Annotated in this window: 46 protein-coding genes; 40 read left to right on the top strand and 6 right to left on the bottom strand. The window is 42.1% G+C overall.

Annotation, left to right across the window (positions count from 1 at the left end):
* Nucleotides 1-83 precede the first annotated feature (83 nt).
* Complete coding sequence (locus R8925_RS11905; RefSeq protein WP_430536061.1) at nucleotides 84-449, bottom strand: MerR family transcriptional regulator; 366 nt, start codon at nucleotides 447-449, stop codon at nucleotides 84-86.
* Between the two features lie 96 nt (nucleotides 450-545).
* On the opposite strand from R8925_RS11905, the gene R8925_RS11900 reads away from it, so the two are divergent.
* The gene (locus tag R8925_RS11900; protein ID WP_430536060.1) at nucleotides 546-1313 is read left to right on the top strand and encodes an SDR family NAD(P)-dependent oxidoreductase; all 768 of its coding nucleotides are present in this window, start codon (nucleotides 546-548) and stop codon (nucleotides 1311-1313) included.
* Between the two features lie 201 nt (nucleotides 1314-1514).
* Nucleotides 1515-1667, top strand: a complete 153-nt coding sequence (locus R8925_RS11895) for a hypothetical protein (RefSeq protein ID WP_430536059.1) — start codon at nucleotides 1515-1517, stop codon at nucleotides 1665-1667.
* Between the two features lie 116 nt (nucleotides 1668-1783).
* On the opposite strand, the gene R8925_RS11890 is transcribed toward R8925_RS11895, so the two are convergent.
* Nucleotides 1784-2662 carry a hypothetical protein gene (locus R8925_RS11890; protein ID WP_430536058.1) on the bottom strand — a complete coding sequence of 293 codons (879 nt, stop codon included), beginning with the start codon at nucleotides 2660-2662 and terminating at the stop codon, nucleotides 1784-1786.
* Between the two features lie 564 nt (nucleotides 2663-3226).
* Here R8925_RS11890 and R8925_RS11885 point away from each other — a divergent pair.
* The 7 genes from R8925_RS11885 to R8925_RS11855 all read left to right on the top strand — a co-directional run bounded on the left by R8925_RS11885 (nucleotide 3227) and on the right by R8925_RS11855 (nucleotide 7859).
* Nucleotides 3227-4210, top strand: coding sequence for a mannose/fructose/sorbose PTS transporter subunit IIA (locus R8925_RS11885; protein WP_430536057.1), 984 nt, complete (start codon nucleotides 3227-3229; stop codon nucleotides 4208-4210).
* 25 nt (nucleotides 4211-4235) lie between these two features.
* The gene (locus tag R8925_RS11880; RefSeq protein ID WP_430536056.1) at nucleotides 4236-5042 is read left to right on the top strand and encodes a PTS mannose/fructose/sorbose transporter subunit IIC; all 807 of its coding nucleotides are present in this window, start codon (nucleotides 4236-4238) and stop codon (nucleotides 5040-5042) included.
* 22 nt (nucleotides 5043-5064) lie between these two features.
* On the top strand, nucleotides 5065-5982 hold the full coding sequence (locus R8925_RS11875) for a PTS system mannose/fructose/sorbose family transporter subunit IID (protein ID WP_430536055.1): 918 nt from the start codon (nucleotides 5065-5067) through the stop codon (nucleotides 5980-5982).
* Between the two features lie 114 nt (nucleotides 5983-6096).
* Nucleotides 6097-6480 carry a DUF956 family protein gene (locus R8925_RS11870; protein WP_430536054.1) on the top strand — a complete coding sequence of 128 codons (384 nt, stop codon included), beginning with the start codon at nucleotides 6097-6099 and terminating at the stop codon, nucleotides 6478-6480.
* Nucleotides 6481-6635: 155 nt separating this feature from the next.
* Nucleotides 6636-6992 carry a DUF2200 domain-containing protein gene (locus R8925_RS11865; protein WP_430536063.1) on the top strand — a complete coding sequence of 119 codons (357 nt, stop codon included), beginning with the start codon at nucleotides 6636-6638 and terminating at the stop codon, nucleotides 6990-6992.
* A 21-nt stretch (nucleotides 6993-7013) separates the two neighbouring features.
* Nucleotides 7014-7280, top strand: a complete 267-nt coding sequence (locus R8925_RS11860) for a P-loop NTPase family protein (protein WP_430536053.1) — start codon at nucleotides 7014-7016, stop codon at nucleotides 7278-7280.
* A gap of 30 nt (nucleotides 7281-7310) precedes the next feature.
* Nucleotides 7311-7859 carry a P-loop NTPase family protein gene (locus R8925_RS11855; RefSeq protein ID WP_430536052.1) on the top strand — a complete coding sequence of 183 codons (549 nt, stop codon included), beginning with the start codon at nucleotides 7311-7313 and terminating at the stop codon, nucleotides 7857-7859.
* 48 nt (nucleotides 7860-7907) lie between these two features.
* Here R8925_RS11855 and R8925_RS11850 read toward each other — a convergent pair whose 3' ends face one another.
* Nucleotides 7908-9125: an RtcB family protein gene (locus R8925_RS11850; RefSeq protein WP_430536051.1), complete on the bottom strand. Its 1218-nt coding sequence runs from the start codon at nucleotides 9123-9125 to the stop codon at nucleotides 7908-7910.
* An 88-nt stretch (nucleotides 9126-9213) separates the two neighbouring features.
* Between R8925_RS11850 and R8925_RS11845 the strand changes: the two genes are divergently transcribed.
* The 24 genes from R8925_RS11845 to cysK all read left to right on the top strand — a co-directional run bounded on the left by R8925_RS11845 (nucleotide 9214) and on the right by cysK (nucleotide 37403).
* On the top strand, nucleotides 9214-10458 hold the full coding sequence (locus tag R8925_RS11845) for a WYL domain-containing protein (RefSeq protein ID WP_430536050.1): 1245 nt from the start codon (nucleotides 9214-9216) through the stop codon (nucleotides 10456-10458).
* On the top strand, nucleotides 10445-11374 hold the full coding sequence (locus R8925_RS11840) for a WYL domain-containing protein (protein ID WP_430536049.1): 930 nt from the start codon (nucleotides 10445-10447) through the stop codon (nucleotides 11372-11374). Before R8925_RS11845 ends, R8925_RS11840 begins: the two co-directional genes overlap by 14 nt.
* A 91-nt stretch (nucleotides 11375-11465) precedes the next feature.
* Complete coding sequence (locus R8925_RS11835) at nucleotides 11466-12977, top strand: phosphohexomutase domain-containing protein (protein WP_430536048.1); 1512 nt, start codon at nucleotides 11466-11468, stop codon at nucleotides 12975-12977.
* A gap of 14 nt (nucleotides 12978-12991) precedes the next feature.
* Entirely contained in the window at nucleotides 12992-13753 is a 762-nt protein-coding gene (locus tag R8925_RS11830; RefSeq protein WP_430536047.1) for a tyrosine-protein phosphatase, read from the top strand.
* 511 nt (nucleotides 13754-14264) lie between these two features.
* A complete protein-coding gene (gene pth, locus R8925_RS11825; protein WP_430536046.1) occupies nucleotides 14265-14819 on the top strand; it encodes an aminoacyl-tRNA hydrolase in 555 nt (184 codons plus the stop codon).
* A gap of 68 nt (nucleotides 14820-14887) precedes the next feature.
* Entirely contained in the window at nucleotides 14888-18433 is a 3546-nt protein-coding gene (mfd, locus tag R8925_RS11820) for a transcription-repair coupling factor (protein ID WP_430536045.1), read from the top strand.
* Between the two features lie 38 nt (nucleotides 18434-18471).
* A complete protein-coding gene (locus R8925_RS11815; RefSeq protein ID WP_430536044.1) occupies nucleotides 18472-20043 on the top strand; it encodes a putative polysaccharide biosynthesis protein in 1572 nt (523 codons plus the stop codon).
* 119 nt (nucleotides 20044-20162) lie between these two features.
* The gene (locus R8925_RS11810) at nucleotides 20163-20426 is read left to right on the top strand and encodes an RNA-binding S4 domain-containing protein (RefSeq protein ID WP_277619741.1); all 264 of its coding nucleotides are present in this window, start codon (nucleotides 20163-20165) and stop codon (nucleotides 20424-20426) included.
* Between the two features lie 67 nt (nucleotides 20427-20493).
* Nucleotides 20494-21204, top strand: a complete 711-nt coding sequence (locus R8925_RS11805) for a sirohydrochlorin chelatase (RefSeq protein ID WP_430536043.1) — start codon at nucleotides 20494-20496, stop codon at nucleotides 21202-21204.
* A complete protein-coding gene (locus tag R8925_RS11800) occupies nucleotides 21201-21638 on the top strand; it encodes a precorrin-2 dehydrogenase/sirohydrochlorin ferrochelatase family protein (protein WP_430536042.1) in 438 nt (145 codons plus the stop codon). The genes R8925_RS11805 and R8925_RS11800 overlap by 4 nt, the downstream gene beginning before the upstream one ends.
* Before the next feature lie 116 nt (nucleotides 21639-21754).
* Complete coding sequence (gene nirB / locus R8925_RS11795) at nucleotides 21755-24154, top strand: nitrite reductase large subunit NirB (protein WP_430536041.1); 2400 nt, start codon at nucleotides 21755-21757, stop codon at nucleotides 24152-24154.
* 5 nt (nucleotides 24155-24159) lie between these two features.
* On the top strand, nucleotides 24160-24471 hold the full coding sequence (nirD, locus tag R8925_RS11790) for a nitrite reductase small subunit NirD (protein ID WP_430536040.1): 312 nt from the start codon (nucleotides 24160-24162) through the stop codon (nucleotides 24469-24471).
* Complete coding sequence (gene cobA / locus R8925_RS11785) at nucleotides 24468-25490, top strand: uroporphyrinogen-III C-methyltransferase (RefSeq protein ID WP_430536039.1); 1023 nt, start codon at nucleotides 24468-24470, stop codon at nucleotides 25488-25490. Before nirD ends, cobA begins: the two co-directional genes overlap by 4 nt.
* A 21-nt stretch (nucleotides 25491-25511) precedes the next feature.
* Complete coding sequence (locus tag R8925_RS11780; RefSeq protein WP_430536038.1) at nucleotides 25512-25955, top strand: GAF domain-containing protein; 444 nt, start codon at nucleotides 25512-25514, stop codon at nucleotides 25953-25955.
* Nucleotides 25956-25961: 6 nt separating this feature from the next.
* Nucleotides 25962-26999 (top strand): sensor histidine kinase, encoded by a 1038-nt coding sequence (locus tag R8925_RS11775; RefSeq protein ID WP_430536037.1) that lies wholly within the window; start codon nucleotides 25962-25964, stop codon nucleotides 26997-26999.
* On the top strand, nucleotides 26992-27642 hold the full coding sequence (locus R8925_RS11770; RefSeq protein WP_430536036.1) for a response regulator: 651 nt from the start codon (nucleotides 26992-26994) through the stop codon (nucleotides 27640-27642). The genes R8925_RS11775 and R8925_RS11770 overlap by 8 nt, the downstream gene beginning before the upstream one ends.
* Before the next feature lie 74 nt (nucleotides 27643-27716).
* Complete coding sequence (locus tag R8925_RS11765; protein WP_430536035.1) at nucleotides 27717-28430, top strand: DUF2238 domain-containing protein; 714 nt, start codon at nucleotides 27717-27719, stop codon at nucleotides 28428-28430.
* Between the two features lie 402 nt (nucleotides 28431-28832).
* On the top strand, nucleotides 28833-29228 hold the full coding sequence (locus tag R8925_RS11760; RefSeq protein ID WP_430536034.1) for an FtsB family cell division protein: 396 nt from the start codon (nucleotides 28833-28835) through the stop codon (nucleotides 29226-29228).
* Nucleotides 29229-29318: 90 nt separating this feature from the next.
* A complete protein-coding gene (locus tag R8925_RS11755) occupies nucleotides 29319-29759 on the top strand; it encodes a S1 domain-containing RNA-binding protein (RefSeq protein ID WP_036071779.1) in 441 nt (146 codons plus the stop codon).
* Between the two features lie 114 nt (nucleotides 29760-29873).
* Nucleotides 29874-31814: a hypoxanthine phosphoribosyltransferase gene (gene hpt / locus R8925_RS11750; protein ID WP_430536033.1), complete on the top strand. Its 1941-nt coding sequence runs from the start codon at nucleotides 29874-29876 to the stop codon at nucleotides 31812-31814.
* A 318-nt stretch (nucleotides 31815-32132) separates the two neighbouring features.
* On the top strand, nucleotides 32133-34241 hold the full coding sequence (ftsH, locus tag R8925_RS11745; RefSeq protein WP_430536032.1) for an ATP-dependent zinc metalloprotease FtsH: 2109 nt from the start codon (nucleotides 32133-32135) through the stop codon (nucleotides 34239-34241).
* A 465-nt stretch (nucleotides 34242-34706) separates the two neighbouring features.
* On the top strand, nucleotides 34707-35501 hold the full coding sequence (locus R8925_RS11740; RefSeq protein WP_430536031.1) for a type III pantothenate kinase: 795 nt from the start codon (nucleotides 34707-34709) through the stop codon (nucleotides 35499-35501).
* A complete protein-coding gene (hslO, locus tag R8925_RS11735; protein ID WP_036071766.1) occupies nucleotides 35494-36378 on the top strand; it encodes an Hsp33 family molecular chaperone HslO in 885 nt (294 codons plus the stop codon). Before R8925_RS11740 ends, hslO begins: the two co-directional genes overlap by 8 nt.
* A 101-nt stretch (nucleotides 36379-36479) precedes the next feature.
* The gene (gene cysK / locus R8925_RS11730; RefSeq protein WP_430536030.1) at nucleotides 36480-37403 is read left to right on the top strand and encodes a cysteine synthase A; all 924 of its coding nucleotides are present in this window, start codon (nucleotides 36480-36482) and stop codon (nucleotides 37401-37403) included.
* A 334-nt stretch (nucleotides 37404-37737) separates the two neighbouring features.
* On the opposite strand, the gene R8925_RS11725 is transcribed toward cysK, so the two are convergent.
* The 3 genes from R8925_RS11725 to R8925_RS11715 are packed head-to-tail and all read right to left on the bottom strand — an operon-like array spanning nucleotide 37738 to nucleotide 39022.
* On the bottom strand, nucleotides 37738-38172 hold the full coding sequence (locus R8925_RS11725) for an anti-sigma factor (protein ID WP_430536029.1): 435 nt from the start codon (nucleotides 38170-38172) through the stop codon (nucleotides 37738-37740).
* Nucleotides 38173-38463: a hypothetical protein gene (locus R8925_RS11720; protein ID WP_430536028.1), complete on the bottom strand. Its 291-nt coding sequence runs from the start codon at nucleotides 38461-38463 to the stop codon at nucleotides 38173-38175. It abuts the gene before it with no gap.
* A complete protein-coding gene (locus tag R8925_RS11715) occupies nucleotides 38450-39022 on the bottom strand; it encodes an RNA polymerase sigma factor (RefSeq protein ID WP_430536027.1) in 573 nt (190 codons plus the stop codon). Before R8925_RS11715 ends, R8925_RS11720 begins: the two co-directional genes overlap by 14 nt.
* Before the next feature lie 183 nt (nucleotides 39023-39205).
* Between R8925_RS11715 and R8925_RS11710 the strand changes: the two genes are divergently transcribed.
* The 7 genes from R8925_RS11710 to lysS all read left to right on the top strand — a co-directional run bounded on the left by R8925_RS11710 (nucleotide 39206) and on the right by lysS (nucleotide 46313).
* Nucleotides 39206-40552 (top strand): copper amine oxidase, encoded by a 1347-nt coding sequence (locus R8925_RS11710; RefSeq protein WP_430536026.1) that lies wholly within the window; start codon nucleotides 39206-39208, stop codon nucleotides 40550-40552.
* Between the two features lie 15 nt (nucleotides 40553-40567).
* A complete protein-coding gene (locus R8925_RS11705) occupies nucleotides 40568-41497 on the top strand; it encodes a class F sortase (RefSeq protein WP_430536025.1) in 930 nt (309 codons plus the stop codon).
* Between the two features lie 409 nt (nucleotides 41498-41906).
* Nucleotides 41907-42692: a dihydropteroate synthase gene (gene folP / locus R8925_RS11700; RefSeq protein ID WP_430536062.1), complete on the top strand. Its 786-nt coding sequence runs from the start codon at nucleotides 41907-41909 to the stop codon at nucleotides 42690-42692.
* A gap of 16 nt (nucleotides 42693-42708) precedes the next feature.
* Nucleotides 42709-43083, top strand: a complete 375-nt coding sequence (gene folB / locus R8925_RS11695) for a dihydroneopterin aldolase (RefSeq protein WP_430536024.1) — start codon at nucleotides 42709-42711, stop codon at nucleotides 43081-43083.
* Nucleotides 43076-43555, top strand: a complete 480-nt coding sequence (gene folK / locus R8925_RS11690; protein ID WP_430536023.1) for a 2-amino-4-hydroxy-6-hydroxymethyldihydropteridine diphosphokinase — start codon at nucleotides 43076-43078, stop codon at nucleotides 43553-43555. The genes folB and folK overlap by 8 nt, the downstream gene beginning before the upstream one ends.
* A 130-nt stretch (nucleotides 43556-43685) precedes the next feature.
* Complete coding sequence (dusB, locus tag R8925_RS11685; RefSeq protein WP_430536022.1) at nucleotides 43686-44678, top strand: tRNA dihydrouridine synthase DusB; 993 nt, start codon at nucleotides 43686-43688, stop codon at nucleotides 44676-44678.
* A 138-nt stretch (nucleotides 44679-44816) separates the two neighbouring features.
* Complete coding sequence (gene lysS, locus R8925_RS11680; protein WP_430536021.1) at nucleotides 44817-46313, top strand: lysine--tRNA ligase; 1497 nt, start codon at nucleotides 44817-44819, stop codon at nucleotides 46311-46313.
* The last annotated feature ends 343 nt before the right edge of the window (nucleotides 46314-46656 follow it).

Here is a 46656-nt window from a genome sequence, read left to right as displayed (position 1 = left end):
AAAATACGTATCCAAAATCTAAATGCAGATTTTGGATACGTATTTTTCTAGGTCAGAGAACCTTTTGTCTCAGACTCAACTTTTTATTTCGCCGAATGAGCGATTAACTTTTCATAGTTCTCAATTTTATGTTGCAATTCATTCTCGACATTTGTCAGATTTAGCAATTGCTCTTGAATAAACATCTGGTGATTCTGTAAAAGTTTGAGCCGTTGCGTTGCTGTATGTTCTCCTTCTAAAAATAATTCTGTATATTTTCTAATTTGCGCAATTGGCATTTGCGTTGCTTTTGGCCGCATGACAAATTTTAGCCAATCGATATGCCTGGAATCGAACATCCGCTCCCCGTTATCGTTTCTATGGGGCCAGATTATTTTTTCTTTTTCATAATATCGCAATGTATATGTACTTAAACCGACTAATTTCGCTGTTTCTCCGATAGAATACATAAATTTCCTCCTAATCACTTGACTTAGAGTTTACTGTAAGGTCTATACTTGCGACTATACCATAAAAATCCGGCGAAAGCCATTGGAGGAATGACGATGAAATACACAGTTATTACAGGAGCTAGCTCAGGAATTGGTTACGAAAGCGCGCTATTATTTGCCAAAAGAGGCAAAAACCTTGTAGTAGCGGCAAGGCGTGAAACCGAGTTGGCGCAGTTAAAGACTGAAATTGCGAAAATAAACCCAAATGTGGAAGTCCTGATTAAAATAGTAGATTTGACAGTAGCGGAAAACGTTTATAACTTTTACGCTGATTTAAAAGATTTAGAACTAGAGACATGGATAAATAACGCCGGATTTGGGAATTTTGATTCTATAAGTGAACAGAAACTGTCCAAGATTGAGTCGATGCTACACTTGAACATTGAAGCACTGACAATTCTTTCTTCACTGTTTGTTCGGGATTATGCGAATGTTGATGGAACGCAACTAATTAATGTTTCCTCTGGCGGCGGCTATGCAATCGTGCCTAATGCTATCACTTATTGCGCTACCAAATTTTACGTCAGCGCTTTTACAGAAGGACTATCTCATGAATTAAAGGCTACCAATGCCAAAATGCAAGCCAAGGTACTAGCGCCGGCCGCAACAGAAACCGAATTTGCGAAGCGAGCGCGGGATGAAGAAACATTCGATTACAAAGATTCCGTGGCAAAATATCATACTGGTAAAGAAATGGCAGGCTTTTTATTGGATCTCTATGATAGTAATAAAGTGCTTGGAATTGTTGACCCAGCAAATTATGAATTCTTGCTGATGGACCCGCAATTTAATTATGCGACCAGAGCTCAAACATCTAAATAGTGCGAAGAAACAGGTCGTTTTGAAGCGATCTGTTTTTTTTAAACGTCTTTAAACACGTATTAACTATGGTATAGGTGCATAAAAAGGAGGTATGAGTATGCCGATAACTCCTAAGAAAATGGCAAGGATATTGCTACAGCAACGGAAATGGCGGAGGACGCATTAGGTATTTATTTGTATGATCTGGAAGAGAACGGGGAGATGCTTCCAACTGCATCAAACCTAGGATATGTTTCTGTAAATGAGGAAGGCGCGTTTATCGCATTGATTGATTTCGATTATCTGGCTTACAAAATAAAAAATGGCAATCAAGCTGTCAAAAAAAACACTAACGATCCCCTCTTGGTTGAATAGTTTAGCAGAAAGAGAGAATATTAATTTCTCGCAAACATTGCAGGAAAGTTTGAAAGAAAAGTTGAATGTATAGAAAAAATGCTAGTTCAGCCTATTCGCCGAACTAGCATTTTATGTTATTCAAATTTACATTTTGTGAGCCCGCGTGATTGGGCGTCAGATAAGGTGACCTGTGTTTCACCATTGGAATTATTTAGACCACGACAGTTTTGATCAAAGTGATAACGTTTACCAGTCGCGGTAATATAAACCATCTCACCTTGGTCATCAGCAGGTTGTTGCTCCTCGGCTTGCCTGCGTTGTTCAGCTTCGCGTTGTTCCTTGGCTGCACGCTCTTTCTCGGCAGCGGCCAAACGGTCCCTTTCAGCAGATGCACGTTCATCAGCCGCACGTTTTTCTTCAGCTTTTCTGGCTTCTTCGGCAACTCGAGCGGCTTCTGCACGTTCGGCCTCAGCTATGCGCTCTTGCTCCTTTTTCTCAGCTTCTACGCGTTTTGCTTCGGCTACTTGTTTTTCTTGCTCGATTTTTGCAAGTTTTGTCTTATAGGTAGGATTGGCTTGATATGTAATGTCTTTTGATTCAGTTTGGCCTTTCCATGATGTGGTGAGTACCGCAGTTCCGTCATTTTGAACTTCTGTCAATGTGAATGCAAAATTCCCATCAGTATCCGAAGTCGCTGCTTGATCCGGATGGCCACTTGCTATCAGTGTCAAATCTGCATCAGGTTTTGTTTTCACAGAAATGGTGACGGTTCCATTTTCATCAGATTTAAAGCCGTTCTCCGCTTGAAGAACCAGTTTGGGTGATTTCTTCTCTTGTGTAGTTGTTGGCGTATCGTCCTTCGTTAATTCATCATCTGTAGGACCGCACCCTGCTACGATAAACGCAACCACACTTAAAGTTAAAAATAGTGACATCCCTTTTTTGAAACTTTTCTTCTTAGCAAAAAACGTTAGTAGGACAAGAAAAACACAAATTAAAGCTAATTTTATCATTTTTATCTTCCTCCCTATATGTAAGTATACAACATCGTAAAATAAAAGCAATATTTGGAAGTTAAATAAAAATAATAGCCTTACTGTAAAACGGTATGATATAATATCCTGCGGCAAATAGGATAGTTCTGTACAGTATCAATCTTTAAATGATATACTATATTAGAAGTGATAATAGCGTATCGACAATTAATACACTAACTTATATATCACCTATAATTGCGTATTTATTGCTGCTACATAAGCCTTTTCTTCTTGATACACTAAAGTTGGCACGGAAATTGCTTTATATTAGTTTGATGACGCATAGTGAAAACAAATAGGATTGAAAGAAGCTAATATTGGGTAATTATTGATATCCAGTCCGGAAACGGATGCTTTTTAAGATAGCCAGGGGATTGGGCTTATGAACGAGAGTGCAGAGTTTGATGGAAGCTCTGACGAATTGAAGGGGGGAGAGGGATTTCGAGCTTTGTGAAGAGACGCAACGAATGAACTAGCTAGTATTTTATGTTAGAGGTCTCTAAATGTTTGAAAAGTAAAGTTTACTTAGGAGGGAAAAAGATGGTAGGAATTATCCTCGCAACTCACGGCGAATTTGCTGAAGGTATCTTGCAATCCGGAACGATGATTTTCGGAGAACAAGAAAACGTTAAAGCAATCACATTGATGCCAAGCGAAGGCCCAGATGATATCAGAGCCAAGATGGAAGCTGCAATCGCATCATTTGATAGCCAAGATGAAGTACTATTCTTAGTTGATCTTTGGGGAGGCACCCCGTTCAACCAAGCAAATGGTTTGTATGAAGACCATAAAGATAAGTGGGCAATTGTAGCAGGCCTTAACTTGCCAATGTTGATTGAAGCTTTTGCATCACGCTTCTCCATGAACTCTGCGCAAGAAATCGCTAAAAACATCCTGACACCAGGACAAGAAGGCGTTCGTATTAAGCCAGAAGAGTTACAACCACAACCACAAGAAGCTGTTGCCTCAGAACAACCTAGTGGAGAACTTGCTCCAGGAACAGTTGTTGGGGACGGCAAAATTAAATTTGTCTTAGCACGCGTTGACTCTCGTTTACTACATGGTCAAGTTGCGACTGCATGGACAAAATCAACAAACCCGACTCGCATAATCGTTGTATCAGACGCAGTTTCTAAAGATGATCTTCGTAAAAAATTAATTGAACAGGCAGCACCACCGGGCGTTAAAGCCAATGTCATTCCTGTTGACAAAATGATTGAGATTTCTAAGGATCCACGATTTGGTAATACAAAAGCGCTTCTTTTATTCGAAAACCCGCAAGATGTTCTTCGTGCCGTTGAAGGTGGCGTAGAAATCGAGCAAGTAAACGTTGGTTCTATGGCCCATTCTGTAGGGAAAGTAGTGGTAAGTAAAGTACTTGCAATGGGACAAGAAGACGTAGAAGCTTTTGATAAACTGAAAGAAAAAGGGATCAAGTTTGATGTTCGTAAAGTTCCTAACGATTCGAGCGCAAACATGGAGGACATCATCAAGAAAGCAAAAGCTGAATTAAAAGCACAATAATAAATTCAAAATAGGAGGTATATTTATGTCTGTAATAGCAATAATTTTAGTAATATTAGTTGCCTTTCTAGCTGGTATGGAAGGAATCTTAGATGAATTCCAATTCCATCAGCCATTAGTAGCATGTACATTAATCGGACTTGTAACAGGTAACTTAACGGCATGTATTATCCTTGGTGGGACACTTCAAATGATAGCACTTGGTTGGGCAAATATTGGAGCAGCCGTAGCACCCGATGCAGCACTTGCATCTGTAGCATCAGCAATTATTTTAGTATTAGGTGGACAAGGCGTTGCAGGTATTCCTTCTGCGATTGCCATTGCAATTCCGCTTGCAGTAGCAGGTCTTTTCTTAACAATGATCGTTCGTACTTTGGCAGTTCCTATCGTACATTTAATGGATAGAGCTGCAGCAAAAGGTAGTTTCAAGGAAGTGGAGTGGTTGCATATCGGTGCAATCTGTATGCAAGGTATCCGTATCGCGATTCCTGCAGCAGCACTTCTATTCATTCCAGCACAAAGCGTTCAATCGTTCCTAGAATCAATGCCAGCTTGGTTAACAGAAGGTATGGCAATTGGTGGGGGAATGGTAGTAGCAGTAGGTTATGCACTAGTTATTAACATGATGGCAACAAAAGAAGTATGGCCATTTTTCATCATCGGTTTCGTCGTAGCAGCAATTACTCAATTAACACTTATCGCGATTGGTGCTCTAGGTGTTGCGTTAGCTCTTATTTACCTTAACCTTTCTAAAATGGGTGGCGGTAATTCAAACGGAGGCGGAGGCGGTAATTCCAAAGATCCGCTTGGCGACATTCTAAACGACTATTAAACCTAAAAAGGAGGAGAAAAGAATGGCAGAAACAGAAAAAATTGTCTTATCGAAAAAAGACCGCCTAAGTGTTGCATGGCGTTCTACGTTTATTCAAGGTTCTTGGAACTATGAGCGTATGCAAAATGGTGGTTGGGCATTCTCAATGATTCCAGCAATTAAAAAATTATATAAATCAAAAGAAGACCGTTCAGCGGCGATGAAACGTCACTTGGAATTCTTTAATACGCATCCATATGTTGCATCACCAATTCTTGGAGTAACGCTTGCACTGGAAGAAGAACGTGCGAATGGTGCACCAGTTGATGACGTAGCAATTCAAGGGGTAAAAGTTGGTATGATGGGACCACTAGCTGGTATTGGAGATCCAGTATTCTGGTTCACAATTCGTCCGATGCTTGGTGCGCTTGGTGCCTCTCTTGCAATTAGTGGGAATATCCTTGGTCCAATCATTTTCTTCTTAGCTTGGAACGTTATTCGTATGGGCTTCATGTGGTATACGCAAGAATTTGGTTACAAAGCAGGTTCTAAAGTTACGGATGACCTTTCTGGTGGTCTTTTACAAGATATTACAAAAGGTGCTTCGATTCTTGGTATGTTCGTGCTCGCTGCCTTGGTTCAAAGGTGGGTATCCATTGTCTTTAAACCGGTTATTTCTGAGGTTAAATTAGATAACGGTGCTTATATTGATTGGAATTCACTTCCAAGTGGTATTGATGGCGTTAAAATGGCATTTGAACAATATACTCAAGGACTATCACTATCTCAAATGAAAGTAACAACTCTGCAAAATAACTTGGATGACTTAATTCCAGGTCTTGCAGCGCTACTACTTACATTCCTATGTATGTGGTTGCTTAGAAAGAAAGTTAGTCCAATTATCATCATTCTAGGTCTTTTCGTAGTTGGTGTGGTTGGTCACGTAATCGGACTTCTTTAAAATTAGGCCGATAAAAAAGAGGCTGGCATTTATCGCTAGCCTCTTTTTATTGGTATATGGCAGGAAAAAAAGTATAATAAAGAAAACAGGCGAGAAGAAATGGAGCGAAAATAGTTGGTTCAATCAATTAATACAAAAGTAGACATGAAAATAGATGCTACTGCTTTTACAGGACTCACAGATTATGGGCATATCATGATTGGTGACAAAGGCTTTGAATTTTTCAATTCGCGTGATGTGCGCAAATTTATCCAGATTCCATGGGAAGAAGTGGATCAAGTCATCGTTTCAGTGATGCTAAAAGGAAAATGGATTCCGCGCTATGCAATTAAAACAAAGCGTAACGGAACATTCACTTTCGCTTCCAAAAAGCCAAAAGATGTACTTCGGGCTATTCGAGTATATGTCGACCCAGCTAACATGGTAAGTTCTTTAAGTTTCTTTGATGTAATAAAAAATGCTTTTCGATCGATGTTCAAGAAGAAAAAGAAGAAGTGAGCAGCTTTAGGCATAACGATATCTAAAAATGCTTCCCTTGCGAAGATGTATGCAGGGTGAGGCTTTTTTGTTGTGCTATGTAAGCGTTAATCATTGTTAATCGGCAGTAGCGTAGGTAGAATAGTATGTATATAAAGTTTGAGGAGGAGAAGATGATGAAGAATAATGAGAGGGTTTTTGCAATGTCATTTGCTAGTGTGTATCCGCTGTACATACAAAAAGCAGAGAAAAAAGAACGAACGAAAGCGGAAGTTGATGAGATTATATTTTGGCTGACGGGCTATGATGAGTTAGCTTTACAACGCATTTTGGATCAGAAAACTGATTTTAGAACTTTTTTTGGAGAGGCACCACAGTTAAATCCGAATGTTTCGCTAATTAAGGGCGTTATTTGTGGCTACCGTGTGGAGGAAATTGAAGATCCGTTGATGCAACAAATTCGTTATTTGGATAAATTAATTGATGAATTAGCTAAAGGCAAAGCGATGGAAAAAATATTACGAAAAAATTAGCGACATTGAGGTGTTGTGTGTATGAATACGAAATTAATCATGATTGAAGGGCTTCCTGGTTCGGGTAAAAGTACGTTAGCTGTAAAAATAGCGAACTATTACCGGAGCCGAGGTCTGAATGTTTCGGTGTATACGGAGGGAGCTTATCATCCCGCAGATTTGGCGTGGATTGCGTGCATTCCTGAGGCGGCGTTTCCAGCTATTTTAGAGCAGTTTGACAGTATAAAAGAAGAGATTCATAAACATACCAAGATGGAAAATGGTTATGCGATGGTTGCTTATGCATAGGTGAAGCCTCATAATGAGCTGTTTTATCAAATGATGGAGTCGTATGAGGTTTATGATAATCGGGTGCCTTTTTCGACTTTTGCGGAGTTGCACTGGAAGCGCTGGAAATCGTTTGGAGATAGGGCGATAGCAGAGGATGGAATCACTATTTTTGAGTGTTCATTTTTGCAGAATCATGTGGGCGAATTGATGAATTATCAGATGAAAGATTTGGATGCGATGAAGGCATATTTTAGCGAGTTGTTAAATACTGTGGCGGATTTGTCGCCGGTACTTATTTATCTTTCACATGCGGATATTAGGGAGTCTATTGAGCGTGTCGCGCAAGAGCGGATATTTGATGATGGGGGTTGGATTGATGGGATAATTCCTTACTATGAGAGTACGCCCTATGGAAAAAAGCATAATCGTGTAGGAATGGATGGCTTTGTTCAAACGCTTATGGATCGGAAGGAAGCAGAACTTGAGATTATCGCATCGTTGCCAATAGAAACATTTGTATATGAATGCTCGGGTTATGATTGGGATGAATTGTGGCTTAGGATTGAGAGCGACCTCGTACTTATATTGGGACTGTAGCTCGTCTGAATTCGAACAGTCCCAATATTCCAAGCGCTTCTTGCTCTTTTATCCTTTGACAACGCCTAGTGTGCGTAACGTTTTGATGGTTTCTACGAGATCGGTTTGGTTTTGCATAACCTCATCGATGTTTTTATAGGCAAAACGGCTTTCTTCAGCGACATCTTGTAGATTTTTCTTCCCGATTGTGATGTTATGGTCATTCAAATCTTGAAGTACTTCCTCCATTGGAAAATTACTTTTGGCACGTGTTCTGGAAAAATTCCGTCCAGCGCCGTGGGAAGAGGAATGGAAACTCTCCGGATTGCCAAGGCCACGAACAAGATAGCTTGTTGCTCCCATCGCACCTGGTATGATACCGAGTTCGCCGTTCCTTGCTCGTGTTGCACCTTTACGGTGAACCCAGACATTTTGTCCATAGTGGTTTTCGAGTGATGCGTAGTTATGATGGCAATTGATTTTGTCGGTAAATTGAGTCGTTTTGCCAAGCTTCTTCTTGGCATGTTTCGCGAAAATGGTCATTGTTGCTTCAAGCATGGTTTCACGATTTTCAAAAGCATAGTCAAGCGCGAGATTCATCCACTCGATGTAGGCACGACCTTCTAATGAATCAGTTGGTAAAAAAGCAAGAGTGTTGCGCTCTGGTATATCGCTTAGCCATTGTTGGTTGAGCTTGACGGCTAGTTTTTGAAAGTTCTGGCAAATTTGTGCGCCGAGATGGCGACTTCCAGAGTGGAGCATAATGCCGAGATAACCGTTTTCATCTTTTTGAAATTCAATAAAATGATTGCCACCGCCGAGTGTACCAATTTGATAGTAGGCGTTTTCAAGTAGTTCTGTTGCGTTTGGCAGTAGTTCGTAATGATCTTTTTGTGCAAGAGCCATATCGATGACGGCAGATTTTTTTGCTTCGCGGTGACGAGCTTTGCCGACGGGAATGGTGAATAGTGTTTCGTTCACGATGCCTTTGATGAAATTAGGATTGATTTCGCTTTCGTGGACGTCGGTTTGGATGTAACACATGCCACAGCCAATGTCCATGCCAACTGCGTATGGGATGATGGTGTTTTTGGTCGCGAGAACTCCGCCAATCGGCATACCTGCGCCGAGATGTGTATCAGGCATTAGTGCTAGCCATTTGTAGACGAATGGTAGGTTTGCGATTTGCTTTGCTTGTTCGAAGCACCTATCTTCAATTGCTGATTGATCTGCAAGCCAAATTTTGATTGGTTTTTTGGTTTCATTTTTTTCATAGTAAGTAAACATTGTTATTTCCTCATTTCCAGTTTATGATTTTAGTATAGAGGAGTTGCGCGGGTTTATCTTATAAAAAAAGGTGCGAGTGGGGGATATCATGGCTAAATCGTTTAATGAGTTGATTAAGAATTTTTCGGTGATTCGGAATTATGTAAGGGAGTTTTATGTGTATGGATTTAAGCAACGAGAGGATTTTACAACAAAAAGTGGGCGGAGTTACGATAATGAGCGGCGCAGGATTGAAAGTTATTTGAGAGAGTATGTGGAAGTGGAGCGGCAAGGAAATCGGAAGGCGCTGCGTTTGTTTATTGATCCGAATGAGATCACTGAGAATCCGATGTTTGCGGTTTGGCAGGCGAAGAGCTTTACGAAGAATGATGTTTTTCTGCATTTCGTGTTGATGGATATTTTTGCGGACGGTGAGGAGTACTCGGTGAATCAGGTGTTGGCACAGATTGATGAAGATTACTTGGTGCATTTTCATGATGGATTTATTGTGGAGGCGCTGACGTTGCGAAAAAAATTGGCGGAATATGTGGAATTGGATGTGTTGCGGCGAACGGAATCTGGGCGGGAGGTTTATTTTTCGCGGGTTGCGAGTGTGGTGTTGTCTGATCGAGCTTTGCGAGCGGTACAGTTTTTCAAGGAGATGGCTCCGCTTGGTGTGTTGGGGCATTATTTATTGCAACAGGAGCGCGGTTTGGATGCAGTATTTCGATATAAGCATTATTTTGTGATGCATACGCTAGAGGAGCAGGTTTGTTTGGATCTATTGGTAGCGATTCGGGAAGAACGATGGGTAGCTTTGACGCGGTTTGGGCGGGAGCGGGCGCTACGTTTTTTGCCTGTAAAGGTGCTGAATAGTGCTCAATCGGGACGACGATATGTGGTTGGAAAATCGAAGAAAGGGCAGTTTTTTGCGTTTCATCGGTTGGATCAGATTGAGCGGGTGAATTTGGTAGAGGTCGCGACGGATTTCGGAATGGAAAAGGCGCATTTTGATGAGGTGCGAAAATTTATGTGGAGTGCGGGATTTGATCGGCGGGTGGTGCATATATTACGCGTGACGCTTTCGATTGATGAGGTGAGTGAGGCGTATATGCTGGACCGGATTCGGATGGAAGGGCGGCATGGGAGACTTATTCGGTTAACTCCAAAGCGGTTTGAATATAGAGTAGAGACGTATGATTTGAATGGGATGAAGCCTTTTTTGCGGACATTTGTGGGACGCATTGTAGCGATTGATTCGGGTGATGTTGCATGGGAACAGCAGTTTTTTGCGGAGATTGCGGATATGTATCGGCTTTATTTTGAGGAGGGGACGACGGTTGGAGATATTTAATGAAATGTATGGAGCATATTATCGAGTCGTTCTAGAGATTTTGAGGCGGCGAAGCGGAGTGTCGAAGCAGGAGATGGCAGCGATTGTACAACAACTGGGGTTTGATGAGAGTGGATTGCATTTGTTACCGCAGTTGACGGAGCAGTGGCATCTGTTGCGGGAGCGGGATGGAGTTTACGAACCTATCTTGAAAAAGGACTGGGTGCCGGTGCAAGGCGTGCTTGAGAAACGGTGGCTGAAAACGATTTTGCGGGATTCACGGATGGGCTTGTTTCTAGGAGATAGTGAAATAGGGGAGTTGGAACGAGAGCTTGTAGACTATGAGGTATTGTTTGATGCTGACTCGATGTGGTGTTTTGATCAGTTTCGGGATGGCGATGCTTATCTGGAACCGACATATAGAGCTAATTTTGGAGTCGTTTTGCAGGCTCTTGAGGATAAGAGGGAGTTGGAATTGGCCTATCAGGTACGTGAACGAGAGATGTTGCGGGGAACTTTTTTGCCGTATCGGTTGGAGTTTTCAGAGAAGAATGATCGGTTTCGGTTGCTTTGTTTTAGGAAGGGGGATTTGAAGCCGTTTACGATGAATGTGGGAAAGGTGATGGAAGTGCGGATTGGTGCTTCTGTCGACATGGCTTTGCCAGAGCATCGGGCGGAGATGGTCGTTGTGACGTGTCATGTGGTGAATCACCGGAACGCGGTAGATCGGGCGATGATTCATTTTGCAGATTATAAGAAAAAGGCGTTTCGAACGGAGCGGGAGCATGTGTTTGAGCTGGAGATTTATTGTCCAACTGGGGATTTGACAGAGCTTGTGATTCAGTTATTGTCATTTGGACCGATGATGAAAGTTTTGGGGCCGGAGCGTGTCGTTGGAGAGATGAAGGCGCGGTTGGCGAGGCAAATGGCGTTATAATACAAAAATGGGATGGTCTTGCGTCGCTATCGGACAGATTTTTTGGTACAATAAACGAGAGACTATACATAGAAATTGGAGGAATGGGATTATGGCTTTGAAGGACTTGCAGAATGGCTCGGATATTAGAGGAATTGCGATTGAGACGGAGAAACACGATGTAACTTTAACGGATGAACATGTAAGTGCAATTGCGATTGGCTTTGCGGCTTGGTTGCGCGATGTGAAAAAGACTGGTGAACAGGCAACTGTGGCGATTGGGCATGATAGTCGATTGTCTGCTGAGCGTGTGAAAGATGTTCTTGTAGCGAGCTTGACGCGGTCTGGCATCGATGTTGTGGATGTTGGCTTGGCTACGACACCAGCAATGTTCATGGCAACGCAATATGAAGATTATCAGTGTGATGCGGCAATTATGATTACAGCAAGTCATCTTCCTTATTTCTACAATGGTCTGAAATTGTTCACGCGTGACGGTGGCGCAGAACATGAGGATATTGATTATATTATGGAACATGCAGACGCGGTTTTTGTGGCAAGTGTTGCGGGCTCAGTGACGCATAAACGGTTGCTGGAAACGTATGCTGCAGACTTAGTTGGCAAAATTCGCGCTGGGATTAATGATGAGGTGCGCTACGAGGAACCGCTTGATGGAAGCCATATCGTGGTGGATGCGGGAAATGGCGCGGGTGGCTTTTTTGCGACTGAGGTTTTGGCTAAGTTAGGTGCGGATATTACGGGAAGCCAGTTCCTTGATCCTGATGGGAATTTCCCGAATCATATTCCGAATCCTGATAATAATGAGGCAATGGCGAGTTTGAAGGAAGCTGTATTGTCGAATAAAGCCGATTTGGGCGTTATTTTTGACACGGATGTGGATCGGGCAGCGATTGTGAATCGGGATGGCGAGAGTTTGAATCGGAATCCATTGATTGCTGTGATTTCGGCGATTATTTTGGATGAGCATCCAGGAACGACGATTGTGACGGATTCAACTACTTCGACGCATTTAGAGGATTTCATTGAGGCGCTTGGTGGGAAACAGCACCGGTTTAAGCGTGGATATCGTAATGTGATTAATGAGGCGATTCGGTTGAATGAGGCTGGGACGCAGAGTGAAATTGCGATTGAAGTCAGTGGTCATGCAGCTTTAAGGGAAAACTATTTCTTGGATGACGGCGCGTATTTGATTGCGAAAATTTTGATGCGTTATGCGAAGTTGCGTAAAGAGGGCAAGGATTTGGCGGATTTGACGCAAAGTTTGAAGGTCCCAGCAGATAATGATGAGATTCGCCTGTCGATTTTGGCAAGCAATTTTAAGTCATATGGGTTAGCGGCTTTAGAAGATTTCAAAGAATTTGTGGCTAAAACGGATGGTTTGGAATTGGAGCCTGTAAATCAAGAGGGCGTTAGGGTCAACACGAGTGGTGCGTTTGGAAATGGATGGTTCTTGCTACGTATGAGTTTACACGAGCCTGTTATGCCAGTAAACTTAGAGAGTGATGAAGTAGGTGGAGTCGATAAAATTAAGGCAGTACTGCAAGAATTCTTCGGAGGTTATGCGGAAATCGATAGTGCAAGCTTGCAAAAAATAAGCCAATAGAAGGAATGAGAAGTATGATTGATATACATTGCCACATCTTGAATCAGTTGGATGACGGGCCAAAAACGGAAACGGGCAGTCTTGCCATGGCGCAACAAGCAATAGCAGAGGGGTTCACGGATATCATTGCAACACCGCATCATTTGAAAGGCGATTATTTTAATCTGCGTCCTTCTGTTGCCGAGCATGTAGCGGATTTGAACGAGGCGATTAAGGACTATGGGATGGAGTTGCAAGTGCATGTTGGACAGGAAGTGCGTCTGCACGGCGAAATTATCGAGGGTCTGAAAAATGGTGATTTGGCATCACTTGCAGGAAGTCGATATGTGTTGATTGAGTTTCCAACGCAGAGTATTCCGGTGTTTACAGAGCAGTTGTTTTATGACTTGCAGATGGCGGGGTATGTGCCAGTAATTGCGCATCCAGAGCGGAATTTTGAGATTATGGAAAATCCAGAGCGCTTGTATGAATTTGTGTCGCATGGCGCTTTGGCACAGCTTACTTGGTCGAGTTTAGATGGGAAGTTTGGTAAAAAGTCTAAGAAATCGAGTGAGATTTTGCTGGAGAATCAGTTGGTGCACTTTTTGGCGACGGATGCGCATGATACAACTAGGCGGCCACTTTTGCATAAGGAGATTGAACAGCGGCTGGTGAAGCGAATCGGTTCGAGTTATATGGGATACTTAAAAGAAAATGGCGCGAGAGTACTTAAAAATGATGTGATTATCGCGGAAGATTATACAATGCCATCGCAAAAACGATTTTTTCTATTTTGAGAAAGTATAATAAAGGAAAGCAATTTGAAGCCATTATGAAATACGAGTATCTCATTTCATAGCGGTTTTGCTATTGCTTTTTTCTGTAATTTTGTTTATTTTTCAGATAATCTATGGTTAGCATTAATAGGAAAGTAAGAATACCAGCGCCACTGACTAGCAAATAATAGAAAAATTGAGTTGTAAAGGTGACATACATGAATATAGAGATGAAGTAAATTAAGCCTAATAGACTGAGCTAGTTTGATTTTATAAATGCCACTTCATTTCTGCCTTCTTTCTTGTTTGGTGTCTTCATAACTTAGAGCGAAAAGAGCGTTTTTACATTAATACTAGCAAATAAAACTAAAAGAATCATCTACGTGCTCCTTATTTTTATAGTAGTTTCTCCTCAGCTTGCTAAAGACATCCCTTTCTTACAATGCCAAACCGTGGTATAATCAAACAAAACGCATAGTCGTAAACAACCATTTCATTAGTGAAGTGGTTTAATTCATTGAGGAGAGTCGTTATGAAGATGATTGTTGGGCTCGGAAATCCGGGTAAAAAATATGAACGTACTAGGCATAATGTCGGTTTTATGGTTGTCGATGAGCTTAGTTTTAGATATCAAACGCCTTGGAAGAAGTCGAAATTTAATGGGATGACAAGTAGTATCGTTGTAAATGGCGAGAAAATGTTGCTCGTGAAACCGTTAACTTTTATGAATCTTTCGGGAGAATGTGTGCGTCCGTTGATGGATTATTATGATATTTCAGTGAACGACGTGATGATTATTTATGACGATTTGGATTTGCCTACTGGGAAAATAAGACTTAGACAAAAGGGCAGTGCTGGTGGTCATAATGGGATGAAATCATTGATTCAGCATTTGAAAACACAGGAATTTAATCGGATTCGCATTGGTGTGGATCGACCTGCAAATGGTGATGTTTTGAATTACGTGCTTGGCGATTTTCCAAAATCGGAGCATGCGGATATTATTGCGGCAATTAAGACGAGTGCAGACGCCATAGAGGCTTGGTCAAATAAGAGTTTTGCAGATGTTATGAACCAATTTAACTAGTGCATAGCAGCCGGATTATTCCGGCGAAAAATTTAGATGGAATATTCAAAAAAAGGAGGCCTTTTAGCGTGAAAGGATTGCAACAGCTAGTCTATGAACAAAAAGATATTCGTGGCGTGATTAAAGAGTTAGAAGAAAAGGGGAAATCGCAATTAGTAACGGGGCTTTCAGGTTCGAGTCGGGCGTTATTCGCTAGTGTTATTGAGGGTGGAACGCAACGACCGGTTATTTTTGTAACACATAATTTGTATCATGCTCAGAAATTATATGATGATTTGTCGGCTTTACTAGACAGTGATCGTCTTTACTTATATCCTGCCGATGAGTTGATTTCGTCGGAGCTTAGTATTTCAAGCCCAGAACTTCGCGGGCAACGTGTCGAAGTGCTGCAGTTTTTGTTATCTAGAAAACCAGGAATCGTGATTGTTCCTGTTGCTGGCTTGCGCAAAATTTTGCCACCAGTTTCAATTTGGGAAAAGTATAATATTTCGTTGATTCAAGGTACGGAGATTGACCCAGAAGGCTTGCAGAGTCAGCTTGTAACAATGGGGTATTCAAGAAGCGATATGGTCAATACGCCGGGTGAATTCAGTATTCGCGGTGGGATTATCGATATTTATCCGATTACGGAGGAACACCCGATTCGATTGGAGTTATTTGATACGGAAGTGGATTCGTTGCGTTTCTTTGATGTGGATTCGCAACGGTCAATTGAGACAGTAGAGGAGTTTAAGCTAGTTCCTGCGACTGAGATTTTGGTGGAGCCAGCATTTTTTCCTGATTTGGTAACGCGAATTGAGAAAAAGCTGGTAGAGACGCTGAAACAGATGTCAGGTGATAAGGAAAAGCAACAACTGGTGGAAAACTTGGAAGCGGATTTAGAGTTACTTCGTGATGGACAGAAACCGGATATGTTCTTCAAGTATATTGGGATGTGCTACCCAGATCCAGCTTCTTTACTTGATTATGTGCCACAGAACTCGATTTTGCTGTTCGATGAGTTTGCGCGGATTCAAGAGACAGATGAGCGGTTAGAAAAAGAAGAAGCGGAATGGCAAACGGAGACGCTTGAGCGGTTGGAAACAGTTCGTGATACGAAAATGAGCCATAATTTCCGAGCGCTTTTGGAGACGGATCGGTTGTCGCGAATTTATTTATCACTGTTTCAAAAAACGCCTAACAGTGTGCGGATTGCAAAGATGACGAATATTGTTTACAAGCAAATGCAGCAATTCCATGGTCAGATGAACGTTTTAAAAACGGAGATGGATAGCTGGTCGAAGAATAATTATGCGGTCGTGATTTTGGCGCCGTCGATTGAGCGTGCGGAAAAAATGAAGCAGACGCTTGTAGATTATGAGATGGAAAGCGTGATTTTAAAGGATGAGTCGGAGGTTCCGAAATTTGGTCAGACGCAATTTGTGCTTGGCAGTTTTCAGAATGGGTTTGAGTTGCCGCTTGCCAAAGTTGTGTTCATTAGTGAGACGGAACTTTTTAATAGTAAGAAGAAGCAGAAACCTAAGAAACGGCAGAAATTATCGAATGCGGAGCGAATTCAGAGTTATTCCGAGCTGAAGGTTGGCGATTATGTCGTTCACGTGAATCACGGGATTGCGCGCTATGTTGGGATGGAGACGCTGGACATCAATGGTGTGCATAAGGATTACTTATTGTTGATGTATCAAGGCGATGATAAGCTATTTATCCCGGTAGAACAATTGGAGCTCGTGCAGAAATATGTTGGCTCAGAAGGTAAGGCGCCGAAGCTAAACAAGCTTGGCGGCACGGAGTGGAAACGTGTCAAGACGCGAGTTCAGGCTTCTGTGCAAGATATTGCGGACGATTTAATCAAATTGTATGCAGAACGTGAGGCAGAACGTGGTTATGGCTTTAGTCCTGACGGCGAAATGATGCGCGAGTTTGAGGATGCGTTTCCATATCAGGCAACGGAGGATCAGTTGCGCTCGATTATGGAGATTAAGAAGGACATGGAACGCGAACGGCCAATGGATCGCTTACTGGTTGGAGATGTTGGTTATGGGAAAACCGAAGTTGCTTTGCGCGCGGCGTTTAAGGCGATGATGGACGGAAAACAAGTTGCCTTCTTAGTTCCGACAACGATTCTAGCGCAACAACATTACGAAACGATGAAAGAGCGGTTCCAAGGGTTCCCGATTGAGGTTGGATTGTTGAGCCGATTCCGGACGCGAAAACAACAAAATGAGACGCTAAAGGGCTTGAAGTCTGGGCACGTGGACGTTGTTGTTGGAACGCATCGGTTACTATCGAAAGATGTTGAATATCATGATTTAGGTTTCCTTATTATCGATGAGGAGCAACGGTTTGGCGTAACGCACAAGGAGAAGATTAAGCATATCCGCTCAAAAATTGATGTGCTGACGTTGACGGCGACACCGATTCCGCGGACACTACATATGTCGATGCTTGGTGTGCGTGATTTATCGGTGATTGAGACTCCTCCTGCCAATCGTTTTCCTGTGCAAACGTATGTAGTGGAGCAGAATAATGTATTGATTCGGGAAGCGATTGAGCGAGAGCTAGCGCGTGATGGTCAAGTTTTCTTTCTGCACAATCGAGTGGATTCTATTTTGCAAAAAGCGGATGAGATTAAGATGCTCGTTCCAGATGCGCGGATTGCAGTGGCGCATGGTCAAATGACGGAAACAGAGCTTGAGTCTGTGATTTTGAGCTTCCTTGAGGGAGAATTTGATGTGTTGGTGACAACGACGATTATTGAAACGGGTGTAGATATTCCGAATGTAAATACGTTATTTGTCCAAAATGCAGATCATATGGGGCTTTCCCAGCTATACCAATTACGTGGTCGTGTTGGTCGTTGGAACCGAATTGCGTACGCGTATTTTATGTACCAGAAGGATAAAATTTTACGTGAAGAGGCGGAAAAAAGGTTGCAGGCCATCAAAGAATTTACGGAGCTTGGTTCGGGGTTCAAAATTGCAATGCGTGACTTGTCGATTCGCGGGGCTGGTAATATTTTAGGGTCGCAGCAACATGGCTTTATTGATTCTGTCGGCTTCGATTTATATTCACAAATGTTGCAAGAAGCAATTGCCGCACGTCAACCTAAAGAAGAGCATGAAAAAATTGTACCTGTGGAGATTGATATTACGGTTGATGCCTATATTCCCGAGCATTATATTCAAGATGGACGTCAAAAAATTGAGATGTATAAGCGATTCCGGACTGTTCTTGACATGGATGATTTGGAAGAATTGCGTTCGGATATGATGGATAGATTTGGCGAATATCCGGAGCAAGTGGAATATTTATTCATGATTACTGAACTAAAAGTGTATGCGATGCGTGTTGGTATTGAGTCTATAAAACAAGACGCTGAGAAGATTACGATTCAGTTCTCAGAAGGCGGAACGCAAAATATGCGCGGCGACATGGTGATGCAGGTTATTGGCGAATATGGTCGCCAGATCGGTGTTGGCATGGATGGTCAGCAGCTTAGAATTACGGTTAACGTCAGCAAGAAACCACTCCAAGAATGGCTATTTGATTTGAAAACTTTGACGGATAAACTTTCAGAGGCGAAAAAAGAAGTTTCAGAATCAAACACAGAATAAGCGAATATCTAATCTTTAGAAAAGGCGGTGGCGTATAGATGGCTCAAAAAACAATGAAGAACTTAATGAAAGGCGCTGTTTGGCTAACGCTTGCGTCATTGCTATCTAAAATACTTAGCGCGGTTTACCGTATCCCTTTCCAGAACATGGTTGGGGATATTGGTTTTTATATATTTCAGCAAGTCTATCCGATTTATGGGATTGCGATGACGTTAGCTTTGGCGGGCTTTCCAATTATTGTGTCACGACTGATTGCTGAAGAAAAAAATGTTACGAAACGCGAAGAAATTTTTCAATCGGCGTTACAGGTTATGATGGGTGTGGGGCTTGTTTTTTTCCTCATGATTTTCTTTGGAGCCGAATTCATCGCTCGCGTTATGGGTGATGTCCACCTAACAATTCTGATTCGCGTCATCAGCTTTTCCTTTTTATTAATGCCGTTTTTAGCGAGTTTTCGAGGTTTTTTCCAAGGGCATGAACAGATGATTCCGACCGCGGTTTCACAGACTATCGAACAACTTGTGCGTGTTATTATCATTATCGCAGGAGCAACAGGAGCCGCCGCGCTTGGTTGGAACCTCTATATGACAGGTGCTGTAGCAATGAGTGGCGCTGTCATTGGTGGACTGGGAGCGCTTGGTACACTACTTTATTTCTATTGGCGCAAAAAGCCTGAGAAAATTACGCTCACAAAAAAATGGGCAAATGCGAAGTTCGTCAAACGCTTTTTAGCGCAGAGTATCGCCGTTTGTACTACAAGCGCGATGCTGATTCTTTTCCAACTATTAGACTCGTTCCAAGTTTACCGCCTTATGCGTGAATCCGGAATCGATGCTACTACTGCAAAAAGCTTAAAAGGAATTTATGATCGCGGTCAGCCGTTGCTACAACTAGGTTTGGTGCTGTGTATGGGTCTCGCACTTGCCATCGTACCAATGATTACGTCTGCAAAATCGCGTGGAGAAACAAAGGAATTACGCCGATCCGTCCTGCTCATCATCAAGCTCACTATTCTACTATCGGGAGCAGCAACACTAGGTCTTATCGCTATCATGCGTCCAACAAACCAAATGCTTTTCGAAACCGCAGCAGGAACCGGCGTCCTACAAATTTTCATTCTATCCCTATTCCTGAGCTCGCTAATCGTAACCATGAGTAGCATTCTCCAAGGATTCGGCAATATGGCGGGGCCTGCTGTTGCAGTCTGCGTCGGACTTATCGTCAAAATTGCTACAAACGCCATCCTTGTGCCACGATTCACGACATACGGCGCCTCGTGGTCCACCGTCATCGGTCTTGCGGCAACGCTTATTATGTGTTACATCCTGCTCAAGCGCCAACTACCAGTCCCGTTCATCCGCAAACACATGATTGGCTGGGCGCTACTCGCGTTTATATTAATGATTATTATTCCAATAACGTGGGAAGCAACTTGGCCACTCACAAGCCGAACAGGAAGTGCAATCCAAGCCTTGCTAGGAGCTCTAATCGGGGGCATCATCTTTTTCTATTGCATCATCAAATTCAAACTACTCACGACTCGCGACCTCGTCTATATGCCATTTGGATCGAAGCTAATGTGGCTCGCCAATAAAATTCACAAAAAATAACTATTTGCGCCTGAATCGAATTAGGCGAAGTTGACTGGTATAGTTGCAATTTTACGTTAATCGTGCGAAGATAAAGATAAATTTTACAAACAAAGGATGGATGAAAAATGGCAGGAACTATGCGTTTAGATAAATTTTTAAAAGTATCCCGACTAATCAAGCGCCGCACCGTCGCGAAAGAAGTCGCTGAAAAAGGCCGTATTTCGGTAAATGGTGTCGTTGCCAAACCAGGCACAAACGTTAAAGTAGAGGACGAACTTGTTATCAAATTCGGACAAAAAACGGTGACAGCACGCATTGATCGTTTAGAAGAAAATGCCCGTAAAGAAGTTGCAACAGAGATGTACACGATTTTAAAAGAAGAACGCAAAGATGAAGAATAAATGAAAATTCGAGTTTGAGACGCATGTCAGGTTTCAAGCTCTTTTTTCACATTCGAGGAGGAAAACAATGAAAGCCATCCTATACGTTGCCCATGGAAGTCGCCTACCCGAGAAAAACCGTGAATTTCGAGCTTTTGTCGCAGAGATAATGCAGAAAAGACCTGAATCTTGCCAAAAAATTGCTTTTCTAGAAAAAGAAGATGAATCTCTGCCACTCGTCGGTGAAGCAATGATTGCAGAAGGGGCAACGGAGATTACAGTCATGCCGATGCTGTTATTTCCCGCGATGCACGCAACAAAAGACATTCCAGAACATGTTGCTAAGCTACAATCTGCGCATCCGAGCGTGACATTTCACATTGCCGACACATTTGGTGCAGAGTTAGAAACAGTCAAGGTTGCAGCCACGCGCATTCGTGATGCTAAGCCAAGCTCTAACGCAACAATTCTGGTCATCGCTCATGGAAGCGCATCCTACGACGAACCGCGGAATCAGATGGAAAATGTCGTTGCTAAACTAAGCGCTGAGCTTGGCATTAAAGTCACACTTGGCATGCTCCACGGCGAACCGGACTACAAGCGAATCGCAGCGGAACTAACAGCAACAAAGAGCCCAGTTTACTGGATGCCTTACTTTCTTTTTACAGGCCAGCTCGTTGATAAAATTCGGACAGGGATCACAGAAATTAACTCGGATTTCTATGAAACTAGCTGTCTCGAACTAGACAAACAACTAGCAACCGCAGTTATTCGCAAAATTGAGGAGGCGCAACCATGAACGATGGCTATCCAGTGTTGCTACAGTTAACCGATAAAAACGTTACAATCATCGGTGGTGGTAAAATTGCAACTAGAAAAGCGCGAGGTCTTCTTATGACAGGAGCTAACATCACAGTCGTCGCCCCGTCATTCACAGAAGAGTTACAACAGATGGCTGTCTACCGAATCCAAGAAAAATATCAATCGACACATATCAAAACAGCATTTCTCATTTTCTGCTGTACGAATGATCCAGCAGTTAATACCCAAGTCACTAAGGATATAGCCACGCATCAACTAATTAACGACTGCACTGACAAGTCTAGATCAGACTTTTTCAACATGGCAACATTTCATCAAGAAGACCATCTAATCGCGATTTCGACAAATGGAGAGAATCCAGCTTGCACGACAGAAATCCTCCAAAATTTAAAACAAAGCGCTGATATTTGAGGCGCTTTTTTCAGTGTTTTCCCCCATACTAGAAGTAGGCCAATCCCTGTATAATTAAGTCATCTAATTTTACCACCAATTGTTCATTTGTTCACATGAAAACAGGAGGGAAACATATGTCGAAACAAAAATTACTCATGATTGGCAATGGGATGGCTGGTGTACGCACAATCGAAGAAATTCTAGGCCGCAATCCAGACAAATACGACATCACCATTATCGGGGATGAGCCATATCCGAACTACAATCGCATCATGCTGTCGAATATTCTACAAAACAAAATGACAACCCCAGAAATTATTCTCAATGACGAAACTTGGTATACATCCAACAACATCACACTACATACGAATGAACAAGCAATTCTAATCGACAGGCTTGCCAAAACGGTTACAACTACTAAGCGCAACCTCACTTACGACAAGCTTATTTTAGCGACCGGGTCACGTGCTTTCATTTTGCCAATCCCAGGTGCAGATTTAGAAGGTGTTCTCGGTTTCCGAACTATTGCTGATACCGAAAAAATGATTGAAATCTCTCAGAAATACAAAAGAGCGACTGTCATTGGCGGTGGCCTACTTGGCTTGGAGGCAGCGCGTGGGCTCCTTGATCAAGGCATGGATGTAACGGTAATTCACCTTGCAGATTGGCTGATGGAAACCCAGCTTGATGCAAAAGCAGGTGAACTTTTAAAAGCAGATCTTGAAGCGCAAGGCATGAAATTCCTTATGCAAAAAGCAACTTCCAAAATTCTCGGCAAATCACGTGCCACTGGCCTAGCTTTCAAAGATGGTTCGCAAATCGAAACAGATTTAGTTGTGATGGCAATCGGAATTAAGCCAGAAATCGAGCTAGCCCAACACGCCAACTTACCAACTGGGCGTGGCATCGTAGTTGATGATTTTATGAGAACCGCTGACCCAGCCATTTTTGCTGTTGGAGAATGTGCAGAACATAATGGAATCGCATACGGTCTTGTAGCGCCACTTTATGAGCAAGGCAAGGTGCTCGCAGACTACCTATGCGATATCGAAAATAAAGGATATCGTGGTAGCAAAATGTTCACCCAACTCAAAGTCTCTGGTTGTGATTTATTCTCAGCCGGTGATATCAAAGAAAATGCCGAAATTAAAGGCGTCACTATTTTTAACAGCATTGAAAATAAATACAAAAAAGTATTCATACGTGATGGAAAACTAGTTGGTGTTGTGCTTTATGGGGATACAACAGAAGGTAACAGGCTCTATAACCTGCTAAAAAAAGAAGAAGAACTAACCGATTTCACACTTGTTTCACTACTTCACAAATCGGGTGAATCCGAAAGTACAAGCGTTGCCGAAATGCCTGATGATGAATCTGTATGTGGTTGTAATGGCGTTACAAAAGGCGATATTACACGCGCGATCACGGACAAAGGCCTCACAACAATCGGTGAAGTAACTGCACACACAAAAGCAGGTGGTTCATGTGGGAAATGTAAACCAATCATTGGTGACATTCTGGAACACACACTCGGTGACGATTTCGTAAGCGCCGCACCAGCTGGAATTTGTGGATGTACAGACTTCACACGCGACCAACTCATCATTCAAATCCGCTCAAAACAATTACAAACCGCAAAAGAAGTTCGCCATGTGCTGGCGTTTCGTAATCCAGAAGGGTGCTCGAAATGTCGCCCAGCGCTCAATTATTATCTCAACATGATTTACCCACAGACACATGCCGATGAACCAGAAAGTCGCTACGTCAACGAAAGACTGCACGCCAATATCCAAAATGACGGCACTTATTCGGTAATTCCAAGGATGTATGCAGGCCAAACAGATCCACAACAGCTTATAAAAATTGCCAAAGTCGCTGAAAAATACGATATCCCATTACTAAAATTAACAGGCGGACAACGCATCGGCCTATACGGAGTAAAAAAAGAAGACCTACCAAAAATTTGGGAAGAACTCGACATGCGCTCCGGTTTTGCATACGGAAAAACATTACGCACCGTTAAATCATGCGTCGGATCGAAATTTTGCCGTTTTGGTACACAAGATGCACTTGCACTCGGCGAAGCGCTAGAACGCCAATTTGAATTTGTCGACACGCCACATAAATTTAAAATGGGTGTCTCTGGTTGTCCAAGAAGCTGTGTCGAATCAGGTATCAAAGACTACGGCATTATCTGCGTGGAGAATGGCTACCAAATTTACATCGGTGGGAACGGCGGGACAGAAGTCAAAGAAGCACAGCTCCTAACCACCGTTTCGACGGAACAAGAAGTACTCGACATTTGTAGCGCCTTCGTCCAATATTACCGTGAAACAGGTGTTTATATGGAGCGGACTGCGCCGTGGCTCGAACGAATGGGCATGGAGCACATCAGCAGCATCATTCTCGATCCAATCGAACAAGCAAAACTAAAAGCTGCACTAGACGAGGCACTTGCTGGCCGGACTGACCCATGGAAACAAGTTTTACAAGATAATGAAAAACAAAAACTATATCACGTAGAAAGAGTGTGACTGCGATGAAGAAAAGCTATATAGCAGATTTAGAAAGTTTGATGCCACTCATTGGGTGTGAAGTAATCATGGATGGCGCTAAAATAGCATTATTTCGACTATCTGATGACAACGTGAAAGCTATTGAAAACCGCTGTCCACATAAAAATGGGCCCTTGGCAGAAGGTACTGTATCTGGAACTGACGTTTTCTGTCCACTTCATGACTATAAAATTTCACTAGAAACCGGATTGGTCGCAGCGCCTGATGAAGGCTGTGTTAAAACTTATGAGACGCTAGTTGAAAATGGAAAAATCTATTTGGTAACGAACGCATGACGAACATCTATCTCATTGGAGCGGGTCCAGGCGATCCAGGACTTCTGACACTAAAAGGCCGACGTCACTTAGAGACGGCAGATGTCATTATTTATGATCGACTTGTCAACCCAATACTACTCTATTTAGCAAAAAAAGACGCTAAATTTCTATATTGCGGGAAATTGCCACATCATCACATCATGCGTCAAGAGCAAATCAATGCTGCAATCATTGCGAATGCCACGCAAGGTAAAAAAGTAGTGCGTCTCAAAGGCGGGGACCCAGCTATTTTCGGACGTGTTGGTGAAGAAATGAAAGCTATATCAGATGCAGGATTAACCTATCAAGTCGTTCCAGGAATTACATCAGGTTCTGCAACTGCAATTTATGCGGGAATTCCCCTAACGCATCGCGACCATAATGGGCACGTCACTTTTGCAACGGGTCATCAGAAAAATAATGCTCTCACAGAAATTGATATGACGACACTCGCGCTCGGTGGCACACTAGCTTTTTACATGGGTATCGAAAACTTACCGCGTATTTGCGAAAAAATCAGCAAGCAACCAAATCTTGCAGAACTCCCGGTTGCAATCATCGAATGGGGAACACTTGGACGCCAAAAAGTACTAATAGGAACTATCGCAACTATTGAATCCGAGCTAGCGAAAACAACGATGGCGAATCCAGCTATGATTATCGTTGGAAACGTTGTCCAAGAACGTAATGCCACCTCTTGGTTTGAACAAATGCCGCTATTTGGCAAGCGCTATTTATTAGCAGCTGAGAACGGCGTTACATTCGACCAGCTATGTGAATATACCGAGCTTGGCGCTCACGTCTACGCACTTCCTGTTAATGATGCAAGATTCGATGACATTACTATTCGCGTCCTATCCGAGCAACAATGGGATGGTGTCATTTTGCATAATGGAACTTCGGCACTAGCTTTTCAAAAAGAATTAGATCGATTAGGTATAAGTGAAATCTTTCGCATATTCCAAAACGACCCAACACGTGTTATTCTAGAGGGGTAGTTAAGGAGGAATGAGAAGTCAATGAAAGAGCAAGATATAGCTAATGAACTAATTGATATTAGGTTGCAACTCGGGTTAGACTTTGTCGGCATTGCCACCGCGATTGCAGCAAACGGGCAAAAAGAGATACGCTGGAAATACGTCGCTGGCAACCGAAATCAACGCTATCAAAAAATCGTTCTCCAAATTGGAAAAGGTATTGCAGGAATCGTTTGGCGAACTGCGCGACCAATGGTTTCCGAAGACTTAAAAAATGACAGGTTTGCGCCACTTCAAGAGTATCCAATCGCGCTCATCGAAAATTTAGCGAGCATTGTCGCTGTTCCAATCATGTCAGAAGATGCGGTAATAGGTGTGATGCTTGGGGGTTACCGGAAAGTCACTCAAATTAAAGAGCCGGTGATTACGAACTTGCAAGAAGTTGCTGACAAGATGCAACCAAACCTAATAGCCACAAAGGAATGATGCGAAATGGAAATTACATCCGAACTATTTATGAGAGCCTATGAACAGATGAGCGATGCTGTTTTTTTGCTGCGAGATAAAAGTGAAATCATTGCGTCTAACCCTGCAGCGAATCGCTTACTGGGCCAATACGAGGCGAACCTAGGCGATTTTTGCACATATTGCGGTGGCTATACTTCGATTTTCGAAGAACGCACATGTCTCGGTTGTTCTTTGCGGAAACGAGCAGATAACGAAGCTTTTCAAATTTTCTTGAACGTGAAAAGTGGCGAGAACATACCATTTAGCGCGAGCTATACGCTGATTGATGAGGCTGCTGGAATTAGCCTGCTCCTTTTGCGGAACTTAACGCAACAGCAACAAACCGAGCAACTTTTGAAGCAAAAAACAATGACTGAATACGTTATCAACGCGCAGGAAAATGAAAGGAAGCGGTTATCGAGAGAGCTTCATGATGGCTTAGCTCAGGGACTTTTCAGCACGTTAATCGAACTTCGCAAAATTAAATATATGACTAAAAAAGAAGATTACGAATCAAGTATTGCCGAGATGGACTCAATGCTTGCAACAACGCTAGAAGATATTCGTAATATGGCTGTAGAACTACGTCCATCAGCACTTGATGACCTCGGAATTTTTGCGGCATTAAAAGCCTACTTTAAGCGCTATGAGCAACTCTTTGGTGTCCATGTTGTTTTCGTTTCCGAACTATATGGTACGCGCTTTTCGGCAAGTGTGGAAACGATGCTTTATCGCGTCACCCAAGAAGCGCTCACAAATGCTGCTAAATATGCTGATGTGGACGAAATCGAAGTCTATCTTTTCAAGACAAAACAAACGATTGTATTGGAAATTAACGATCAAGGTATTGGCTTTTTGCCAGATCATTTCACCGCAGAAGGCAGTGGCTTAGGTTTACTGAACATGAAGGAACGAGTAGAACTTTTGCATGGGGAATTCGACTTGCGCTCCGAGCCAAATAAAGGAACCAAAGTGCTTGTCAGGATACCAATCGAACCAAAGGGGGCTAATCAATATGATTAAAGTACTCGTTGTAGACGATCACGCTGTAGTTAGAAGTGGTCTTTCCTTCGTTATTAATTCACAAGAAGATATGACAGTAGTAGCTGATGCTGCAGATGGTTTGGAGGCTTATCTCGAAACCGAACGCCATATGCCGGACGTAATTTTGATGGATCTAAGCATGCCACCAGGAGAAAACGGATTAGTTACAACAAAAAGAATCAAGGAGAACTTTCCTTTCACTAAAATACTTATTTTGACGATGCATGACGATGAAGAATACTTGTTCCGAGCTTTAAAACTAGGTGCAACTGGTTACATTCTAAAAAACGCTAAAGACGATGAGCTACTCGATGCTGTCCGCGCTTTGCAACAAGGTGAAACATATATTTACCCGAAAGTAACGACGGCTCTGGTTCGTCAATTTTTAGCGCACAATAATGGCGAGGAAGTCAGCAATTCTTATGTCCAACTCTCCAATCGCGAACAAGAAGTGCTGCCTCTTATCGCGCTTGGCTATGGAAACAAAGAAATTGCTAATAAACTATGTATTTCCGTAAAAACCGTCGAAACGCATAAATCAAACATCATGAGCAAGCTCGATCTTTCTACGCGCGCTGAAATTGTAAAATATGCAATTAAAAAGAACTTAATTGATCTATAAAAAGTTTAAACTTTCCTTTTATGAAAAATGTTATTATAATGAACAAATGACGTGAAAAAGGGAGGCTAATACATTTGAAGAAATCCAAAAAATGGAATTGGACAAAAATCATTGCAATTTTTGTTTTTGTATCACTATTAATCTCATTGATATTTTCTATCTACAATGTAATGACGACGCCAGAAACAGGAACGCCGGCAGGGGAACCAACGCGTAGTGATTATTCGTTGATGGTTAGTCAATGTATTCTTGGGCTTGTTGCAATGTTTTTACCGGCGATTCTTGGACGCAGATTTAAATTTGAAATCCCAGGAAACATGTATCTTGTCTTTATTATTTTCTTATATTGCTCGATTTATCTTGGGGAAGTTCAAAGCTTCTATTACTTAATTCCAAACTGGGATACTATTTTGCATACGTTTAGTGGGGCTATGCTCGGTGCGCTTGGATTTTCTGTTATATCGTTCCTAAACGAAGATGAGCGAACAACGATGAATTTAAGTCCGGCATTTGTAGCTCTATTTGCTATATGTTTTGCCGTAACGCTAGGTGTTATCTGGGAGTTTTATGAATTCGCCTCAGATAGATGGCTAGGTATGAACATGCAAAAGACGATGCTAGAAGACGGAACAAAATTAGCTGGGACTGAAGCTATGACCGATACAATGGAAGATTTATTTGTCGATTTTTTGGGTGCTTTTGTCTTCGCGGTTATTGGCTATGTGAACTTGAAACGTAAAAAGGGATGGATGGAAAAGTTTGAATTCAAAAAAACAGTGAAAAAGTAATAGTACAACGAAAGCTTGTGATGATTATCATTGCAAGCCTTTTTTAGAAATTAGGAGATAAATTAACTTTTTTCTACAGGAATTGTGATTTTCACGATAGTTTCATGCTTGTTTTTGCTCATTATTACAGAAGCTCTCATGCTCAGAAAGATATATTTTATGAACAAAAGGAGCTAAGCTAGGGACAAATGGCCAGACCATAAAGCACAAAAAAATAAAATATGCAAACAAATAGAACAAATGTGCTTAAAAAAGATCATCAAAATAACGGATACCAATGGACAAAAGCCTGAAATATTGGTATCATTTTAAGCAGGAACCAATTTTTAAAAGTGCATCACAGCTAGCCTTTTTAATTAAAGCTAGTAACTAAATTAACGCTAAAGAAATGAGGGATGATGTGTGAAAAGAGATCAGCGTACTGTCACAAGATTGAATAATCGTTACGTACAAGATGAAACCACTATGAAGAAGCAACAATCACGCAGAAGAGTCGCATTATTTCGTAGGTTGTTAATGCTAGCCGCTGTCATGGTGGTTGTTAGTGGTGGACTTGTGTATGTTTACTCACAACAAGTGAGTTTGCTACACGCCAAGGAAATAGAGAAAGTAGAACTAGATAAGAAAGCACTCGCAGTAGCGCAAAATCAGAAAGAACTAAAGAGCACGATTAACAAATTACATGATGATGACTACATCGCGAAACTGGCTAGGAGTGAGTATTTCCTTTCTGAGAAGGGGGAAATCATCTTCAATATTCCTGACGAAAACGATAAGAAGAAAGAGTCGTCCAATTAATTTGCGAAAAAAGTTTCGTGTAATTGACACTCTTTTTATATGAGCTATAATTAAGGGTAGAGTGAAATTTTAAGGAGGAAGCATTGTTTTATGTCGATTGAAGTAGGCAACAAGTTACAAGGGAAGATTACTGGGATTACTAATTTTGGGGCGTTTGTTGAATTGGAAGGTGGCAAGACAGGTCTTGTTCACATTAGTGAAGTTGCGGATAATTATGTGAAGGACATCAATGATATTTTGACAGTCGGCGATGAAGTCACTGTGAAAGTAATGAATGTCGGTGACGATGGCAAAATTGGTCTATCGATTCGTAAAGCTGTTGATCAACCAGAACGTCCAGAACGCCCAGAGAGAAGTTATAATAACGGACCTCGTAAACCAAAATACAATAAAAAAGCTGCAGAACCAGTACGGCCAGAGAATTTTGAAGATAAGATGTCTAAATTCTTAAAAGATAGTGAAGACCGTTTATCTACCTTGAAACGTCAAACCGAGTCCAAACGTGGCGGACGTGGCGCGAAACGTAGCTAATCATAAATAGTGAATTTATAGGAGCTGTTCAAAGTCAACTAAAGTCTGATTTACTTGGCTTAGGTACAACTCCTTTTTTTGCCTGATTTTGACGATGAGAGAGGTTGATTAAAGATGATGTCTCGCGAAAAAGTAATGACGTTTATAGCTAAGCATCAACTTATCAACCCAAATGACCATTTGCTCGTCGCTGTTTCTGGTGGTGCCGATTCGATGGCGTTGCTTCATTTTTTGATTCAAACGAAATTGGTGCCAAAAGAGTCGATTATAGTGGCACATGTCAATCACGGGTTGCGCGCGGAATCTGCAGATGAGGAACAGCTTGTCGCGGATGTTTGTGAGACTTATGGCATTCATTTTGAATCGACACAACTGGATATTAGACATTTAGCAAAGCAGGAGAAAACAGGAATTGAAGAGACAGCACGCAAATACCGCTATTCCTTTTTTAGAGGGCTAATGCGGAAGTATCACTGCACAAAATTAGTCTTGGCGCATCATGCAGACGATCAGATGGAGACGATATTGATGCGACTTGTTCGTGGGAGCTCGGATCTTGGCTGGCTAGGGATGCAGCCGAAACGCGAATTTGTCAATGGACGGGTTATCCGTCCATTCTTACCGTTAACAAAAAGTGAAATAGTGAATTTATGTCGAGCGCAGGAAGTTCCTTATTTAGAGGACGCGACGAACCAAGAGGACACGTATACCCGTAATCGCTATCGCAAAGCATTGTTGCCATTTTTGAAACAAGAAAATCTTCATGTTGATGAGCAGTTCAGGCGTTTTTCAGAAGAAACAACCGAAGATTTCCAGTTTTTGAATGAGCTGGCAGAACAGGCGTTACGAGATATGACGGAATATAGAGAAACTGAGGTAAAACTTTCTTTATTGGAATGGAATAACCTGCCCAAACCTTTACAACGACGCACAATTCATTTACTATTAAGACATCTGTACAAGGATAACATGTCACTTATTTCGGCGGGGCACGTAGATCAGATTTTACGATTAAATCGGGAAGCAAATCCATCAGGTGTGATTCATTTACCAAATAGTTTAATTGTGAGGCGAGCATACACGGAATTAGATTTCTTTTATGGCGAGTCCAGCAAGAAGGTGCGGGATTTCTATCACCAATTATATGATGGTGATCGTGTGACGCTTGCTGATGGCGCAGAGATTCGGATTAAGACCAAGAGTTCTGTTGTGCAGACGGCGGGGCTAGACGGTATGATTGTGAATCAGGATGCGATACAGTTGCCACTCATTATACGAGGTCGAATGAACGGTGATCGGATGAAAACACAAGGAGGCACACGGAAGCTCAAATCAATTTTCATCGATGCTAAAATTCCGAAACATAAACGTGATACATGGCCAATTGTGACAGACTATTCAGGTGAAATTTTATGGATTCCAGGCGTTCAGGCATCGATTCATCAAGCAAAGCCTAGCCGTGAAATAAAGCAATATATAATAAGATATCATCGTAATTTAGGAGGAAACAAAAGCATGCACAACGATATTCAAAAAGTGTTGATTAGCGAAAATGAAATCCAAGAGAAGATTTTGGAATTAGGAAAGGAACTGACAGCAGAGTATGACGGTCGCTTCCCGCTAGTCATCGGTGTACTAAAAGGCGCAACACCATTCATGACCGATTTACTAAAGAGAGTAGATACATATTTGGAAATGGATTTCATGGATGTATCAAGCTACGGTAATGGTACTGTTTCAACCGGTGAAGTAAAAATCATCAAAGACCTAAACACATCAGTTGAGGGACGTGACGTACTAATTTTGGAAGATATTATTGATAGCGGAAGAACGCTGAGCTATTTAGTAGATCTGCTAAAATACCGCAAAGCAAAATCGGTAAAACTAGTAACGCTGCTAGATAAGCCAGAGGGACGAAACGTCTATATTGATGCTGATTATGTCGGATTTATCGTTCCAAATGAATTCGTTGTTGGCTATGGCCTTGATTTTGCAGAGAAATATCGTAATTTACCATACATCGGAGTCTTGAAACCAGAAATTTATGCAGATTGATTTAGTTCACAAAATGAATTAAATTTGTTAACATATAGAAAACAAGGCACAAAGGTAGCTATTCTACGTTAAAATTTTCCTGTAACAAAAAATCATATCCAACTACATGCAAATCATTGGGAAATTGCAAATCGTTATGCTATCATTAGTCTTAGTTTTTAGCTCAATATGCCTATTTGAGGAATAATAATAAACCATGCTTTTAATAGAAAGTCTTCGTGAGAGAAACACAAGGCGGATTAGTTTTTACAGCAAAAAGGGAGAATCAACCTAACTGTAAAGATGCAATCCATGCTCTTACGTGGGAGGAGGTAAGGAATGAATCGCTTTTTTAGAAACGCCATATTTTACGTTATCATTTTCCTTGTCATCATAGGAATCGTTGCCACTTTTAATAACAATAGTGAGTCTGCGAAAGAAATCAGCTATGATGAATTCATCACGAAAATGAATGACGATCAAATCAAATCATTCTCTATGCAACCGGATCGCAGCGTGTATGTGATTAATGGAGAACTGAAGAAAGCAGAAAAAACGGATAGCAAAGTTGGGAAAGATCAGTCTACAACGAAATTCACGACTTATGCGATTGCCAATGATCAATTAACAGCACAAATTACAGATTTAGCTAACAAAAATGATGTGAAGATGGATGTTGTACCTGCCAAGCAAAATAGTGGTTGGATTACGTTCTTCACTTCCATCATTCCTTTTGTTATTATCTTTATCCTGTTCTTCTTCTTGATGAGCCAAGCACAAGGTGGCGGCGGTGGCGGTCGAGTTATGAACTTTGGTAAAAGTAAAGCCAAACTTTATAACGACGACAAGAATAAAGTCCGCTTCACTGATGTAGCAGGTGCAGATGAAGAGAAACAAGAATTAGTAGAAGTGGTTGATTTCCTAAAAGATCCACGCAAATTTGCCGAACTTGGCGCACGTATTCCTAAAGGGGTCTTACTCGTAGGTCCTCCAGGTACAGGTAAAACATTACTTGCCCGTGCAGTAGCCGGTGAAGCAGGCGTACCGTTCTTCTCAATCAGTGGTTCGGACTTCGTAGAAATGTTCGTTGGTGTCGGTGCAAGCCGTGTCCGCGATTTATTCGAAAACGCGAAGAAAAACGCTCCATGTATTATCTTTATTGATGAAATTGATGCTGTAGGACGTCAACGTGGCGCAGGAATGGGCGGCGGACATGACGAACGTGAGCAAACATTGAACCAATTACTTGTAGAAATGGATGGTTTCGGCGGTAACGAAGGAATCATTATCATTGCTGCAACAAACCGCGCCGACGTACTTGATCCAGCGTTACTGCGTCCAGGTCGTTTTGACCGTCAGATTATGGTAGATCGTCCAGATGTTAAAGGACGTGAAGCTGTACTTCGAGTTCATGCACGCAATAAACCACTTGCAAAAAGTGTAGACTTAAAAGCAATTGCACAACGCACGCCAGGATTCTCTGGTGCCGATTTAGAGAACTTATTGAACGAAGCAGCATTGGTTGCCGCACGTGCCAATAAGAAAGAAATCGATATGAAAGATTTGGATGAGGCAAGTGATCGAGTTATTGCTGGCCCAGCCAAGAAAAATCGTGTTATTTCAGTCAAAGAACGCCGAACTGTTGCGTATCATGAAAGTGGTCACGTAATCGTTGGGATGGTACTTGATGAAGCCGAAGTAGTACACAAAGTAACAATTGTTCCACGTGGGCAAGCAGGTGGGTATGCTGTTATGCTACCGAAAGAAGATCGCTTCCTAATGACAAAAGCCGAGCTAATGGATCGTATTACTGGTCTCTTAGGTGGACGCGTTGCCGAGGAAATCGAATTTGGTGAAGTAACGACAGGCGCAAGCAATGACTTCGAACGTGCGACACAAATCGCGCGCCGGATGGTGACAGAATGGGGTATGAGCGATAAGATTGGCCCACTCCAATTCGCATCAGGTAACGATCAAGTATTCATGGGCAGAGATTTTGGAAGTGGTAAGAACTATTCCGATAAGATCGCATATGAAATTGATACCGAAGTTCAGAGCCTAATTCGTTTCTGTTATGACCGTGCGAAAACGATTATTGAAGAACATAGAGAGCAACATACGCTTATTGCGGAAACGTTGCTTGAAGTGGAGACATTAGACGCACGCCAAATCCGTTCGCTATATGACGATGGTGTTTTACCATCTGAAATGGACGCTGATGAGCAAATGTCAGAATTCCCTTCCGAAAAAGACGACGTAACACCAAAATCTTTTGAAGAAGAGAAGAAAGAGATTGCTGAAGAAGCGAAGAACGATAAGATTTGGGATTATGCAGATAAACAAGAAAAAGCAGAGAAAGACGCAGAATCAGAAGAGCCGAAAGAGGTTGTGACTGAGGAAGCACCAGATGCTGAAAAAACGCCAAATGATGATAAAAAAGGCGAATAAGTAAGATGAGAAACCAGTACATGATAGTTGTGTGCTGGTTTTTGTTGAGGTTCTTACGAAGCGTCCTCCGCTGAGTTAGAACCTCAATATGCATGAGAGCAAAGCGAGCATGTAAACCATCAGCGGTTCTTACAAAGCAGAGTTCTGAACAAAAGGAAAGGCAAACCAGAAGCGAGAAGCAGGAGAACCTCAATATGCATGAGAGCAAAGCGAGCATGTAAACCATGTAGTGCATCATGTGATGCGCCTTCGGATCCAGCTTCAGAAGCCAGCCCTTCGAAAATTTCGTGGCCTCCCTAAAAGTCAAAGGAGGACTTTTAATGCGCCCCCTAACAATTTTTTTCAGGGCTAAACGGGCTTCTTCAGCTTTTCAATCGCATTGGTCAAAATAAGACAAATTACTCGGCTTTTCTTTAAATCCATGTTATGATACTCTAGAAAAATCACAAAAGGATGGTGAGTGACATGATTTTAGTCATCGATGTTGGGAATACGAACATCACGATTGGTGTTTACGAAGATAAGGAATTGCGCAGGCACTGGCGGATGACGACGGATCGACACCGCACATCAGATGAACTAGGTATGATGGTTCTTGATTTTTTCCAATATGGTGATATCTCGCCGAAAGCTATCGAGGGTATTATCATCTCATCAGTTGTCCCGCCTATTATGCATTCTCTTGAGGCGATGTGCTACAAATACTTCGAAATCAGGCCTCTTGTTGTTGGACCTGGCATCAAAACTGGCCTCAATCTACAAGTTGATAATCCGCGCGAGGTCGGTTCTGATCGTATTGTTAACGCGGTTGCGACTATCGAAGAATACGGGGCACCGGCGATTATCGTGGATTTTGGAACTGCGACAACTTTTTGCTATATCGATGAGAAATCACGTTATCACGGTGGGGCGATTGCTCCAGGCATTATGATTTCGACCGAAGCGCTTTACAACCGTGCTGCAAAACTACCACGCGTTGATATTACGGAAGCGCCTAAGGTCATTGGTAAAAGCACTGTTACATCGATGCAAGCTGGGATTTATTACGGTTTTATTGGTCAGTTCGAAGGTATTGTGAGAGCAATGAAAGAACAGACGAATACAGAACCAACAATCGTTGCAACAGGAGGACTCGCGAGGCTGATCAGTGGGAAATCGGATATAACGGATATCGTAGATCCATTTTTAACATTAAAAGGGCTACGAATTTTATATGAACGAAATCAATTAAATAATAAAGGAGTTAATGATAGTGAGTGATTATTTAGTAAAAGCATTAGCGTATGGCGGAAATGTCCGTGCTTATGCTGCAAGAACAACAGAAGCAGTAGGTGAGGCGCAGCGTCGTCATGACACATGGTCAGTATCTTCCGCAGCGCTGGGTAGATCCATGACAGCGACACTATTTATGGGCGCGATGCAAAAGGAAGACCAAAAAGTAACTGTAAAAATAGAAGGAAATGGTCCAATTGGTCCCATCATCACAGATAGCAATACACAAGGCCAAATTCGCGGATACGTAACGAATCCACATGTGCATTTCAGTGAACTAAATGAATTTGGAAAACTAGACGTCCGTCGCGGAGTTGGGACAGAAGGAATTCTAGGAGTTGTGAAAGATATCGGTTTGCGTACTAATTTCACAGGACAAGTGCCGATTGTTTCCGGTGAGATAGGTGAAGATTATACGTACTACCTCGCCAAGTCTGAACAAATTAATTCCTCGCTTGGCGTAGGTGTGCTTGTAAATCCTGATGATACAATCGAAGCCGCAGGTGGTTTCATGTTGCAACTGTTACCAGGTGCTGACGATGCAATCATTGATGAAATCGAAAAAAACCTGAAAGATTGCCCAACTATCTCCCGACTGATAGAAGCAGGTGAGACGCCAGAACAAATTTTGGCAAGGCTTGCTGGTGGAGAAGAAAACCTACAAATTCTTGAAAAAATGCCAGTCGTTTTTGAGTGTAATTGTTCTAAAGAGCGTTTTGGCAATGCGATTATTTCTTTAGGGAAACACGAAATTCGCCAGATGATTGAAGAAGATCACGGCGCTGAGGCAGAATGTCATTTTTGTCGTAACAAATATCATTTTGATGAAGCAGAGTTGGAAGTGTTTTACGAAGAAGCGAAATAAGCGTTAAAAGGTATCCCAGTGATGGGGTACCTTTTAAGTTTGACAAAATGACTCGGAATTGATTAAATTAGAGGAGAGAATAGAGAAGGAGTGTTGAGAAAATGAAAATTGTAAACTCAATTACAGACTTGATCGGAAAAACGCCTATCGTGAAGCTGAATCGATTGCCAGAAGCGGGAAGTGCGGACGTATATGTAAAATTGGAGTTTCAAAATCCAGGTGGTAGCGTAAAAGATCGGATAGCAAACGCAATGATTGAAGATGCAGAGCGGTCTGGTGCGCTAAAGCCAGGAGATACAATCATTGAGCCAACGAGTGGGAATACAGGGATTGGACTTGCGATGGTAGCTGCTGCTAAAGGGTACCGTGCGATTTTTGTAATGCCAGAAACGATGAGTTTAGAACGTCGCAAATTACTTCAAGCATACGGTGCAGAACTAGTTTTAACGCCTGGTCCTGATGGAATGAAAGGCGCGATTGCTAAAGCAGACGAGCTTGCGAAGGAACACGCTTATTTCGTGCCACAACAATTCCATAATCCAGCGAATCCGGCCGTTCATGAGCGAACAACAGGTCCAGAAATCGTTGAAGCATTCGGTAAAGACGGTTTAGACGCATTTATCGCAGGCGTTGGGACAGGAGGAACCGTATCCGGAGCAGGACACGTGCTAAAGAAAAACTATCCAGACATTAAAATCTATGCATTAGAACCAGAAGAATCCGCAGTACTCTCAGGTGACGCACCATCTCCACATAAAATCCAAGGAATCGGAGCGGGGTTCATACCAGACACATTAGACACGAAAGTATACGATGGTATTCTCAAAGTATCCAGTGAAGATGCGTTAGAAACAGCCCGTGAAGTTGCAAAAAAAGAAGGGATACTAGTAGGAATCTCATCAGGAGCAACAATTTTTGCAGCACTAAAATTAGCGAAAGAATTAGGTGCAGGTAAGAAAGTATTGGCAGTTGTCGCAAGTAATGGCGAACGTTATTTGAGTACAGCCTTATACAATTTCGAATAAATCTCATAAACTTCTAACACAAAACACAGTAAAATTTCGTGAGCGTGCGGTAATATAGTACTTGTAAGACCACAACAAATAAGTCAATTTCCATTACTTCCTCGTGATGGAAAGGAAGAGGCAGCGTGTCACCAACGCGTTGTCTTTTTTGTGTTTGAAGCGTCCTTTGCTGAATTAGAACACCAGTATGCATGAGAATAAAGCGCCACTAATTGTTCTTATGTAACGACTAAAGAATAACTAGAGACAAATAAGTAGCAACAGAAAAAACACGAACTTACATCTAATAAAAAACGCCCAAACAAAAAAGGCACCGTAGCACCTTTCAAGTTGTTCATAAATTTGTACTCAAAATAATTGGTCCTTTCGGAGTCTGACTATCATTATCTGGTTCAATCGTAATCGCAACAGTATCAAATTTCGCGTCCGCAGGAATAGAATGAATCACACCACCATGCCCGTCATCGTTCGCTATAAAAGTCCCGGCTCGCGTAGGCTTTCCATCAAACAATAACCAAACCTGATAACATTCAGCGCCACTTAAACGACTTAAATCCTGAGCCTGTATGACCAGCGTATTTTGCGCCCCTTTTTGAATCAACGAAGCCGTTGCGCTAGCTGTTACGTTTTCAGAAGCTTGCAAGGCCTTCGAAGTCTTCGTAACATCCGTATCCTCCGTAACCTGCTTCGTATCTTGGTCACGCGTTGCAATCACATAGAAATTCCCTGCCAATGAAATAACCAATGCAGCAACCAAACTAGGAATCACTCAGCGCCGTTTCCGTTTATGCACAACATTCGCTATTTTCACTACGTCTGGCGTCACACTCTCCTGCTCCTGCACAAATACATTCCCCAACACACGCTCCTTCATACCGTCAGGAGGAGTCACGGATTCAGACAAGTAAGGCAAATCAGCCATCAAAGCCTCGAGTTCAAGAACTTCTGCCTTCAAATCCGGCAACCGTTCCATCGCCGCTTCAAAATCAAGTCGCGCATCCGCACTCAAATCCCCGTTGATATAATCCAAAACTTGCGCACTATAATCACGCTCGCTCATCCAAATCCCTCCTCTCTCCATTCGTATCCAGCGTCGCTCGCAAATGTTGCAAGGCTAGCCGTAGTCTCCCCTTCACAGTCCCAAGCGGTATACCAAAATGATCCGCAATTTTCTGCTGAGAATAACCATTAAAATAAAACAAGTGAATCATTTCTTGTTGATTTTCTTTCAAATGCCCGATAGCTTGCTTCAAGATCTCTTTTTTCTCCTTCCATTCCAATATTTCATCTGGTGTTGGCTCATCATCCGCTAATTTTCCCCGTTCTTCTTGCAGTTCGTAAGGGACTTCTTTCTGTTTACGCATGAGGTCAATACTGAGATTTCGCGTCACCGTTAGCAACCACGATGCAAATTTCCCCTTCGAAGGATCATACAGGCCAGGTTTTACCCAAAGCTTCATAAAAACCTCCTGCACGACTTCCTCCGCCTGCTCTTTATTTCCCGTCATTCGGTATGCAAAAGAAAACACCAATTTGTGATATTGATCATAGAGTTCCTCAAGCGCCGACTTATCGCCTTGCCCAATACGTTCATAAAGGGCTGCATCATTTTCAGGCATATTCATCCCCCTTTCTCCAAGGTAATACAAGGATAGCACATTCTTTTGGAAAAAGTCCTTCTATAGAAACTAACGAACGAAAAACCGCTTTGGATCAGAAAATAAAATAATTTTAAAAAAAGTGATCCATTTCCAAATTCGCTTCGTAAGCTATATGTAAAACAAATCAAAGGAGTGGGAAAAATGAAAAAGAAAAAATGGTTAGCGCCAGTATTAGGTTTGGTATTAATAGTTTCACCAGCAACGGGGGCATATGCGGCAGAAACAACACCAACAGTCAAAACACCTGCATCTGATTTGAGAGCAACATTCGATTACTTATTATCGGAACACTACGCATTAGCAGTGGACACGATGATTAAAACATATGATGGCAATAAAGCAGCGCCAGAAGCAGCAAAAGCGTTGGACCAAAACGCAAAAGATATGGAACCAGCAATTGCATCCGTATACGGTGAAGAAGGCGGCAAACAATTTGAAGCTATCTTCGCGCCGCATAATGCAGCAACCGACGACTACGCACAAGCCGTGAAAGATGGCGATAAAGCAGCCCAAGACGCAGCGACAAAAGAAGTAGACAAATTCGTAAATGACATGGCAGCCTTCCTATCTACAGCAACAGGTGGGAAATTACCGGAAGCAGGTGCCAAACAAGCACTTGCCGAACATGAAGCGGACGTGCAACAAGTATTTGACCAATACGTCGCAAAAGATTACGAAGGAGCCTATAAAACATACTTAGCAGGATTTGAACAAATTTTCGGCGCTGGAAAAGCAATTTCAGGAGCCATTGTATCGCAAAATCCAGATAAATTTGATAACACCAAACCAGATACAGCCGCAGCCGACTTACGTTCAGCTCTAACAATGCTCGGAAGCGAACATTTTGCTTTAGCAACTTTGAGCATGGAAAAGGGTTATGATGGCGATCCAGACTACGATTACGTCAACTGGGCTCAAGATCAGAACACAGCTGCATTCAAAGCCGCGTTCACATCGATTTACGGCGCAGATGCAGGCAATCAATTTGAAAAACTTTGGACTACGAACCATATCAATGCCCAGGCTGATCTAGCAGCAGCGACCGTAGCTAAAAATACCGATAACGAACAAAAAGATAAAACAAGACTCACCAACACGTTTGCCAATGACTTCGGTAATTTCCTTGCAACAGCTACAGATGGTAATCTTCCAGCCAAAGATGCTATCGCCGCAGTAACACAACACGAAACAACGGTAACAGACACGTTTGATAAATATGTTTCTGGGGACTATGCAGGTTCATACGCATCTTATCGCGAAGGCTATAAATTAATGTCGGGCATTGGTGAAAACCTTGGAGGCGCAATCGTAACCCAATCCCCAGACAAATTTAGCGATACGATGCCAACAAGTATGCCGAACACAGGAATGGGCGGTAGCGAACAAACGAATAATAACCTAGCTATTTGGATTAGTCTCAGTGGAATTATCCTTGCCGGAGCCGGATTCATCATTTTCCGCCAACAAAAGAAGCAACACCGCCAATAAAATGAGGTGAAAACCATGAAAATTTTTCTAACAAGTATCACTGCGATCCTAGCGATTATAATCTTGGCATTCGCATTGCATCCATTTGCACCAGAAAACGAGCCCACGATTCAAGTGAAGCATGATGAGCAACCGACGACAGGCAAAATCACAAGCCGAATCGCCGAGTTTCCAATCTACGCAAGTCAGCAAGGAGAAATCGATGCTATCCGAATCGCAAAACAGAAAAACCAAACAGGCATTATTCCGGCTCGAATCGAAATACCTGCGATTCAAGTCGACACCGCAGTGATACAAGTTGGAAAAACAGCTAATGGTCAGATGGAAGTTCCGAACAATACCGTTCAAGCTGGATGGTATAATCCTGGCTATAAGCCGGGAAGCCGAGGGAAATCTGTCATTGCTGGACATGTAGACAGTAAAAAAGGGCCCGCCGTATTTTTCTATCTAAAAGAACTGCAGGCAGGCGATAAAATTTTGCTAACAGACAAAACTGGCCGAACATTAACATTTGCTACCCAAACGAAAAAAAGTTATTTGGCTGAGAAGGCGCCGATTGACCAGATATTTGGTTCATCAACAGACAGGTTGCTAAACCTTATCACATGCACAGGAACATTTGACACCGAACGGCGAACACATATCGATCGCTTAGTGGTAACGGCTAAACTAGTAAATGACAGCGCAATGGCAAAAGAAATACCGCGACCACCGACCAATGTAAAGCGTATAGGTGATACGATTACATGGTGTGCCAATAGAGCGCCCGATATTATTGGGTACCGAATCTATCAAGTAGAGAGCGAGAAAAAAGTGAAGATAGCTAGTGTGGCGGCAACGGAGCGAAAGAGTATCGTGGCTGAGGCGGGAGAAGGGAAGTATTTTGTTGTGGTTTCGGTGAATAGTGATGGTGCTGTATCTGAGGATTCGGAGATTGTGAAGTGAGCTGGTGCTAACTGTATCTGCTTTTTTGAAGTTGTGACGTCTAGAGGAGTAGTGGCATCAGTTTTTTTGTTGTTGGTATTTTGCGCCTCTGGATCCAGCTTCAACGACCAGTTTAATCATTCCAGTGTTTTCTCATCAAATTCTAACACAAAACTCACTAAAATTTTGTTTTTGTCGCGTATTATAGAATCATAAGCTAACAACAAGTAAGACTAAGTTTCATTTTTTCCCTTTTTAAAATGAATACTTAACACTCCCTTTTTGACCAGCGTGGTTACTCCCTTTTCCACGCTGGTTTTTTGTTGCGTTCTAAAGGGTATGTGGACCTCGTAATATGTAGATTCATGCTATACTAGTATTAAAAGAGGTGGTTTCATTGAGCAAATTATGGCAAACGTCACATCCTGTAATGATCATGGGGATTCTGAATGTCACACCAGATTCATTTTCAGATGGAGGTAGTTACATAACGGAACAAGAAATAAAAGATAAAGCTGTCCAAATGATACAAGACGGTGCTACGATTATTGATATTGGCGGTGAATCGACCAGACCGGGTCATCGCGAAATATCTATAGATGAGGAGTTGCAACGTGTTATCCCTGCTATTAAAGCTGTTCGCGAGGTTTTGCCGGATGTATGGATTTCTATCGATACGTGGAAGTCAGAGGTGGCACTTGCAGCAATTCAAGCGGGCGCTGATATCATTAACGATCAATGGGGCGCGAAAAAAGATCCAGAAATAGCAAAGATAGCAGCCACCTTCGCAGCACCGATTATTTTAATGCATAATCGTACGAATCACGACTACGATGACTATTTTGAAAATGTAAAGGAAGATTTGCAGGGAAGTATTAAAATAGCCAAAGATGCAGGGGTGCCAAATCACCATATTTTGATTGATCCAGGCTTTGGTTTTGTTAAAACACCAGCACAGAATTTAGAAGTTTTGCGACGAATTGATGAAATAGTTGCGCTCGGTTATGAAGTTTTATTAGGAACGAGCCGTAAATCTACAATCGGCTTGGTACTTGATTTACCGGTAGACGAACGAATGGAAGGGACAGGCGCGACTGTTGTTTATGGCCAGATAAAAGGTTGTACAATTTTCCGAGTGCATGATGTGAAACCGATTGCTCGCATGATTGCGATGACAGAAGCGATTTTAGGCAATGTTGAAGTGCCGAATAAATAAGGAGGAACTTTTTAAAATGGATAAAATTTATTTAAATGAACTAGCTTTCTATGGTTATCACGGCGTCATGCCGGAAGAAAATACATTAGGCCAGAGCTTTATTGTCTCACTCGTACTAGGTTTATCGATTGAAAAAGCAGGTAAAAGCGACGAGGTAAGTGATACAGTAAGCTATGCTGAGGTTTATGAAACAGTCAAAGAAATTACTGAAAACCAGAGATTCCAACTAATCGAGGCGCTTGCAGAAACAATAGCGACAGAAGTTTTAGCGGGATATCCTCTTTTAAAAGAAATCACTGTCAAAGTAATTAAGCCGAACCCACCAATTCCTGGGCACTATCATTCTGTCGCGGTCGAAATAACGCGAACAAGGAGTGGCGAAATTGAATAAAGCGTATTTATCAATTGGAACGAACATCGGAAATCGTAAAGAGAATCTAGAAAATGCCTTAAAAGCACTGCAAGCAGAGTCGGAAATAACGATTAATCAAGTTTCAAGCGTATACGAAACTGACCCAGTAGGTTTCGAGGATCAAGATGCTTTTCTAAATATCGCGGTATCCATACAAACGTCACTAGATCCGGAATCACTGTTACAAAAAGGGCTGGATATTGAGGCTGTGCTAGGCCGTATCCGACTTATCCGTTGGGGTCCGCGTCTTATCGATATCGATTTACTTCTATATGAAGACATAACCCAGAGAAGTGAAACCCTCGAGTTACCGCATCCAAGAATGATAGAACGGGCATTTGTCATGATTCCATTACAGGAAATCGCACCAGATGTTGCCGCACCACTTATGCGAGAAGAAGTTTTAGCAGATCAAGGGATTCGCCAAACGAATATCGAGTTAGTCTGGTAAAATTGGCACTTGCGCTTTTTGCTAGATGTGTTACGATAACAATACTATTTTAAAGAAGAAATAAAACCGCAGACATCATGAAATAATGGGTTCGCGGTTATTTTATTTCAAGAAAGAAGGAACATTTTTTATGTGGAAAATTGGCAATGTACCTATTAAAAATAGAGTTGTCGTTGCTCCGATGGCTGGGATTTCAAACTCTGCGTTCCGTCTAACGGTCAAAGAATTCGGTGCAGGACTTGTATGCTGCGAAATGATTAGCGATAAGGGAATTGCGCAACGCAATGCCAAAACACTCGACATGCTCTATATCGACGAAAAAGAAAAACCGCTAAGCTTGCAAATTTCGGGTGGTGAAAAAAATACCTTAGTAGAAGCAGCTAAGTTCGTTTCAGAAAATACAACTGCAGATATCATCGACATCAACATGGGATGCCCGGTCAATAAAATCATCAAATGTGAAGCGGGCGCAAAATGGCTTTTAAATCCCGATAAAGTATATGACATGGTTGCTTCCGTGGTGGACGCTGTCGATAAACCAGTTACCGTGAAAATGCGTATCGGTTGGGATTCAGAGCACATGTTTGCTATTGAAAATGCTCAAGCAGCAGAACGCGCAGGAGCTAGTGCTATCGCCATGCACGGACGTACCCGCGTACAAATGTATGAAGGTAGCGCAGACTGGAATGTCCTAGCAGAGGTTAAAAAGAACATTTCCATCCCGTTTATGGCCAATGGGGACGTCCAAACACCAGAAGACGCGAAAGCAATCTTAGCGCAAACCGGGGCGGATGGAGTCATGATTGGCCGTGCCGCACTCGGCAATCCATGGATGATTTATAGAACGGTTCACTACTTAGAAACAGGTGAGCTCCTCCCAGAACCAGAACCACGAGAAAAAATTGAAACAGCATTGCTTCATCTACGCCGTCTTATCGATATAAAAAATGAAAAAATCGCTGTTCGCGAATTCCGTCAACACGCAGCTTACTACCTAAAAGGCGCCCGTGGAAGTACGCGTGCTAAAGTTGCGGCAAATCAAGCAACAGAATACGCTGAGATGGAAGCAATTCTAAGAGGTTTCGTCAATCAATACGAGGAAAAGGCGCTAGCAAATCAATAACCCGATTTTTTAACCCAGTCTTGAAGTTGCCTCATCACAAACAGAGGTAACTTTTTTTAAATAAAACTAGAAAAGTCAACCCAATTGAGCGTATAATGAAACTATCTGTATAAATTGAAAAGAATAGGAGTGTCAAATATGTCCAACGAGAACCATGAAGAACTAAACGATCAGCTAATTGTACGTCGTGAGAAGCTAGATACACTACGAGCAGAAGGTATAGATCCATTCGGCGCCAAGTTCGTTCGTACCATTAGCCCAGAAGAAATCGTAACCCAATATGAAGGGAAAACAAAAGAAGAATTAGAAGAAGCTGCAATAGAAGTAGCTGTTGCTGGACGTATCATGACAAAACGCGTAAAAGGAAAAGTAGGTTTTACGCATATACAAGATCGCTTCCACCAAGTTCAAATATATATTCGTAAAGACGGTGTCGGAGAAGAATCCTATGATATGTTCAAGTTAGCGGATTTGGGCGATATTGTAGGAATCAAAGGGACTGTTTTCTTAACTAACACCGGCGAATTGTCTGTAAAAGCAACTGAATTCACGATGTTAAGCAAATCATTGCGTCCATTACCAGACAAATTCCACGGACTAAAGGACGTGGAACAACGCTATCGTCAACGCTATTTGGACTTAATTACAAACTCGGAAAGTCAACAACGATTTGTAATGCGTAGTAAAATCATGCAGTATACACGTAATTATTTAGATAATATCGGTTACTTAGAGGTAGAAACACCAGTTCTACACACGATTGCAGGTGGAGCAGCAGCGAAGCCATTCATAACACACCATAATGCGCTAGACATGCAACTCTATCTACGAATAGCGTTAGAATTACATTTAAAACGCCTAATTGTAGGTGGAATGGATAAAGTATACGAAATTGGGCGCGTATTCCGTAACGAAGGCGTATCCACACGTCATAACCCAGAGTTTACAATGCTAGAAACATACGCGGCATTCGAAAATTTTGAAGACATCATGGAATTAGTAGAAGGTTTAATCTCTACGGTATGCCAAAAACTACACGGTACAACTGTCATCACATACGGTGATAATCAAATTGATTTAACGCCTAATTGGACACGTCTACATATGGTAGATGCCGTAAAACAATATACAGGAGTAGATTTTTGGACTGTTCAAACAACCGAAGAAGCTCAAGCGTTAGCCAAAGAACATAATGTCCCAATTACAAAACATATGACATACGGACATATCCTGAATGAATTTTTTGAAGTATTTGTTGAGGAGAAGCTTATTCAACCAACCTTTATCTATGGTCATCCAATTGAAATATCACCACTAGCGAAAACAAATAAAGATGATGCGCGATTCACTGATCGTTTCGAAGTATTTATAGTAGGACGTGAACACGGTAATGCCTTCTCAGAATTAAATGACCCAATCGATCAACGTCAACGCTTTGAGGCACAAGTCTCAGAACGCGAACATGGTAATGACGAAGCACATAGTATGGACGAAGAGTTCCTAGAAGCATTAGAGTATGGCCTGCCACCAACAGGAGGGCTTGGCATCGGAATGGATAGACTAGTTATGCTACTAACTAATGCACCATCAATCCGAGATGTTCTTTTATTCCCGACAATGAAACCAAGAGAATAAGAAGAAAAACCGTGTTTTTGAGACGCTTCAAGAGCACGGTTTTCTTTCGAAAAAGGCAGTCTAGAAAAACTTTTTTTGAAATGTGAACTTTTTTTGTCAAATAGACTTGCCAAGGTCTTAAAAACGTGATATATTAGTAATCGTTCCAGCAAACAGATAAAAGCAACAAAGAGTTAAAAAAACTTTTTCAAAAAAAGTTCTTGACAATCAGTGCTAGGAAGTGTAAGATATAAGAGTTGTCACCAAGTGATTTTGGCGCTTCTTGTATGACCTTTGAAAACTGAACAGAAACAAAGATAAAACCAATAGAGACAGTGATGTTTCTAGGTAAGAATCGCAGGGC

This window comes from Listeria rocourtiae subsp. hofi (assembly GCF_963575615.1).
GTDB lineage: Bacteria > Bacillota > Bacilli > Lactobacillales > Listeriaceae > Listeria_A > Listeria_A hofi.
Note: the sequence above shows the minus strand (reverse complement) of the source record. Positions and strands in the feature narration are given on the sequence as shown.

Excerpts from the sequence above, each read along its gene's own strand:
- R8925_RS11905 (WP_430536061.1), bottom strand. The coding sequence starts at position 449 with ATGTATTCTATCGGAGAAACAGCGAAATTAGTCGGTTTAAGTACATAT.
- R8925_RS11900 (WP_430536060.1), top strand. The coding sequence starts at position 546 with ATGAAATACACAGTTATTACAGGAGCTAGCTCAGGAATTGGTTACGAA.
- R8925_RS11895 (WP_430536059.1), top strand. The coding sequence starts at position 1,515 with ATGCTTCCAACTGCATCAAACCTAGGATATGTTTCTGTAAATGAGGAA.
- R8925_RS11890 (WP_430536058.1), bottom strand. The coding sequence starts at position 2,662 with ATGATAAAATTAGCTTTAATTTGTGTTTTTCTTGTCCTACTAACGTTT.
- R8925_RS11885 (WP_430536057.1), top strand. The coding sequence starts at position 3,227 with ATGGTAGGAATTATCCTCGCAACTCACGGCGAATTTGCTGAAGGTATC.
- R8925_RS11880 (WP_430536056.1), top strand. The coding sequence starts at position 4,236 with ATGTCTGTAATAGCAATAATTTTAGTAATATTAGTTGCCTTTCTAGCT.
- R8925_RS11875 (WP_430536055.1), top strand. The coding sequence starts at position 5,065 with ATGGCAGAAACAGAAAAAATTGTCTTATCGAAAAAAGACCGCCTAAGT.
- R8925_RS11865 (WP_430536063.1), top strand. The coding sequence starts at position 6,636 with ATGAAGAATAATGAGAGGGTTTTTGCAATGTCATTTGCTAGTGTGTAT.
- R8925_RS11860 (WP_430536053.1), top strand. The coding sequence starts at position 7,014 with ATGAATACGAAATTAATCATGATTGAAGGGCTTCCTGGTTCGGGTAAA.
- R8925_RS11855 (WP_430536052.1), top strand. The coding sequence starts at position 7,311 with ATGATGGAGTCGTATGAGGTTTATGATAATCGGGTGCCTTTTTCGACT.
- R8925_RS11850 (WP_430536051.1), bottom strand. The coding sequence starts at position 9,125 with ATGTTTACTTACTATGAAAAAAATGAAACCAAAAAACCAATCAAAATT.
- R8925_RS11845 (WP_430536050.1), top strand. The coding sequence starts at position 9,214 with ATGGCTAAATCGTTTAATGAGTTGATTAAGAATTTTTCGGTGATTCGG.
- R8925_RS11835 (WP_430536048.1), top strand. The coding sequence starts at position 11,466 with ATGGCTTTGAAGGACTTGCAGAATGGCTCGGATATTAGAGGAATTGCG.
- R8925_RS11830 (WP_430536047.1), top strand. The coding sequence starts at position 12,992 with ATGATTGATATACATTGCCACATCTTGAATCAGTTGGATGACGGGCCA.
- pth (WP_430536046.1), top strand. The coding sequence starts at position 14,265 with ATGAAGATGATTGTTGGGCTCGGAAATCCGGGTAAAAAATATGAACGT.
- R8925_RS11815 (WP_430536044.1), top strand. The coding sequence starts at position 18,472 with ATGGCTCAAAAAACAATGAAGAACTTAATGAAAGGCGCTGTTTGGCTA.
- R8925_RS11810 (WP_277619741.1), top strand. The coding sequence starts at position 20,163 with ATGCGTTTAGATAAATTTTTAAAAGTATCCCGACTAATCAAGCGCCGC.
- R8925_RS11805 (WP_430536043.1), top strand. The coding sequence starts at position 20,494 with ATGAAAGCCATCCTATACGTTGCCCATGGAAGTCGCCTACCCGAGAAA.
- R8925_RS11800 (WP_430536042.1), top strand. The coding sequence starts at position 21,201 with ATGAACGATGGCTATCCAGTGTTGCTACAGTTAACCGATAAAAACGTT.
- nirB (WP_430536041.1), top strand. The coding sequence starts at position 21,755 with ATGTCGAAACAAAAATTACTCATGATTGGCAATGGGATGGCTGGTGTA.
- nirD (WP_430536040.1), top strand. The coding sequence starts at position 24,160 with ATGAAGAAAAGCTATATAGCAGATTTAGAAAGTTTGATGCCACTCATT.
- cobA (WP_430536039.1), top strand. The coding sequence starts at position 24,468 with ATGACGAACATCTATCTCATTGGAGCGGGTCCAGGCGATCCAGGACTT.
- R8925_RS11780 (WP_430536038.1), top strand. The coding sequence starts at position 25,512 with ATGAAAGAGCAAGATATAGCTAATGAACTAATTGATATTAGGTTGCAA.
- R8925_RS11775 (WP_430536037.1), top strand. The coding sequence starts at position 25,962 with ATGGAAATTACATCCGAACTATTTATGAGAGCCTATGAACAGATGAGC.
- R8925_RS11770 (WP_430536036.1), top strand. The coding sequence starts at position 26,992 with ATGATTAAAGTACTCGTTGTAGACGATCACGCTGTAGTTAGAAGTGGT.
- R8925_RS11755 (WP_036071779.1), top strand. The coding sequence starts at position 29,319 with ATGTCGATTGAAGTAGGCAACAAGTTACAAGGGAAGATTACTGGGATT.
- hpt (WP_430536033.1), top strand. The coding sequence starts at position 29,874 with ATGATGTCTCGCGAAAAAGTAATGACGTTTATAGCTAAGCATCAACTT.
- ftsH (WP_430536032.1), top strand. The coding sequence starts at position 32,133 with ATGAATCGCTTTTTTAGAAACGCCATATTTTACGTTATCATTTTCCTT.
- R8925_RS11740 (WP_430536031.1), top strand. The coding sequence starts at position 34,707 with ATGATTTTAGTCATCGATGTTGGGAATACGAACATCACGATTGGTGTT.
- cysK (WP_430536030.1), top strand. The coding sequence starts at position 36,480 with ATGAAAATTGTAAACTCAATTACAGACTTGATCGGAAAAACGCCTATC.
- R8925_RS11720 (WP_430536028.1), bottom strand. The coding sequence starts at position 38,463 with ATGAGCGAGCGTGATTATAGTGCGCAAGTTTTGGATTATATCAACGGG.
- R8925_RS11715 (WP_430536027.1), bottom strand. The coding sequence starts at position 39,022 with ATGCCTGAAAATGATGCAGCCCTTTATGAACGTATTGGGCAAGGCGAT.
- R8925_RS11710 (WP_430536026.1), top strand. The coding sequence starts at position 39,206 with ATGAAAAAGAAAAAATGGTTAGCGCCAGTATTAGGTTTGGTATTAATA.
- R8925_RS11705 (WP_430536025.1), top strand. The coding sequence starts at position 40,568 with ATGAAAATTTTTCTAACAAGTATCACTGCGATCCTAGCGATTATAATC.
- folP (WP_430536062.1), top strand. The coding sequence starts at position 41,907 with ATGATCATGGGGATTCTGAATGTCACACCAGATTCATTTTCAGATGGA.
- folB (WP_430536024.1), top strand. The coding sequence starts at position 42,709 with ATGGATAAAATTTATTTAAATGAACTAGCTTTCTATGGTTATCACGGC.
- dusB (WP_430536022.1), top strand. The coding sequence starts at position 43,686 with ATGTGGAAAATTGGCAATGTACCTATTAAAAATAGAGTTGTCGTTGCT.
- lysS (WP_430536021.1), top strand. The coding sequence starts at position 44,817 with ATGTCCAACGAGAACCATGAAGAACTAAACGATCAGCTAATTGTACGT.